Below are 57671 nucleotides of genomic sequence, written 5' to 3' on the forward strand. Positions count from 1 at the left end.
TAGAGTGCTCCAGCGCTTCACTCCCGCTCAGCCAGGCCGCTTCGGCCGCCTCCAGATCATCCTGTACTGCCGCACGTTGCTTCATCAGCTCTGTGATTGAGCATCCCGCCAGTCCCGGGGAAGCTTGGTGAGGCTGGGCAAGTGCGTCGTCGAGTTCCGCAAGCTTGAGGGTTAATCCGGCGATATCCTGTTCCGCTTTGTTTACCTTCGTGCGCAGAGCCTTGCTTTCTTCCCGCACCTTTGCGGCAGCGCGCCGCTGGTCCTTGCGACTGCTGCCTGCCTTTGTGTCCGATCTGCTCGGCGCGCCGCCGCCGCCGGAAAGGACGAAAGCGATGTAGTCGTCGATGGATCCGTCGAATTGCGCCGCTGTACCATCGTCTACCAGCAACAGACGATCTGCTGTGAGTTCAAGCATATGCCGGTCATGGCTGACCAGCACCACACCGCCGGCAAAGGTCGCTAGCGCTTGAACAAGGGCTTGCCTTGCATCGACATCAAGGTGATTTGTCGGTTCATCAAGGATCAGCAAATGCGGCGCATCGCGCGTCACCAGCGCCAAAGCGAGCCGGGCGCGTTCACCGCCCGACAACGCGCCAACCAGCGTTTCCGCCTTTGGTCCTGAAAAGCCGAAGCGCGCCAATTGTGCACGCACTACCGACGGCTTGGCATCAGGCATCTGCCGCGTCATATGCGCCAGTGGCGTGGTGCCGCGATCGAGCTCCTCCACTTGGTACTGCGTGAAATAGCCGACCTTCAGACGAGGCGATGCGCTGACGCTGCCCGCCATTGGCTCCAGCTGCCCCGCAAACAGCCGCGCCAGCGTTGTCTTGCCGTTGCCATTACGCCCCAGCAGCGCCATGCGCTCATCCTTGTCGAGCCGCATGTTCAGCCGGCTGAGGACCGGATCGGCGTCATAGCCAACGCTCGCTTTTTCAAGCGTCAGCAGCGGCGGGCGAATATCCACAGGGTCAGGAAAATCGAAGCACAGCGAGGGATCGTCGACAATTTCGGCGATTGGCTGCATTCTTGCCAGCGCCTTGGCACGCGACTGAGCCTGCTTTGCCGTCGATGCGCGCGCCGAATTGCGGGCGATGTAATCCTGCAACCGCTCCCGCTCTGCCGCTTGTCGCGCTCGGGCAGCAGTGTTCTGCGCCTGCCGCTCGGCGCGCAACCGCTCGAATGCGTCGTAGCCGCCTGGATACAGGGTAAGCTTCCCGCGCGACAGATCAAGAATATGGTTGGCCACATTGTTAAGGAAATCGCGCTCGTGGCTGACCAGCAGGATTGTGGCTGGATAGGATTTGAGAAAGTCCTCCAGCCACAGCACGGCCTCAAGATCAAGATGGTTGGAAGGCTCATCCAGCAGCAGGAGATCGGGCGCGGAAAAGAGGAGTGCGGCAAGCGCAACACGCATTCGCCAGCCACCGGAGAACATGTGCAGCGGCCGGTGTTGCGCATCCTCATCAAACCCAAGCCCGGCCAGAATTCGCGCCACCCGCGCCGGGGCAGCATGGGCGTCGATCGCGATCAGCCGTTCGTGGATGTCGGCCAGCTCCTCAGGCTCTGTCGCAGCCTCGCTTCTGACAAGCAGGTCTGACCGCTCCTCGTCGGCGGCAAGAACAGTGGCAAAGGGCGTGTCGTCACCGCCGGGCGTTTCCTGCGCGACATAGCCAATGCGTGCGCCTCTTGGCATGTCGATCGACCCGCCATCGGGCTCAAGCAAGCCGGCGATCACACGCACCAGCGTGGATTTGCCAGCACCATTGCGTCCCACCAAACCTATCCGGCCGCCAGCAGGCAGGCTGGCCGAAGCGTCATCGAGGATCGTGCGTCCGCCAAGCCTGACGATTATGTTCCTGATCGTGATCATCAGCGGCGGCGTAGCTTGGTTTGCAAGCCGGTTCCATAGCCTGTGTCGCCTCTTCCGGCGCCTGGCGCTGTGTCGCATTGCCGCACCGGGGCCGAGTGAGCGTCTTTGCCGCCGCCACCTGCTCGCCTGTGCCCCGCCTCGGGATCTCCTCGCGCAGTCCATCCGCGTGCTGGTGAGTGCTGTTCATACCGGACGATTAATCCGGTCATCATTCTTAACTTTGGCTGATGATGGGAGAAGCAGCCAGCCGCAGAATATCCGAGACGTGAAAATCCGCCCCTCCGATGATACCCCCCCCCATGGACATCGACCTTGGTTCGTCCGAACCCGGCAAATGCGTGGCGCAGACGATCGAAAGCATGATTGCACAAGCAGTCTGGCCCCCTGCTGCTCGTCCCGCACGGCTATACTAGCCCCAATGGCGTAGCCCGCTGCGGCAACGGCTGATAGCTGGAACAAGGGTGGCGCACCCATGATCAACCCTCTCGTTATGCAAACCTGCTCGACACCCTATAGGCTGGTCCGCAGCCGGTCCTGTTTCGGGGTAGGCGGGCTGATGCCTGCTAGAACATGCGCTGAAACAAGGGCAGTCTTCACCCGACTGGATGCATGACAGCTTCGGCGACGCGGCCCGTTCGATCGCTCTTGAACATAATGATGCGGTCATGGACGAGTAGGCAGGCTTGGCAGCCATTCTCGCTCTACAGACCTGCGCACGGCCTGTTCCCGCGGCAGAGGGAGCAACCCGCCGCGCGATCGCCGCGATTTTGTCAGCAGGATAAGGAGCAACGCCGCCGTAGTGCCCTCAACGCAAGGCCCTCTGCTCGATACGCAGCCATGCTTTGTCCGGCAGCATCCATACAGATGCAGCGCACTAATCGATGCATAATTCAACTGGTTCAACGCGCTTTAGTCCGGTCAACCCCGAAGCTGTGAAAGCATCCCTTGCTGCTTCCTCTTTTCGTAAGCTGCCAGCCCGGGCCCATCGGGATCGCCTTGACGAGAACCTGGCACGCGCGATCGGGGCCCTGCTGTCAGCCGGCCCATTGCGCGGATCGCTTCACTGGACCGCATGATCATGCTCAAAGATCCGGAAATTTTTATGATGATGTCGACAGCGGGCTGAATTGCATCGACGGTTTTCCTGACGCCAAATATGCAACGCGGAGTTTGCAAGACCGGTCTTGACCCGGCTGCACCGCAAGGTCCGGTTGCAGCGGCAAGATGGCGGAACGTTTATACACCGGCAGCATGCGGTCAGCGATCGGGCCCAAGCGGATCAATCCTCCCATGAGATATTCTCTTGCGGCGCGTGGGATATGCGCCGGACCATTGCCATGACCACCATGCCGAGCACGACCGCACCGATGAACGCCAGATAGGCATCGGTGTAGGTTCCTGTGGCATCGAACAGGCGATTGGCAAACGCGACAAAGGTAATGGCAAGCACTTGAGTGAACAGGGCCATTGCACCAAAGGCAATCCCGAAACTTGCCGCTCCGAAGTGCTGTGACACCAGCACGGACCAAACCGGGTAAATGCCGCCGACCGCTGCACCGAAGATGGACACGAACACCAGCATGAAAAGGAAACCCGGCTGCACCAGCAGCACGGCCAGCAAGGCGGCATGAAACAGCGCGACCATTCCGTAGAGCCATCGGACATCAAGCCGTTCCGCCAGAAAACCTACCAGCAGCTTGCCGAGGATCGCCGATCCGGTCATCGCCGTCACGATCGCAGCCGCCTGCGCCGTTTCAAGGCCGATATCCAGAAAATAGGGAAATTGCGACGTAAGGATTGCCTGATCGCTGGCAAGCAGGAGCCCGACGCTCAGCGCGATGAGCCAGAACTGCCGCGAGCGAGTCAATTTCGAAAAGGTCCATTCCGCCTCACCGACAGGAGCGCTTGTTACATCGATTTCGCCTGCCGCTGTCATGAGCCTGACGTCCGGCCGGTCGCGAATGAACAGCAAGGCCAGCGTCACAATGGTCGCGCCGATGCAAGCACCGGCTACCAGCAGAGCCTGCCGCCAGCCAAATCGCGTGATAAGCGCCGTCAGGACCGGGATCATGGCAAAGCCGCCGGCAGAAGATGCTATGGACGCAATGCCCAGCGCACGCCCCCGCCGCCGTGCAAACCAGCGGGCAGCCAGCGTATTGGCGGCCAACCCGCCCGCCAACGCATTGGCAAGACCGAGAAACACAAAAACCGCCAGCAACATCGCAACCGGCGATCCTGTACTTGCAACTGTGATCATGCCTGCCGCATAGGCAATCCCGCCCAACGGCATCAGCAGACGGGCGGACATCCTGTCGAACAGGCGGCCGGCCACAGGGGACCAGATCGCTATTCCAAGCAGAAGCGCGATGAACGCATTGCTTGCGCTGCCTCGCGAAATGCCGAGTTCCGCAGTCGCGGGCAGCACGAACAATTGATAAACATAGATCGTTCCGCCAATCACCAGCATTGCGCAGAAAAAACTGGCTGCAAGCACGATCCATCCGCCATATACGACAGGTGGCGCCATGGGTGGCGCGGCTCCCGTCATCGGATCGTCGCCGATACGGCGCCATGGACAGACTGGCGATAATCGAACCGCATCATCATCCCCCCGCTCGTCTGCCTCCCACCCCGATCAGGAAGCATGCAGGCTCACACTATGACCGCACTGCGCCAATCCGTCCATGCGCTTTCATGCAGTCACAGAATGTCATCTTTGCTGGCACCATTGTCATCATCACTATGAAGTCAGCGCTTCGCATGTCGGGCGGCGTGAAGGGAGCGCACTTCCTGATCGAAACCCTGAATTGGTCCTTGCGTCGGGATTTGCGGCGCCACCTCGTTGATGGTCAGCGGCGCAACGGGGCCTGGCGGCACTCCCCATTCTTCCAGCCACTCGCCCAGTTGCCGAGTCGAACTGATGAACACGATCTTTCCCAGCCCCGCCCAAGCATGTGCCGCCGAACACATCGCACAATGCTCTCCTGACGTGTAGACGGTTGCGGCCTTCCTCTCCTCGAGCGAAAGATTGCCGGCTGCCCACCGGGCGAGCGCAAATTCGGGGTGCTGCGTGGGGTCGCCGGTAATCGCGCGATTGCGTGCCTCGCACAATGTGCGGCCATCTGCATCGACCAGCAGCGATCCGAACGGTTCATCGCCGGCATCAAGTGCTTGCCTGGCAAGTTCAACACAGCGCTCCAGATGCTTCGTGTCCCGATTCACGCCCTTTGCCCTTACCCTGTCAGCCTTGTTCCACGGCCCATCCAACAATGTGCATTGCCTGAGCCGAATGACGCGTGTGGCCGGACCGCGTTCCCGACGCTCGCCACTTTTCTGGCGATTACCCACTCTGACTGCAACGATGCGCAAGCACGCCACGGCTGTTTGCAAAAGCTGCACCTTGCATCCCAGATCGTCAGCCCCCCACCGCCTGACCTTCTGGTAGTGCAGGAATTACAGGGCAGGCGAGCAGGCAAACGCGGCATCGCCGCGTGAGTTCTGCTTCAATTGGATACAGGCAGAACAGGCTTGTTCCGTTTGCAGTAAATCGGGTTAAGGAGTTCTTAACTTCCAAGCATCCGAACTAAATCAGCGGAGGCAAGAGGTTAATTGTAAGCGCAGTATGCTACATTTTGTCTTGCTGCGTCTCTATGTTCAAACTGGGGGAATTACCATGAAGAAGATTTTTGCTGCTTCGCTTGCCATAACTGCTGCTGTTCTTGCTACTTCGGCTTCTGCTCAAGTCGTCAAGGATTCTGAATCCTTCGCAATCGCACTTTCCGGCACCGTCGCCAGCAACTGCGAACTGACTCCCGAAGGCAGCGGCAGCTACAATGTCAACATGCTCGACGTGACCGATCAGGGCCTGCTGGCGATCACCTATGCCTGCAACTCGCCCTACACCGTTTCGCTGCAGTCGCAGAATGGCGGCATGCGTCACCAGGAAAGCAATGGCGCGGTGCTCATCGACTATGACATCGATTCCAGCTTCCTGGGCTTCAATCGCGTGACCGTGAACTCGGCCAACATGAAGAGCGCACCGGCCACCATCGTGACCGACAGCGACTGGAAGAACATCGCGCTGAACGGTGGCGCTCGTCAGGGCGACCTCGGCCTGAGCTTCGACAATCTGGCCGAATATGCCGTCGCAGGCACCTACAGCGACACGCTGACGATCAAGCTTGCCGCCAACTTCTAAGGCAAAGCAAAAGGCTTAACTGTCTTTTCACGCAATTACGACAAGTAGGGACTGGCCGGGTGCGACATCGCATCCGGCCGTTTCTCCACAAGGGGGTTACACATGCTGAAGTTGATGTGCAGGCACGGCCTTGCGGCCGCGCTGCTCGGAGCAGTGCTCGCGGCAGGGGCGGCAAGCACGCCCGCGCTTGCTTTCGATCTGCGCCCCATCATGGTGCAGCTGGCGCCACAAGGCGCGCAGGCATCGCAAACGGTCATCGTGCGCAACACCCACGCCGTTCCGATCGCGGTGCAGGCCAGCGTGTTCAAGCGGACGCAGAACCCCGACGGCTCGGACACCCTTGTGCCCGCCGACGACGATTTCATCATTCTGCCGCCGCAAATGGCCGTCGGACCCGGCGCCAGCCAGAGCGTGCGGGTACGCTGGATCGGCGATGCCGCTCCTGCGCAGGAACTCGCCTACCGGCTGGTTGTCGAACAGGTCCCGGTCAATCTGGGTTCACGAGCCGCCGGTGCCGATGAACGCCAGGCGCAGGTCGATGTGCGCTACCGGTATGAAGCGGCCCTTTACATCGTTCCAAAAGGCTCGCAGCCCGACGCCAGGCTTGTCGCGGCTCGCGAAGCCGTCGATCAGGACGGGCAGCGCCGGCTGGAACTGCGGATTGCGAATGAGGGCACCCGCCGCGCCATTCTCGACAGCAGCGCGCTTGTGCTGACTTTTGCTGGCATGCCGCCCATTACCCTTGAAGGCAATCAGCTAGGCGCACTGAACGCGCTTAACGTACTTGCAGGTTCAGAACGCGTGGTTAGCCTTCCCTGGCCCGAAAACATGCCGTCGGGCAATGTCGAGGGGCAGCTTCAAACCCAGTATATCCTGTTCGACTGAGCCGTTGCATGGGCGCGCCGGTCTGGATGTTGCTGGGTGCAACAATGCTCTCGCCCATGTCGGTGCATGGCCAGACAACCAGCCTGCCATCCAGCCCAGGTCGTGCCAGCCAACCGGTGCAAACCCTTTCGCAGGCGCTCGCGACGAGCGTCACAATGGCACTGACCGGCGACGGGGTAGAAAGCCATGCAACCGAGGCGGATGCGGCAGGTTCGGTAACCGACCCTGCCACAGCGACCGAGGACGAGATCTTTCGCCGTGCCTTTGGCGGCAACCGTCCGGTCCTGCCGGCAAGCGACTACCCGGTGGTTGTCAACGGCATCCCCGTTGGTGAGTTCGCGGTTCATCCAGGCCGCGCCGATGCAGACGGAACAGTTCACAAGGATCTGCTGCTTGCCGTCCTTGCCGATGCGGTCCGGCCGCCGACTGCAGAAACGCTGCGGCAAATGGCCGGCTCCGGCACTGACGTTGCCTTTGCCTCCTTGCGCCAGCTTGGCTTCGACATTCGCTTCGACGCCATGGAACTTGTTCTTGTGATCAATGTGCCGCCACGGCTTGGCACCATGCAGAACCTCCAGTTCCGCCGCGCCCGGGCAGACGCTGCAGCGCAGGTCCTGATGCCCAGCAGGTTTTCGGCCTATGCATCCATGCGTGCAGGCGCTGTCATCATCGAGGACAGTGCCCGTGACGCCACCGGCCTCACGCGCAAGGCTGCGGAAATCGATACGGCGGTCAATCTGCTTGGCCTCGTCGGGCAGGCAAACCTGCGTTATCGCGATACCGGGCGGCGCGCTTTTACACGCGGTGACGTGCGGCTTACCTACGACGATACATCCGCGCTCATGCGCTATGAAATCGGGGATCTGTCCATCGCGCGGCGCTCGTTCCAGAGCGGACAGCGCATTGCGGGCATATCGGTTGCGCGGTATTTCGGAATTGATCCGTACCGCAACATCAGACCCGGCTTTTCGCAAGCCTTCGAACTGACGGAGCCAGCCCGCGTCGAAACGCTGATCAACGGGATCCCCAGCCGCAGCTTCAACCTTCGCGCGGGGCAATACACCTTGCGTGACATCCCGCTGGTGTCGTCTGCTGGCAACGACATCGAACTGCGGATCAGCTATCTTGGCGGCCGCTCCGAAGTGCTCCGCTTTCCTGCGTTCTTCGACTTTGACCTGCTGGCACCCGGCCTTGTGGACTTTGGCTTCAATTTCGGTGTTCCTTACCGCGACAATGACGGACGGCGGGAATATGACAGCAGCACGTATACAGGCTCGGCCTATGCCCGCATCGGGGTCAGTTCCAATCTTACGTTGGGGCTGAATTGGGAAGGCAACCGCCAGTTCGATCTTGTCGGAGGAGATGCCGTCTGGGCCTCGCCTGTCGGAACCTTTGCAACCTATGTGTCGACGCAGGTGCAGGAGCTTACAGCCAGATCCAGTCAGCTGACCTTCAGCTACCGATGGCGCGACGCGGACCGGTCGCGGGACCGCTTCGTCGATGCAGCTTTCGTGCTGACCGGACGCGACTACCGGACGCTCAGCGACATTTTCGGCGACAACTATACTGCCCGGCAAGGTCGCATCAGGGTAGGACAGCGATTGTCCCGATTGACGCATGCGCAGCTTTACGCAGGCTATGAACAGCTCCGGCTCGAGGGTCAGGACGGCTACTATATCGGCGTGAACGCTTCGCGGCAGATCTCGTTCGGCTCGCTTTCGGCAGGGCTGGAATATCAATGGAGCGAACGCCAGCCCGGTCCGGCTGTGCGGATCGGACTGACCGTGCCGCTTGCCCGGGGTTCGCTCTCGTCCAGCTACGCTACCCAGGACCACACTCTTAATGTCGATTATACACAGGCCTCCTCAGGCGGCGTAGGCTCCACAGCCGTGAATGCCGGTCTGAGCAGGCGCGATGGCGCCGAACAGCTATACGCCGGCATCAGCTATCTTGGAAACCGGTTCGAGGCCTCCGCGACTCAACTGGCAGGCAGCTACCTTGGCCGCTTCGAGGATCGCGACCTGCGCACCGAACTGACCTTCGGGACAGCGCTGGTAATGGCGGATGGCCATTTTGGCATCTCGCGCCCGGTCGCAAACAGTTTTGCGCTGTTCACACCCCATCCAAAAGCTGGCGACATTGACCTTGCCATCGATCCGCGCACTGACTTTGGCGCCGCCCGGACAAGTTACGAAGCGGTATCGGGACCGCTTGGTCCCGCGGTGCTGCCCAACCTGGCCCCCTATTTCGTGCGCGGCGTGCAGGTCGATGCGCCCAATGCCCCTCTTGGAACGTCCACAGGCGGAGAAATCTACATGCTGCGGCCGGGCTTTCGCAGCGGCTACTCGATCGTGGTCGGCAGCGAAGCGAGCGTGTCGCTCGTCGGTAATCTGCTGGATCGCGACGGAGACCCTCTCCCCTTTGCCACCGGCACGGCAGCAATCGACAGACGCTCGGCCAATGACGGCGACGCACTGCAATTGTTCAGCAATCGCGCCGGCCGCTTCTTTCTCGACAAGCTGCTGCCGGGCAGGCGCTATCGTTTGCATTTCGACATCGGCGGGCAAACCTTGACCGGCCTGCTTGACGTACCTGCCGATGCAATAGGGCTTGTCCGCCTGGATACGCCTGTAAAGCTTGATATTGATGTGAAGGAGAAACCCCATGCACCGCAGTGATCGTGTTCGCCTTGCTGGCGCCTGCTGTGCTGCCCTGCTTGCGATCGCAGCTTTGCCTGCCGCAGCGCAAGACGCGTCGGAACCCTGCGACATCGACTTGCGCGTCGATCAGACGGTGCAGTGGCGTGGCCCTCACGGTCGCGGCTATGAGGTGTTGAGCGATGCCCCTGCCTTCGAGCCACTGAGGGTCAGTATCCTGCATCGAGGTTCTGCCTGCCGCTTCTATCTGACAGCCACACCTGCCCGCAGCAGCGATCCGGTGCTGGTCGGCCCCACGAATGTGCTGGTTTACGATCTGCTTACCGATCCGAATGGGCCCTCTGTCCTGACGCCCGAATATTTTGGCACGACCGCATCGCAGATCCATGGTGAGTTCACGGGCGAACCGATCCAGGAGCTTGTGTTTTATGTCGCCATTCCATCCGGCCAGTTCGTTGGTCAGGGGGTTTACCGCGGACAGGCTGCCTTGCGGGCGTTCCGGGTCGATCCAGAAGGGCCAGTGCTGCTGGCGGAGGTTCCGATCCCGGTGCAGGTTGCGGTAGCATCCACCTTGCAGGTGCGCAGCGACAGCTTTGGACCTGATCGTCGTTCCATGGCCATAGATCTGGGAGCGCTTGACCGGGAGCACCTCGAAACCATGGAATTCCAGGTGCTGACCAATGCGGCCGTGACGATGCGCCTTGAATCGGTGCATGGCGGCATGCTTGCGCATGATGCAGGAGCGCCTGGCCTGCCTTACGAAGTCTCTCTTGCAGGCGAGCGGCTGCGTTTGCAGCAGCCTGCAATGCACCGGATCACAAGCGTCGACAGCCAGCATCAGAGCATACCGTTCCAGATCATTGTCACGCCACCCGATGGCTTGCTTGCCGCAGGCTCCTACCGCGATCTGCTGACGATCACCTTCACCACCGACTGATTGGAGATCCGCCACATCCGGCTTGGCCGACATGTCGCGCACAAGGTTTGCATTGCTCCACACCATGGCGCAAGGCTAAGCGCCTGCCGTTTGCGGCAAGGGGGTAAAATGGCGCGGCTGATCCTGTTCAACAAACCCTTTGGCGTCTTGTCGCAATTTACGGATCATGAGGATCGGCCTTTTCGCACCACGTTGTCAGCTTTCATTGCGCAGCCGGGTTTTTATCCGGCAGGGCGGCTTGACCGGGACAGCGAAGGACTGCTGGTGCTGAGCAACGATGGGCAAGTACAGACCCGTATTGCCGATCCCCGCTTCAAACTTCCCAAGACCTACCTGGTCCAGGTCGAAGGCGAGCCGGCGGAAACGGCGCTCGACCACTTACGCAATGGCGTCAGGCTCAAGGACGGGATGACGCTGCCTGCCGCGGTCGAACGCATCAGCGAGCCGGATCTGTGGCCGCGTGATCCGCCGATCCGGTTCCGCAAGACCGTTCCCGACAGCTGGTTGCGGATTGTCATCCATCAAGGCCGCAACCGACAGGTGCGGCGCATGACTGCCGCCGTGGGCCATCCCACGCTCAGGCTGGTGCGCTGGTCCGTAGGGAGCTGGACTGTTGCGGGAATCGCACCCGGCACCTGGCAGGAGGTTGCTTACGCTCCATCGGCCTGATCGATGATCTCGACGCCGTCTTCCCCGTCATCGAAACCGATGCTGCCTTGATTGAACAGTTCCACCAGCAGCGTTTCGCCTGGCGCGGACAGACCGCCACCAATGGTAATTTGCGACCACTTCAGCCGCTTCTGTCCGCAAAGGCGTTCGGCAAGAACGGCGACATCACCCGCGCAGGAATGGCATTGCCCATCGACAAACAGCAGAACCGATGATGGCGTCTGTCGGACAAAGGAGAAGCGGCTCGCCGGATTTCGGATGATCGCCGCGCCGTCGTCGACATGCCGGTGCAGGGCTCGTGCATCGATTGCCTGTTCAGGACGCCAGTCAATGCCGGCATCGGCAGGGCGCGTGCTGTACCTGCCGAACCAGCGCAGAAATGATGTCGCGTCCAGCAGGTGCCCGATTGCCAGTTCGTGCAACCTTGCCACCGCGGCAGGAGCGATCTCGCCGGCATTTGCCTGCTGCGTCAGATCGGGATCGGTGTAACGATCATCATCCGCCAGTTGCATCAGAACTTCGTCTGTCCATTCCTCGATCAGTTCCGCGCGGGATGGCGCACGAAAACCGATCGAATAGGTCATGCAATCATCGCCAATGGCCACTCCATTGTGGGCGAGGCGGGGCGGTACATACAATATGTCGCCCGGCTCCAGTACCCACTCCTGGGTCGGACGAAATTCGCGAAGCAGCCGCAGATCATCATGGGGCTGCAACGCAACGTCATTGTTGCAATACTCGCCGAGCTGCCAGCGGCGACGGCCCAGCCCTTGGATCAGAAACACGTCATAATTATCGAAATGCGGGCCTACTCCACCGCCATCGGCAGCGTAGCTCACCATGACATCGTCGATCCGCCAGTCGGGGATGAAGCGAAAAGAATCAAGCAGCGTTGCCACGGCGGGGACATGGTGATCGACCGCCTGGACAAGCAGTGTCCAGCTTCTCGCCGGCAGATCGGCAAAGCGTCCTTCGGCAAAAGGCCCATGTTCAAGGTGCAGGTCGCTATTGCGTTGCGTCACCAGACGCGCTTCGACCAGGCACTCGCAGGACAACCCTGCCAATTCATCAGGCTGGAGCGGATTGGCCCATGCATGCCAAGGATTTCTGATCAGAACGGGCGATTTCTGCCAGGAATCGCGCAGGAAGGCGGCACTGTCAAACCGCTCGGGATCGATCATCGTCACTGTGCGTACCTCTTCCTATTGCAGCGCATAATGGGTGGCGAGCACCCACGCAGGAGTGCAATGACGCCCGGTAAGAGCCGCATCTGACTGGAGGGCAGTTGGAACTTTGGCATGACGCATGGAGCTAGCGATTTGCCACGCTTAGACAAGCCGTTGCGGCTTTGCCCCGCGAGAATACGATATATCTGGCACGCGAGACGATGCATGCATAGCTTATAAATCGAAGTGACAAGCAGCGTCCTGACCGCACCGAAACAAGGAAATATCCGCCATGACAGATGCCAGCCGCCAGAACCGCAGGTTCGTTCTTGCCGAACGCCCCCAAGGCGAACCTGACGACAGGACGCTCAGGCTTGAGACGGTGCCGGTGCCGCAGCCCGGCGCGGGGCAGATGCTGCTGCGCAATCGTTATCTGTCGCTTGACCCATACATGCGCGGCCGAATGAGCGATGCTCCTTCTTATGCACCTCCTGTCGAGATTGGCGAAGTGATGGTCGGCGGCACCGTGTCGCAAGTCGAGAGCAGCACGGTCGATGGCTTTGCCAAGGGTGATTGGGTGCAGGCTTTTGGCGGCTGGCAAGATTATGCCTTGTCCAGCGGGAGCGGCGTCACCAACATGGGCAAGGATCCGCAGCATCCTTCCTGGGCGCTTGGCGTGTTGGGAATGCCGGGGCTGACCGCCTGGGCAGGCCTGACCCAGATTGGCAAGCCCAAGGCAGGAGAAACGCTGGTGGTGGCTGCCGCCAGCGGGCCGGTCGGTGCAACGGTCGGCCAGATCGGCAAGATCCTCGGCTGCCGCGTCGTCGGCATAGCCGGAGGGTCACAGAAATGCAGTCATGTTACAGACGTACTCGGCTTCGACGATTGCATCGACTACAAGGATGCAGGCTTTGCAGCGGCACTGAAAGCCGCTGTCCCTGATGGCATTGACGTTTATTTCGAAAATGTCGGAGGTGCAGTGTTCGACGCAGTGCTGCCGCTACTCAATCCGCAGGCGCGGATCCCGCTCTGCGGGCTGGTTTCGCAATATAACGCGACATCGCTGCCCGATGGTCCCGATCGCATGAATTACCTGATGGGGATAATTCTGCGCAAACGGATGACCATGCGCGGGTTCATCGTGCTCGATGATTTTGGCCATCTTTACCCCGAATTCGCCGAGCAGATGAACGCGTGGGTCGAGCAAGGCAAGATCCGTTACCGCGAAGAAGTGATCGATGGCCTTGAACAAGCGCCTGCGGCATTCATCGGCCTGCTGCGAGGGGAGGGCTTTGGCAAGCGCGTGATCAAGCTGGGCGATTGACAAGGCAACATGCCAGTCTGCTGCCCAAAAGATGATCGATTTTGTTGCTGACGGATTGAAGTAGAAGCACCCTGCACCGCTGAGATGCGGCGCAGGGTGGAGAGTGCGGCTGCACTGGCTTCCAACTTTTGCGTTATCAAATTTCTGCATCGACAAGTTCGACAGGAGGCGCTTCATCACGCTGCTCCCTTGATACCGACCACGCCGCCAGGAACAGGCCTGCGACCACCGGGCCAACGACTATTCCGGCCAGTCCGAACAACACAATGCCGCCAAGGGTGGTCACAAGCACCATCCAGTCAGGAATGCCTGTATCGCGCCCCACCAGGATTGGACGCAGCAGATTGTCGACAAGACCGATCAACGCGACGCCCGAAATGATGACGGCGATGGCCTGCCAGAAATCTCCGACGACAAACAGATAGATTGCAACCGGGATCCAGATGACTGGTGGACCGATTGCCGGCAGCAGTGACAGGATCGCCATCAGGACGCCGAAGAACAACGCTGCCGGCACGCCAACGATCCAGAACGTGATTGCGCCCAGTGCTCCTTGCGCCAACCCGACCACGACTGATCCCTTGATCGTGGCGCGTACAATCGTGACAAACTCACCCGCCAGCCGGTCGGCGACCGGTCGTTCCAGCGGAAGCGCCTTGCAGACGGCCGACCCGATCCTCTGCCCATCCCGCAGGAGGAAATAAGCAATGTAAAGACTGACGCCCAATGCAAGTGCAAAGGCCAGCGCGCTGCCGCTGAGCTCCAGAGCCTGCCTGCCCAGAAGGCCGACGCTTTCCTCAAGCAGACGGGAGAGCTTCACCTGCAGAGCGTTGAAATCCTCCAGTCCGGAATTGTCCAGCATATTGCGCCATCGGCGGGGCAGTGCGTCGTGGAGCTGCGCAAAGGCGAAAGCAGGATCGATCTGCTGAACCTGAATGGCAAGATAGATGCGCGTTGCCTGCTCCACGACAACACGCCCGATCATGTAAAGAGGAACAAGCACCGCGGTGATAATGAACAGCAGGGTTGCGATGGCAGCCCGGTTCTCGTGGCCACCCATCATTCGTCGGATCGACAGATAGAGGGGCTGAAACATGATTGCCGCCACGACCGCCCACAGGATTGCGGACGCAAATGGCCATATCACATAGATCATCAGCAGCGAGATGATGGCGAGGAGCAGGAAGAATCCGCCACGACCGACGCTTGTGAAACTGGCGGCTTCCTGCCCTGGGTTCCGGTTCATAGGCCTGCCCTGTCCTGTCTTTCGCACGGATGTCGATTAATGATCCAGCCGGTGCCTGCCCGCTGCCACGCCTCGGTTCCTGCGGTCGGTTGGGGATGAATGTCAATGAACCACCGGGGAGGATCTGGAAAATCTGTTCGGATCTCTGCCGTATGCGGGTCAGGCAGGCTCATGTGGGTGCTGCCGATATGAGCGATGGAATGCATCCGGTTGACAGTCTGACACATCTGGACATAACCTTGGAAGCCCTGACATAGTCCCGCCAGAACTGGCGTAGCTGCCACTTCGAAACATTTGCCAGACGGGAACGGCGACTTCAGGAACAAAGGAATCATCCAGATGACCAGCGTTCCTTCAGCGACAGATCAGCAGGCGGTTACGCTTCGCTACAATAATGGCGCAGTCGCGCTTCACTGGCTGATTGCCGTGCTTATCCTGACGCAACTCTACATCGGCTTTGTCTTTGCCGGTATGGAACGCGGCCCGCAAAGCATGCAGTGGTTTTCGTGGCACAAGACATTTGGCGTTCTTATTCTGGTCCTGAGCATGGTCCGGCTGGGCTGGCGACTGGCGCATCCTCCCCCGCCGTTTCCTGACACAATGCCGCGATGGGAACGGCTGGCCGCCGTCTGGAACCATAGATTGTTCTATTTCCTGCTGTTCGCGCTTCCCTTAACCGGTCTGGCCACCATTTCTGCTGGTGGTGGCGGTACGACAGAGCTGTTGGCAGGCATCCCTTTCCCGCTGATCCCCGGCATTCCCGATGCAGCCGGCGATACTCTGGGCGAAACGCATGAAGTGCTGGTGTTTGTCTTCATAGCGCTGCTCGTCCTGCATGTGGCCGCAGCCATCAAGCTCCAGTTCGTTGATCGATCCAGGGCAGCAGGGCGGATGCCGCCCTTGCGTGCGCCAAGTGACGCGAAGGTCTGAATCAGACAGCTTGGGGACGGATAGCTAGACACGCGCCTGGCTTGCCGGCTGCGACATCACTCCTGCCTTGCCAAGATGCTGTGGCCATCCTCACCTGTCAGCACCAGCGCACCTGTTTCATCAATGGCATATCGACGCACCTGCACCAGCGACTGCAAAAACCGGTGTTCCTGGTTCATCAGTGCAGGAGCGCAAACCATGCGGGTAAGCGCGGGCGGCTCCACCATCACGCGGCCATCGCCTGCTCGCCAGATTGCCGTCATATGGTTGCAGGTCGCACGTCCCGACAGCGTGCCGTCCGGTGCAAACAGCAACGTTGCACGTGAACTGTCGATGATGCCGCGGCCATCGATGTCCTCGACCACCCAGACGCCCGCGAAAAATTCGGTCGCGAGCGGTGGCGATGGCGCAGCCGTCTTGCAGCCGGCAAGCAGGACGCAGGCCGCAATTGCCGAGCAGAGCACCGTCAGGATCTTCACGGCCGACCCCTGCCGTAATAGCGCGCGCAGGAGCCCGATATCAGGGCAGCGGCCGCCATGCCGGGCTCATCCTGCGACTTCATGCAAATCCGGCACGAATTTTACTGACAGGCAAGGCATTCATCATAATCGGTTGTCGGCATCTCGTATTTTGCTGCATCGATGGTGTTGTCCGCTTCCACGCCACCGGCAAACCCGGCGCGTTGAACCGATTTGGACCGTAGGTAATACAGGCTCTTGATGCCCAACTCCCATGCGCGGAAATGCAGCATGGCCAGATCCCATTTGTCCACGTCGGCCGGGATGAACAGGTTCAGGGATTGCGCCTGGTCGATGAAGGGCGTGCGGTCGGCGGCAAACTCCAGCAGCCAGCGCTGATCGATCTCGAAGCTGGTCTTGAACACCGCTTTTTCTTCCGGCGTCAGGAAATCCAGATGCTGCACCGACCCGCCCTGCTCCAGGATGCTGTTCCACACCGCCGCCGAATCCTTGGATCGCTCCTGCAATAACCGGTGCAGATAAGGGTTCTTGACGACGAAGCTGCCGGACAGCGTCTTGTGCGTGTAGATGTTGCCGGGAATCGGCTCGATGCACGCACTTGTGCCGCCGCAGATGATGCTGATCGACGCGGTGGGGGCAATTGCCATCTTGCACGAAAAACGCTCCATCGCGCCCTGATCGGCGGCGTCGGGGCAAGGTCCGCGTTCCTTGGCAAGCATCATCGACGCTTCGTTGGCGCGCGCATTGATGTGCTGGAACATCTTCATGTTCCAGGCCTTTGCCATCGCGCCTTCAAAGGCAATGTTCTTCTTCTGCAAAAAGGAGTGGAAGCCCATCACGCCCATGCCGACACTGCGCTCGCGCATCGCGGAATATTTCGCCCGCGCCATTTCCTCGGGCGCGCGGTCGATATAATCCTGCAACACATTGTCGAGCATGCGCAGCACATCCTCGATGAACCGCTCGTCCTTGTGCCATTCGTCCCAGGTTTCCAGATTGAGCGACGACAGGCAGCACACCGCCGTGCGATCATTGCCAAGATGATCGCGCCCGGTCGGCAGGGTGATCTCGCTACACAGATTGGACGTGGATACCTTGAGCCCCAGATCGCGCTGGTGCTTGGGCATCGTGCGGTTCACCGTATCGGAAAACACGATGTAAGGCTCACCCGTCTGCAACCGCGTCTCGACCAGCTTCTGGAACAGGGATCGCGCATCGACCTTGCCGCGCACGCTGCCGTCCTTGGGCGACAACAGTTCGAATTCATCGCCGTTGCGCACCGCCTCCATGAAGGCATCGGTCAGCAGCACGCCATGATGCAGGTTCAGCGCCTTGCGGTTGAAGTCGCCCGATGGCTTGCGGATTTCGAGGAACTCCTCGATTTCGGGATGCGACACGTCGATGTAGCAGGCTGCCGATCCCCGACGCAGCGAACCCTGGCTGATCGCCAGCGTCAGGGAATCCATTACCCGCACGAACGGAATGATGCCGCTGGTCTTGCCGTTCAGCCCGACCGGCTCGCCGATGCCGCGCACGCTGCCCCAATAGGTGCCGATGCCGCCGCCACGTGAAGCCAGCCAGACGTTCTCGTTCCAGGTGTTGACGATACCTTCCAGACTGTCATCGACACTGTTGAGATAGCAGGAAATCGGCAGGCCGCGTCCCGTGCCACCGTTCGACAGCACCGGCGTTGCCGGCATGAACCACAGCCGGGAGATGTAGTCGTAAAGCCGCTGCGCGTGATCCTGATCGTCGGCGTAAGCGTCGGCGACTCGTGCAAACAGGTCCTGATATTGTTCGCCGGGCAGCAGGTAGCGGTCGTTCAGCGTCTCCTTGCCAAAGTCGGTCAACAGCGCATCTCGTGCCGCGTCCGTCGTGATGGAAAATCGGCGGGCATGCACATCCTTAGACGAGCTTTTGAGCGCGGGCTTTCCGTCGCCTTGAGCCCTATCCTGAACAGGATCGGCCGCCTGACCCGGCGCGCTGTCGGCGGCAGATTGCTCGCCAAACATGTCGACCACTGCGCCTGCATCCTCGGCATTGTCGCGCGTCGGGGGGTCTCTGAAATCCATGTCTGGCAAATCCTCTGAGGTTTGATCGTGCCGCCGAACTCAATGCGCCCTAGCAAAAATGGCCAAATGGCTCGGCGGCTTGGTTCCTGCTACCCGCAACATGTGGTATTTACAGGCCGCAGCTAACCGTTGATCCACGATATATAGCATTGGCAATATTCATAGCATTGACAACATGCTTATCCACAGCTGTCCGATTGCTGTGAAGGTTGGCTAGGCGAATCTCGGTTGGTCTGTTTTGCACATGACTCGATGCGCGTGTAACGCTCCGGCCGCGCTTGAGGCAGCCCGCGCGACGACAATGTTCAACACGATCGGATCTTGCATGCTCAATATCATCGGCACCATTTTTTCCGGCGCCATCATCGGCGTACTGGCGCGGTTCTTCTTTCCCGGCGCGGTCGACATGGGGCTGCTGGCGACAATCCTGCTGGGAATTGGCGGCTCGGTCCTTGCCGGCTGGCTTGCGCATCGCGGACAACCGGGCTTCAACCGCGCCGGTTGCCTGGCTTCGGTACTCGGCGCCATGGGGCTGATCCTGATCGGCCGCCTGCTGTTTTGATGACCATATCCTCGACAAAGATAAGCATCAGATCAGGCTGAACCCCGCGCCGGTCATGCTACGGCACCAAGATGGTGTCGCGTGCAATTTCGTTCAGCAGGGGGTAATCGGCATTGAAGTGCAGCCCCCGGCTCTCCTTCCGACGGCGTGCGCTGCGCACGATCAGGTCCGCTGTCTGCAACAGGTTACGCAATTCGATCAGATCCTGCGAGACATGGAAATTGCCGTAATATTCCTGCACCTCGCCCGTCAGCAGACGGATCCGGTTGGCCGCCCGTTCCATCCGCTTGTCAGTGCGCACGATGCCCACATAGTTCCACATGAAGCGCCGGATCTCGGTCCAGTTCTGTTTGATGACGACCTCTTCATCCGCAGCGCTGACCCGGCTTTCGTCCCAGGGATGAACGGGCGGTGGCGGCGCCATGTCTTCCAATCTGGCCAGAATGGCGCGTGCCGCAGCATCTCCGAACACGAAGCATTCCAGCAGCGAGTTGGAAGCCAGCCGGTTGGCGCCATGCAAGCCGGTGTCGGAACATTCGCCAATGGCATACAGCCCCGGCAGGTCTGCCCGGCCGGCAAGGTCAACCCGCACACCACCGCAGGTATAGTGCTGTGCAGGAACCACCGGGATCGGCTCCCTTGTCATGTCAATGCCAAGCGCGAGCAGACGCTCGCAGATAGTCGGAAAATGTTCCTGCACGAACGACGGCGGCCGATGGCTGATGTCGAGATGCACGTAATCAAGGCCAAGTCGCTTGATCTCATGGTCGATGGCGCGGGCCACGACATCACGGGGTGCAAGCTCCAGCCGGTCGTCGAAATCGGGCATGAAGCGCCGTCCGGCTTCGGCGCCTGCATCGGGCGGCAGGGTCAGGATGCCGCCTTCGCCGCGTACTGCCTCTGTAATCAGGAAATTCTTGACCTCGGTATTGTAAAGGCAGGTCGGGTGAAACTGCATGAATTCCATGTTGGAAATGCGGCAGCCTGCCCGCCAGGCCATGGCGATGCCGTCGCCTGTCGCACCACGCGGCGCCGTGCTGAACTGGTAGGTTCGCCCTGCCCCGCCGGTGGCCAGAATGGTCGCGCGCGCGGTCAGCGCCTGTACCCGACCGGTTGTCGAAGAGTCCGATGCGGTGTCCAGCGCATAGACACCCCAGATCTTCTGCCCACCCTCCGGGCTGATACGATGCCGATCCCCGATAAGATCGATCGCCACCATCCCCGATCGCAGAGTGATGTTGGGATTGGCGCGCGCAGCGTTCAGCAAGGCGCTCTGAATAGCCCAGCCGGTCGCATCATCGACGTGCACGATCCGACGATGCGAATGGCCGCCCTCGCGGGTCAGGTGCAATTGGGTGCCGTCGCTGTTGAAGGGCACGCCAAGCCGGCTCAGCCGCTCGATCGCCTGCGGCGCCTGCTCGACGACAAACTCGACCGTCTTCTGCCGGTTGAGATCGGCTCCGGCTGTCATGGTGTCTTCTATGTGGTCGGCAAAGGTATCGCCTGCATCCAGCACCGCAGCGATCCCGCCCTGCGCCCATGCAGTCGAGCCAGCGTCAAGAGCCCCTTTGGCCAGCACCAGCACCCGCGCCCGTTCGGCAAGCACCAGCGCAGCGGTGAGCCCAGCCGCCCCTGAACCCACGATGATGACGTCATAATCCACAGCTGGCCTGCTCATGCAAAAGGCAGCGCCGGGTAAACGAAACGGGCTGTCGTCATGGGCTGGATGATCCTCGTGCTGCGGCAACGGCGCACCTGCTCCGGGCAAGCTGATCCGCTCCTGCCATGCTGCGGTGCTCTTTGCAAAGGCAAGCGCATCACCGGCCTTGTAGTCAAGCCAGATGACAGGCGCATTGCGTGATCGGAACATCCTGCTGCATGATCTACAAGCGCTGCAAGACCGTCTGCAGGCGCATCCGCCAGGCAGCCATGCAATTTGTCACTCACCTGCATCCGGGTCCGCATCAGGCGAAGATGTCGTGCTCCTTGGAGTTCCTGATCGGGTTGGGCACCGGCAATTGCCCTCCTTCGACGTCGCGATCGGCTTCCGGCTCATCATCAACGAGATCGCTGTTCATATTCAAGCCAAACGGGTTGATGCTGCCGGGGTTCATGAGCCGGGCCATCATGGTGATCGGCCACATCCACATCTCCATCCAGGCAGCCAGCACCGGCATGTCCGCATCGTTCGGAATGCGGGTGTTCGAGCTATCATCGGGCATGAGTGTTCTCCACTGTAGGACATCCTCACCATATCACGGATCGTGCAGGATTGACACAAATCTACCGCCATCCCGTCGCGGCGTGCATGGTAAAGGAACTTGCTACATGGCCGCGCAGTTCACGCCTGTGTACCAAAGCCAGGCCGGCTCAAGTGTGGGTGAGACAGTTCACCAGAGCGACGCGTTCCCTTGCGCGCATCATTCCCACTCGATCGTGCCCGGCGGCTTGGACGTGTAATCGTAAACCACGCGGTTGATACCCGCGACTTCATTGACGATGCGTGTCGCCGTCGCGGTCAGGAAGCCGCTGTCGAATGGATAGACGTCCGCTGTCATTCCATCTGTACTGGTCACTGCGCGCAGAGCGCACACATTATCATAGGTGCGGCTGTCGCCCATCACGCCAACCGTACGCACCGGCAGGAGCACGGCGAATGCCTGCCAGATAGCATCGTACAGACCGGCTTTGCGGATCTCGTCGAGATAGATCGCATCTGCCTTGCGCAAGATATCGCAACGTTCGCGTGTGACCTCGCCTGGTATGCGGATCGCAAGTCCCGGCCCCGGAAACGGATGGCGGCCGACGAACACCTCGGGCAGACCAAGTTCGCGGCCAAGCGCGCGCACCTCGTCCTTGAACAGCTCGCGCAAGGGCTCGACCAGTTGCATGTCCATGCGTTCGGGCAAACCGCCGACATTATGGTGGCTCTTGATCGTCACCCCCGTGCCGCCGGTAAGCGAAACGCTCTCGATCACATCGGGATAAAGCGTGCCCTGCGCCAGGAAATCGGCGCCGCCGGAGCGTTTTGCCTCATCCTCGAAAACATCGATGAACGTCTTGCCGATGAACTTGCGCTTGGCTTCGGGATCAATGACGCCCTTGAGGCCATTCATGAACAGCACCGATGCATCGCGATGCACCAGAGGGATATTATAATGGCCCCGGAACAGCGAAACGACCTGGTCTGCTTCGCCGCTGCGCAGCAATCCGTGATCGACAAAGACACATGTCAGCTGATCGCCGATCGCCTCGTGGATCAGCACTGCTGCCACGGCAGAATCCACTCCGCCTGACAAGCCGCAGATCACTTTTGCATCGCCAACCTGATCGCGAATCTCGGCAATCTTGGTGCGGCGAAACTCAGCCATGGTCCAGTCGCCCGCGCAGCCGCACACATGGCGCACGAAATTTGCAATCAGCCGTCCTCCGTCAGGTGTGTGGACGACTTCTGGATGGAACTGCACCCCGTAGAAACAGCGCTCCTCGTCGGCAATTACCGCAAAGGGCGCGCCATCGCTGATTGCAACAATTTCAAAGCCGGAGGCAAAGCGGGTTACCTTGTCCCCGTGGCTCATCCACACCTGATGACGTTCGCCAACCTGCCACAACCCATCAAACAGGCGGCACTGCTGTGTTACGGTCAGAAAGGCGCGGCCAAATTCACCACCTTCACCGGTTTCGCGCCCGGACCGGACCTCTCCGCCCAGTTGTTGCGTCATGACCTGCTGACCGTAGCAGATGCCGAGCACCGGAATGCCAGCGTCGAACAGCTCCTGAGGTGCGCGGGGGCTTCCTTCTCCCGGCACGCTGGCCGGACTGCCTGACAGGATCACGCCTTTGGGCCGCAGGTTGCGCAATGCGTCTGCCGCCCCGGTAAACGGCACGATCTGCGAATAAACACCTGCTTCACGCACCCGTCGGGCGATCAGCTGCGTCACCTGACTGCCAAAATCGACGATCAGAATGGTATCGCCGACGGTCGAATCTGTGATCTGTTGAGGCATGGCGGCGGAATACGAAGCGCCCCCCATTCTGTCCAGTGGCGGCAACAGCCCAGAACGTCGCTGCCCGTAGACGGTTGTTAAGCTCTTGTGAACGATTGCGAAAGTTGCACGCAAGATTGTTTCTTTCGCAATTGCACAAAGATGCTGCGTTCGCCATCTGATCTTCAAGGCCAAACGCCTGCCTGCCTCAGTTTCTGACCAGTCCCCTTTTCCGGCCCAGTCAGGCGCTGCCGCAGTCCGCAGACACGAACGGCGACCTTTCAAATCAGCATTCAGACGGGGTACAAACAATGCGCACTTTTGCCACACAACATGCAGGTCAGATTTTCGGTGTCGTAGCCGCTGCTTCGGCAAGCTGGTTTTTCTTTGCCGCTACCTTGGGCTGACCTGCCGACCAAGGGGTGCTGTCGCGCTCCTCTTGCACATTTCGAAATCCGGTAAAACCGTCGCCTTTGCTGGTGGCGGTTTTTGCCGTTTGCACTGTGTAGAGGCGGGCCGGCGGCGAGCTTGCATCCGTCTGTGGAAAACAGCCGCTTTTGCTTGGGGATCGAAGCATTGCGGCCTATATGAACAGGATGGTAGAAAACACGAATGCAGCGCCCGTGGGCGGATCGCCCGCGAACGAACCCAACCGTTCGGCTTATGGTGCAGAATCGATCAAGGTTCTGAAGGGTCTCGACGCTGTCCGCAAGCGTCCCGGCATGTATATCGGCGACACCGACGATGGGTCCGGTCTGCATCACATGGTTTTCGAAGTATCGGATAATGCCATCGACGAAGCTTTGGCCGGTCATTGTGACCGTGTGCTGATCACATTGAACCCCGACGGATCGGTATCAGTGGACGATAACGGCAGGGGTATTCCCACCGACATTCACCAGGAAGAAGGTGTCTCCGCCGCCGAAGTCATCATGACCCAACTGCATGCCGGCGGCAAGTTCGAGAACACGACCGATGACAACGCCTACAAGGTTTCAGGCGGCCTGCACGGGGTCGGTGTTTCGGTCGTCAATGCCCTGTCCGAAATGCTCGAACTGACCATCTGGCGCGACGGCAAGGAGCATTGGATGCGCTTTGAGCATGGCGATGTCGTGGCCCCGCTCAAGATCGTGGGCGATGCTCCGTTGAAAGCCGATGGCACGCCGCGCAAGGGTACGAAGGTAACTTTCAAAGCCAGCGAGAACACGTTCAAGAACGTGCTCGACTATGATTTCGAAAAGCTGGAGCACCGCTATCGTGAACTGGCCTTCCTCAATTCCGGCGTGCGGATCATCCTGCGCGATGAGCGGCACGAGGAGGCAAAGGAGCACGACCTGTTTTACGAAGGCGGTATTGCGGCGTTTGTAAAATATCTTGATCGCAACAAGCAGGCGCTGTTTGGCGAACCCATTGCCATCTCGGCCGACAAGGACGGCATCGGCATCGAGGTCGCACTGGAATGGAATGATTCCTACTACGAAAACGTGCTTTGCTTCACCAACAACATTCCGCAGCGTGATGGCGGCACGCATCTTGCCGCCTTCCGGGCTGCGCTCACCCGCACGCTGAACGGCTACGCCGATCGTTCGGGTTTGCTGAAAAAGGAAAAGGTCAGCCTGACCGGCGAAGACATGCGCGAAGGGCTGACCGCGATTGTTTCGGTCAAGCTGCCCGACCCCAAGTTCGGATCGCAAACCAAGGACAAGCTGGTGTCATCCGAAGTGCGGCAACCGCTTGAAAGCCTGATGGCCGACAAGATGAGCGAATGGCTGGAGGAAAACCCCGCCAACGCCAAGATCATCGTGCAAAAGATCATCGATGCCGCTGCCGCCCGTGAAGCCGCGAAGAAAGCGCGCGAACTCACCCGGCGCAAGGGAGCGATGGATATCGCCAGCCTGCCCGGCAAGCTGGCCGATTGTCAGGAACGCGACCCCAGCAAATGCGAATTGTTCCTGGTCGAAGGCGACTCCGCCGGCGGGTCCGCCAAGCAGGGACGCGACCGCAAGATCCAGGCGATACTGCCGCTGAAGGGCAAGATCCTCAATGTGGAGCGGGCGCGGTTCGACCGCATCATCTCCTCGCGCGAGGTCGGCACGTTGATTCAGGCGATGGGCACGGGTCTGCGCGACGAATTCAACCTTGAAAAGCTGCGCTACCATAAGATCGTCATCATGACTGACGCCGACGTCGATGGCGCGCATATCCGCACGCTGCTGCTGACCTTCTTTCAGCGGCAGATGCCCGACATCATCAAGGCCGGGCACCTCTACATCGCACAGCCACCGCTCTACAAGGTCGCCAAGGGCCGGTCCGAGGTTTACCTCAAGGACAATGACGCGCTCGATCGTTACCTCATCGATGCGGCGTTGAGCGGGCGCGTGCTGGAAACCGCTGGCGGCGCCCGTGGCGGAGCGGAACTAGCCGCGCTGGTCGAGCAGGCCCGCCGGTTCAGGAGCACGCTGGCCTTTGCGCCAAGTCGTTACGATCCGATCATCGTGGAGGCGCTCGCGCTGGCTGGCGCCTTGCAGCCCGATCTTGCGCCGGATGCCCGCAAGCTGGCGCTGGAAGCGACCGCTCGCTGGATGCAGCGGCTCGACCCCGAGGCGCGCTGGACTGCCCATGTCACAGCCGAAGGTTACGCAATCGAGCGCAGCTGGCGCGGCGTGACGGATCATCATGCAATCGACGGCAAGTTCCTCGACAGCGCCGAGGCACGCAAGCTGGCGAGCATCGCGGCGCCGCAATCCGGCATTTACGAGGATGGCGCACGGCTTGTGCGGACCGGCAGCGAAACCGACGGCGAGGCGGATCCGGCAGGAACTGCGCAGATCAACCGGCCGACGCAATTGCTCGATCAGGTGCTCGCCATCGGTCGCAAGGGGCTGTCCATCCAGCGCTACAAGGGTTTGGGCGAGATGAACGCCGAGCAATTGTGGGAAACCACGCTGGATCCTGACAATCGTGCGCTTCTCCAGGTGCGCGTCGAGGACGCCGATGTCACCGACGAGATCTTCACCCGCCTGATGGGTGATATTGTCGAACCACGGCGCGAATTCATTCAGGACAACGCTCTTAGCGTCGCCAATCTTGATGTCTGATGCGCAACCTTGATCCTGCCAAGCTGCACGCGGCAAGCTGAAAGCTTGCTGCACGAAAGCAGTACCTCAAACCTCGAGTGTTGTTTCTGCCGCAGCGATGATCAGTTCCAAAACGGAACATATCACAATCAATTTAGTATAAGCTCGGCCTTTATGTGAAGCTGAGCGCATGTTCACAGAAACGAGGTACGCGGCTTAAGCAGGGGTGGCAGATGAGATCGGTAAGCTGTTTGAACGTGCAGGCTGGTGATGCGTGTAACCATTGCTGCCAGCAACCCGCTGCTTTCCGTCATTCGATCCTGTACAACGCTGCCTCTTTGCTCATGTCGGCATCGCCATGGGTACCGGGTCATGGGTACGGGTATGATGCGTAGCTTGCATGCCGGTCCCGCTGTTGCGATGACGCCGACGCCCTCGATCGATCTTGATTATGCCGCTCCCGCTATCGAGGAGCGCACCGATGAGCAAATCCTCGTTGAGTTGATGGAGGCCGTGGCCCGCGAAGTAGCGGCCGATGCAATCAAGGTTTCGTGGCATCGCACGGGCGAGCGTGCAGAAACGCTGTTTGCCAGCGGCGGACATGCGCAGGGATCGGCGCCGCGCAAGGCCATGTCCATGCTGGCAGATGAACTGGCGCAGGATCCAGACAAGAGCAACGGGGTAACTGCAGTCACATGCCATCAATTGTCGGTTCGACTGTTCGCCACTGCAATTGCGCATGCAGATGGCATCTGCGTCATAACTTGTCTGTGTAACGGCAGGGATCCAGCTGCGTTCGAACAGAGCAACGAGGCATTTGTCCGTCTGCTGCCACTGGTGCAGCCGTTCTTCCGGCAGTGGGCCGCAACCCGGCGAATGAAAGCGCATATCGGCGGACTGACGGCAGCGGTCGAGCACAGCGACATTGCCACGATTATCGTGGCAGCCGATGCAACCCTGCTGTTTGCCAATGCTGCGGGAGAGCGGCTGCTTGAAGAAAGCGATGCCGTGAGCAGGCGCGGCAATCGTCTTGGCGGCAGAACGCTTGGCGAAACGCTGCGCCTGCAAGCTGCGGTCGAGCATGTTTGCGCGGCGGGTACCCACAGTCCGGGCGATGGCGACATTGTGCCGATCGTTGCGCTGCAACGCGGCAAACGCCGCCCGCTGACCGCAGCATTTGTCGCAGCAACAGATCCTGCTGCAGTTGCCGTCGTTTATCTTTTCGATCCCGAGCAGGACATGACCAGCCTCATCGAGCCTGCCTGCAATCTGTACCGGCTCTCGTGCAGCGAGACCAAGCTGGCCTGCTTCCTTGCCGACGGTTTTACGCTGACTGAAGCCGCCGACGCGCTCGGCGTGCGTGAACAGACAGCTCGCTCATACCTGAAGCAGATTTTCTTGAAGACCGAAACCAACCGGCAGGCGCAGCTGGTCTGGTTATTGCTGAAGAGCACGGTGCGGACCAGCACGGCCGCCCGCAAGCGGGTTTTCCGCCTCGATTGACCCGCCACCCCCCTCAAATGGGGGTAGATGATAGCGCGGGCTTGGGGGCTGACTCTGGTTAACATTAGGTTAAACAAGCAAGGGTGCCGGAAGCCGGTGCCGCCAGCATCGCCATCATCGATGGCAGCGCGGTGTGGGGACAGCCTAGAAGGAACACCAATCATGACCCGTAATCTTTTTCAATCCTGCTCCATGGCAGCATTGCTGCTGTCCATGCCCGCAGTAGCTTACGCCGATGATTATTCGGACGGTGCAAGCGATCCAGGCAGCAGCGTGAGTGCCGGACAGAATGGTGCCAACAACGGATCGAGCGCGCAGAGCGACGATTCGAACCAAGGCAACGACTATTCCACCGACTCCTCCCAGACCGATGCTTCACTGAATGTTGCAGACTCGGGCAACGACAATTCGCAGACCAATGCGTCGCTGAGCGTCGCAGACTCCGGCAACGACAATTCGCAGACCGATGCGTCGCTGAACGTCGCAGACTCCGGCAACGACAATTCGCAGACCGATGCGTCGCTGAACGTCGCGGACTCGGGCAACGACAACTCGCAGACCGATGCGTCGCTGAACGTCGCGGACTCGGGCAACGACAACTCGCAGACCGATGCTTCACTGAATGTTGCAGACTCGGGTAACGACAATTCGCAGACCGATGCTTCACTGAATGTTGCAGACTCGGGTAACGACAATTCGCAGACCGATGCATCCATTGCAGATTCGGGCAACTCCGATAGTTCGACGAACATTGCTGACTCGGGCAACGACAACTCGCAGACCGATGCGTCGGTGAGCGTCGCGGATTCGGGTAACGACAATTCGACAACTGATGCGTCAATCGCCGATGCCGGGAATGACTATTCCAACAATTCGACGAACATTGCCGATTCGGGTAACGACAACTCGCAAACCGATGCATCCATTGCGGATTCGGGCAACTCCGATAATTCGACGAACATCGCTGATTCGGGCAACGACAATTCGCAGACCGATGCTTCGCTGAGCGTCGCTGATTCGGGTAACTCCGATAATTCTACGAACATCGCTGACTCGGGCAACGACAATTCGCAGACCGATGCGTCCATTGCAGATTCGGGCAACGACAATTCGGACAATTCCACCAACATCGCGGATTCGGGCAATGACAGCTCGCAGACGATGAGAGCACAAGCCTATGCGGAATCGGGCGCGGCCAACAGTGGCGTGTTCGGCGATGGAGCACTGGTCGCCAGCGCAACCTTGTCGAGCTATGTCACCGGCATCAGCGTCTCTTATGGCGACTCCGATGATGATGGCGACAGCCAGCCGATCGACAACAGCCTGTCGAACGGCGGCAGTGCATTCCAGAACTTTGCCGGAATGCAGGCGCTTAACCAGAACACCGGAGCCGGTGCATCGCAGAACGCCAGCGTGAGCGTGGCAGTTTCTGCAGGTGACATCAGCCTCTGATGACCCACGGAGGCCGGCCCTGCTCGTTTATGGCCGGCCTCCCCCTTTTTTCCAGCACAGGGGCTTTTTCATGACCCGTTTGTCCAAGCTGTCCGCACTGACCCCGCTGGCGGTCATCCTGTCAGCAGCGACATTGCCTGTCATGGCGGCCGCTCCCTCCAGCGCGCATGCGCAGGAGAGCACTCTGCCTGCTGCGTCGACACTTCACTTTGGTGCTGCTGAGGCCGTTGCAGTCCGGAATGCGCATCATGCTGATGACACCTGGCAAATGCCCTTCGCCGCCGCCGCACTTGACGATGCAGCATTGCAGAAAGTTGCCGGGCGTGAGGATGTCAACCAGCTGGCACGTGCCGATCAGGTCGCCGGCGTTTCTCAGAACAGCGTTGGCGACAATGTGATAACCGGTGACGCCAAGATAGACGGCAACGCCTTCCAGAACATGTCCGGCTTTTCCATCCTGAACGTGAATACCGGCAACAATGTAGCCATCAATGCCGCTATGAACGTCAACGTTTCCATCAATCAGCAATGAAACCAGTTGCCATCGCATCTGTGGCAATGCTTCTTGGAGCATGTGCGCCCCAGGTTGCGAATGGCCCGCGCATGCTCGCGGCAGGCGCTCCGGTTGGCGACTACCGCCTCCCCGTCTCGTCGGTGCAGGATCAGCGGTTTGCAGGTGTTCTGCGCCAGAAATATGATTTCAGCTGCGGATCGGCCGCACTCGCGACGCTTCTTCGCTTCCATTATGGCTATGATGTCGCTGAGGAAAAAGCCTTTCGCGGCATGTGGGCCAGCGGCGATCGTGACCAGATCCGCGCCGTCGGGTTCTCTTTGCTCGACATGAAACGATGGTTGGCCAGCCGCGGCATTGCCGCCGACGGGTACCGGGTGCCGTTAGAGAAGGTCGCGGAAACCCGCATCCCCGGCATTGCGCTGATATCGCTCGATAATTACCGACATTTCGTCGTGGTAAAAGGTATCCGTGATGGCGAGGTGCTGATCGGCGACCCCTCGGCGGGCCTCACGGTGATGCCACAGGATGAGTTTGCTGATGCCTGGAACGGGATCTATTTCGTGCTGGCAGCAGACCAGGAGCTTGCACGCAGCAATTTCGGCTCGGAACAGCAATGGGCGCGCTTTGCCCGAGCACCGGTCGGCGGCGGCTTTTCCGATCCGCTCAGCCAGCAGGCTCTGCTTCTGACTGCGCCATTTTACGGAGACATCTCGTGAATTCGTTGCTCCTGATCGCAGCGCAGGCGTTGGCCACAGCTTCGCCGGTTTTTTCCGTGCCGGCCGAGCCGGACGGTGTGCTCGCGCAACAGCGTGGTGGCATACGGCTGCCCAGCGGCATCGATGCTGCGCTTACCGTGCAGACGCAAACTGCGCTCAACGGCGATATCGTCCTGCAGACCGTCGTCAAGATCGACAAGGGCGCTCCTGTATTCACCACCTATGTTCCCGGACCCGGCGAGAAGGTCCCTGGACAGCAGCTGCCGAACACGGCTGCCACAGGATCGCCGGCCATTGCCTTTGACGGCAAAGGCGGCTTCCAGATATCCGCAGGATCAGGAACGCTGCCAGTCACGGTGACAACCGGCGCTCCTGGTGCTGGAGCTGGCCTGCCCGCCGGGTTGCAGGCGGTCGACAGCGCCGGACCAGTCGCCACCGACAACGGGCTGGTTATGTCGCAGACCGGCAGCAACGGTCTTCAGAACGTGCAATTGTCAGGAAGCGATTTCACCATCATCCATTTTGGCGTCAACGCGTTTGGATCCGCCATTTTCAATACTGGCAGCGATCGGGTGATCGACACTGCAACAATCGTTTCCATCGATCTTGATAATGCCGGACCCGACGTGCTCGGCTCTGCCATGCTGCGGGTGGAGTCAGTCGCACTGGACGCGCTTGCCTCCCGCCTATAGGCCGTCATCACATCGTTTTGCAGGGGGAGGGACGGCAGGATGAACATAAACGGGATGACGAGCGTTCTTGTCGTTGCGGCCGCAATGATGATCCCTACAGCTGCGCAAGCACAGAACAGCGATGCGTCGGTAAGCGATCAGCTGCGTGCCGCGATGGACATGATCCAGCGCCAGCAGGAGCAGATCGACCGGCAAGCGGCCGAACTGCAGGCGCTGCGGCTGCGTTTCGACCGGTCTGTCGCCATGGCACCGCAAGCTGGCGAGACGTCTTCCGACCCTCAATCCGGGCCTCCATCGGTGCCGGTCATCGCGGCCGCGCAAGGCAGCGCTCCTGGCCAGCCGGGCACACCGGCTTCGGTGCAACAGGCTCCGATACCGCTTGAACGGGTGGGCCAGGCGCCTGAGGATCTCGACCGGCCGATCGAACTTGCCGTGCTGGAAAGCCGCGGCAGCGTCGTCACGCGCAAGAACCAGCTTACCGGCGAGTTTCAGCTCGATTATGCAAGGGCAGACCGCAATCGTGCCGTGTTCCGGGGCATCGAGCTTGTCGAAGCGGTGCTTGTCGGCGTCTTCGACATCAACGAAAGCCGGCAGGATGTGGTCACCGCCTCGGCGGGATTGCGCTATGGCCTCACTGATCGCCTTGAAATCGGGGCGCGACTGCCGTTCATCTCGCGCTCCGACACATCCATTGTCGCTCCTATTTCCGGCAGCACCAATAATGACGCGGCGGCCACGATCGACAGTTCAGTAGATGCGCAGAATTTTGGCGATCTGGAACTGACCGCTCGCTATCAATTGATCGACGGGCGCAATGGTTCGCCCTTTGTCATTGCCAATCTGCAAGGCGTATTGCCGACAGGAACAGACCCCTTCGCCATTCCGCGCGATGAACTTGGCCGCGCGGTGCGTGCATCGACCGGCGCCGGATTTTACGGTATCGCGCCCAGCGTGACGGCTATCCTGCCCAGCGATCCTGTCGTGCTGTTCGGCACGCTTGGCTATACCTTCAACATTGGCAAGGATGTGGATACGCGCATTCCGCCAGTCAGGATCTCATATGTCGATCCGGGCGATGCAATTTCGGGGTCGGCGGGTATCGGCATATCCTTCAACCAGCGCACGTCGATCAATCTCGGCTATGCTCACACCTGGGCGTTCGGCACCCGCACGCGCACCTCGCTGCTGGAACCGACGCCCCAGCAGCCGGGTGAAATCGAGACGACTTCCCGCGATCTTCAGATCGGCCGCCTGCTGTTCGGCGTGACTTACCGCTTGACCAATCGGACGAGCTTCAATTGGTCCGTGGAGGTAGGCGCGACCGAGGACGCGACCGACCTGCGCACTGTACTCAGATTGCCGCTGGTGCTTCTGACCGGCAACTGACTGGTGCAGAGCCGGTCCGCCTGCGCGGCATCTGGCCGGTGAGGAAAGATTGCATTGTCGTGGTTGGCTATTGTTTCAAGACATGGCAACACCATTTCGGTTGACGCTGGCGGCCGCTTGGGTTTGTCAGGCTGTCTGCACAAAGCGAATACAGAGATCTAGCCATGACCCCGCATTTTGATTTTGGCCTTGATGATAACGCGAACATGATCCGCGATACGGTCCGCCGGTTTGCCGAAGAGCAGATCGCTCCGCTTGCCGTGCGCATCGACGAGGAGGATCGGTTTGCGCCTGAACTGTGGCCGATGATGGGCGAGTTGGGCCTGCACGGGATCACGGTGGCGGAACGATATGGCGGGCTCGATCTTGGCTATCTGCACCACGTCATCGCCTGTGAAGAGGTAAGCCGGGCCAGCGCGTCGATCGGGTTGTCCTATGGCGCGCATTCCAATCTGTGCGTCAATCAGATTGCCCGCTGGGGCAATGACGCGCAAAAGGATCGCTATCTGCCCAAGCTGATCAGCGGCGACCACATCGGCAGCCTCGCCATGAGCGAGGTCAATGCCGGCTCCGATGTTGTATCGATGAAGCTGAAGGCAGAACGGGCCGAAGGCGGCTGGCGGCTTACCGGCACCAAGTTCTGGATCACCAACGCGCCTTATGCCGACACACTGGTGGTCTATGCCAAGACCGACGCCGATGCCGGCGCCAGAGGCATTACCGCCTTCATCGTGGAAAGCGGGTTCGAAGGATTTTCCATCGGGCAGAAAATTGCCAAGATGGGCATGCGGGGCTCGCCCACTGCCGAAATCGTGTTCGACGATTGCTTCATTCTCGACGCGAATGTGCTGGGCCCGGTTGGCGAAGGCGTCAAGGTGCTGATGAGCGGGCTTGACTACGAACGCGTTGTCCTCGCCGGCATTCAGCTTGGCATCATGCAGGCTTGCCTTGATGTGGTCATTCCTTATGTGAAGGAGCGCCAGCAGTTCGGGAAAGCCGTAGGCGAGTTCCAGCTGATGCAGGCCAAGATCGCCGACATGTATGTCGCGCTGCAATCCGCGCGCGCCTACGTCTATGCCGTCGCCCGCGCTTGCGACGAGGATCGGACGACGCGCTTCGACGCCGCCGGTGCGATCCTGCTGGCCAGCGAAAGCGCTTTCCGGGTCGCGAACGAGGCGGTGCAGGCGTTGGGCGGTGCAGGTTATACCAAGGACTGGCCGGTGGAACGGTTCCTGCGCGATGCCAAGCTGCTCGACATTGGCGCGGGCACTAACGAGATCCGCCGCATGCTGATTGGCCGGGAATTGATGAAGGCATGAGCGCGCCGGTCATCACCAGCAAGCACGATCCCGACAGCGCCGAGGCGCAGGCCCGCACGCGGCATAATCGCGCGCTGGCCGATGAACTGCGCGCACGGGTGGCGACAGCGGCGCTGGGCGGCAGCGAAAAGCATCGCGAACGCCATGTCGCCCGGGGCAAGCTGCTGCCGCGCGAGCGGGTGGAGCGCCTGCTCGATCCTGCATCCCCGTTCCTTGAACTGGGCCAGCTTGCCGCCAATGGCATGTATGGCACCGACGTGCCGGGCGCGGGCATCATCGCCGGCGTCGGTCGCGTATCGGGCCGGCAGGTGATGATCGCCGCCAACGACCCCACGGTGAAGGGCGGCAGCTATTTTCCGATGACGGTGAAAAAGCATTTGCGGGCGCAGGAAATCGCGCGCGAAAACCACCTGCCCTGCATTTACCTGGTCGACAGCGGCGGCGCCAACCTGCCCTATCAGGCTGAGGTGTTTCCCGACCGCGACCATTTCGGACGTATCTTCTACAATCAGGCGCAGATGAGCGGCGCCGGCATCGCGCAGATCGCCTGCGTCATGGGCAGCTGCACGGCGGGTGGCGCCTACGTCCCGGCAATGTCGGACGAAACGGTCATCGTGCGCGAGCAGGGCACGATCTACCTTGCCGGGCCGCCGCTGGTGAAGGCGGCCACGGGCGAGGAGATCAGCGCCGAGGATCTGGGCGGCGGCGATCTGCATGCGCGCAAATCGGGCGTGGTCGATCATCTCGCCGAAAATGACGAGCATGCGCTCACCATCGTGCGCGATATCGTCAGCCATCTTGGCATCGGCACCGATGCCCGCATCGAACGGCGCGATCCCCGCCCGCCGCGCTATCCGGCGGAGGAGCTTTACGGCATCATCCCCGACGATGTGCGTGCGCCTTACGATGTGCATGAGGTGATCGCCCGGCTGGTGGATGGCAGCGAATTTCAGGAGTTCAAGCCGCTGTATGGCAGCACGCTGGTGACGGGTTTTGCACACATCCATGGCATGCCGGTCGCGATCCTTGCCAACAATGGCGTGCTGTTTTCCGAAAGCGCGCAAAAGGGTGCGCATTTCATCGAACTTGCCTGCCAAAGGCGTATTCCGCTGCTGTTCCTGCAGAATGTGTCGGGGTTCATGGTCGGCGGCAAATATGAAGCCGAAGGCATCGCCAAGCATGGCGCGAAGCTCGTCACCGCCGTTGCCTGTGCGCAGGTACCCAAGATCACCGTCGTGATCGGCGGCAGTTTTGGCGCGGGCAATTATGGCATGTGTGGCCGGGCCTACCAGCCGCGCTTCCTGTTCACCTGGCCCAATGCGCGCATATCGGTGATGGGCGGCGAACAGGCCGCCAGCGTGCTCGCCACAGTGCATCGCGACGCCGACAGCTGGAGCGATGCGGAGGCAGAAGCGTTCAAGGCGCCGATCCGCGAAAAGTACGAAACCGAGGGCAATCCCTATTACGCGACGGCGCGCATGTGGGACGATGGCATCATCGACCCTGCGCAAACCCGCGATGTGCTCGCCCTCGCCCTAGCCGCCACGCTGGAAGCGCCGATCCCCGATCATGCGCGCTTCGGCGTGTTCAGGATGTAAGCTCGTGATCCAGTCGCTCCTCATCGCCAATCGCGGGGAAATCGCCTGCCGCATCATCCGCACCGCGCGGGCTATGGGTATTCGCACCATCGCGGTATATTCCGATGCCGATGCCGATGCGCTGCATGTCCGGCACGCGGACGCGGCGGTGCATATCGGCCCCTCCCTTGTCAGCGAAAGCTATCTGGTGGGCGCGCGCATCATCGCAGCGGCGCAGGCGGCCGGCGCCGACGCCATTCACCCGGGCTACGGGTTCCTGTCGGAAAACGCGGAGTTTGCGCAAGCCGTGCTGGACGCAGGGTTGATCTGGGTGGGCGCAACACCCGGCAGCATCCGTGCCATGGGGCTGAAAGACGCGGCCAAGCAGCGGATGCAGGCCGCCGGCGTTCCTGTCACGCCAGGTTACATGGGCGAGGATCAGGCGGCCGATCGCCTGCGGGCAGAGGCGGACGCCATTGGCTATCCCGTGCTGATCAAGGCGGTCGCGGGCGGTGGCGGCAAGGGCATGCGCAAGGTCGATGATGCCGCCAGCTTCCTTGCCAATCTGGAAAGCTGCCGCCGCGAAGCCGCCTCCAGCTTCGGCAATGATCGCGTCATCATTGAAAAGTTCATTACCGCGCCGCGTCATATAGAAGTGCAGGTGTTCGGCGACAGCCACGGCAATGTCGTCCATCTGTTCGAACGCGATTGTTCGCTGCAACGCCGCCATCAAAAGGTGATCGAGGAAGCACCCGCACCGGGGATGGACGCGGCAACCCGGGAGGCCATCTGCGCCGCAGCCGTGCGTGCGGCCAGGGCCGTCGATTACCAAGGCGCAGGCACCATCGAGTTCATCGCCGATGCGTCCGACGGGCTGCATGCAGACCGCATCTGGTTCATGGAAATGAACACCCGCCTGCAGGTCGAGCATCCGGTGACAGAGGAAATTACCGGGGTCGATCTGGTCGAATGGCAATTGCGGGTCGCCAGCGGAGAGCCCCTGCCCATGGCGCAGGACGAGCTTGCCATCCACGGCCATGCCATCGAGGCGCGGCTGTATGCAGAAGATCCGGCCACAGGTTTCCTGCCCAGCACCGGACGGCTCGATCATCTGGCGTTCGGCCCTGCCGATCGGGTCGAAACAGGCGTGGAGCAAGGCGGCGCCGTCTCTCCTTTCTACGACCCGATGATTGCCAAGCTCGTCTGCCATGGCGAAGATCGGGAGGAAGCGATCGACGCGCTGGCAGAGGCGGTATCGTCCACCGAGGTATGGCCCATCCGCACGAACGCCGGGTTCCTGGCACGAGCGCTTGACGACGAAGATTTCCGCGCCGGCAACATCGACACAGGCTTCATTGCTGCCAAGGGTGCGTCACTCATCCCCGATCCCGAACCGGAAGGCTGGCTGTGGAACGCCGCGGCCCGGTTGATTGCCGATGATGCCGCGACAGAACCACTGGCAGGGTTCCGGCTCAACGCTCCACATGCACGGCTGGTCAGTGTCTGGCACAAGGATGAGGTGGCGCGGATCGATCTGGATGAGGCAGAGGCAATGCTGACACAGGATCTGCCGCAATCGTCATCCTCCCTTGCCGAAGATGCTTCGGCAGAAGCAAGCGACGATTGGGCAACAGGTTATGCCGATGGCGATCAGATCGTGCTGTTTCACGCTGGAAGCGCTTTTGGTTTTGCAAGGGCGACACGGGGCAGCGGTCTTGCTGCCGGCGGCGATGGAGCGATACTGGCACCGATGCCCGGCAAGGTCATTGCCGTGAACGTCGCCAAGGGAGATGAAGTGTCAGAAGGTCAGCGGCTGCTGGTGCTGGAAGCGATGAAGATGGAGCATGCGCTGACCGCCCCGTTCAATGGTTTTGTTGCAGAGCTTTGCGTACAGACAGGCGATCAGGTGCAGGTGGAAAAACTGCTTGCCCGCATCGTCCGGGCAGACTGACATGGCTGGACGCTGTTTCGATGAATGGGAGGTTGGCGACAGCCTTGACCATGATATCCGCCGCACGGTGACAGAGACGGACAATCTGCTGTTTTCGACCATGACGCACAATCCGCAGCCGCTGCATCTCGATGCCGAAGCGGCGCGGGCCAGCGAGTTCGGCCAGATCCTGGTCAACGGCACATTTACTTTTTCGCTCATGGTGGGGCTGTCGGTCGGTGACACGACCCTTGGCACGCTGGTGGCAAACCTTGGCTATGACACCATAGCGCATCCCGTGCCGGTGTTTATCGGCGACACGCTGCGAGCACGCACCATTGTCGAAAGCCTGCGCAATTCCAAGTCTCGCCCTGATGCAGGCATTGTCACTTTCAGACATGAATTGCTCAACCAGCGGGATGAAATCGTCTGCCGCTGCCTGCGCTCTGCGCTGATCCGCAAATCCGGCTGATGCGCTTGCGCTCCCTGCTGTTTGTACCAGGCGACCGGCCGGAGCGTTTTGCCAGGGCCGCGCAGAGCGGCGCCGACGCCATCATCATCGATCTTGAGGATTCCGTCGCGCTGGCGGCCAAGATGTCAGCGCGGCGGTCAGTGGCGGAATACCTCGAGCAGCCCCGGCACACGACCGTTCTGGTGCGGATCAATCCTGTCGACGGGCCGTTTGCCGCAGACGATCTGGCCGCTGTCCTGCCGCACCAGCCTGACGGCATCGTTCTCCCCAAGGCTGAAGGCGCCGCCAGCATCGAGCAGCTTTGTACCATGGCGCAGCACCCGGTGCCGCCCGTTCTGCCCATTGCCACTGAAACACCGCGCGCGCTGTTTCAACTGGGCAGCTATGCGACAGTATCCAGCCAGCTGTGCGGCCTGACCTGGGGCGCAGAAGACCTGCCCGCCGCGATTGGCGCTACCGCCGCACGGGAAGCGGACGGCCGCTATACCGCGCCTCTTGAAACGGTGCGCAGCCTGGCCTTGTTTGCCGCGCATGCAGCCGGCGTTCCTGCAATTGAAACGGTGTATCCTGCCATTCGCGATGCTGACGGGCTGAACGCTTACGCGCGGCGCGGGCGGCGCGACGGCTTCACCGGCATGATGGCCTTGCACCCAGAGCAGGTGCCTATCATCAACGCCGCCTTTGCGGCAACGCCAGCTGAACTTGCCCAAGCCCGCCGCGTCGTGGCTGCATTCAGCGCCGGTGCCGGTGTGGTCGAGATAGATGGGCAGATGGTGGACCTGCCGCATTTCAAGCAGGCCCAGGCACTCCTGGCGCAGGCAGACGCATCGCCGGACGAGGCCTGATCGCTACCCGCGCCCGCGGTAGGATGCGACGCCCTGGTCCGGCACCCAGAGCCCGTCTGGCACCGCCCCCGATTGCCAGAACACATCGATGGGAATTCCGCCGCGCGGATACCAGTAGCCGCCGATGCGCAGCCATTGCGGCTCCATTTCGTCAAACAGCCGCTGCCCGATACCGACAGTCACATCTTCATGGAACCCGCTATGGTTGCGGAACGCGCCAAGAAACAGCTTGAGCGATTTGGATTCAACAATCGTTTGCCCCGGTGCATAATCGATTACCAGATGCGCGAAGTCAGGCTGCCCGGTAACGGGGCATAATGAGGTAAACTCCGGCGCAGCAAAACGTACGCAATACAACAGTCCCTTGCGCGGATTGGGCACATAATCGAGCACCGCCTGTTCAGGAGCGGCAGGAAGCGGGCTGTTTTGCCCCAGGAAAAGCGGCTTGGCTTCATGTTCGGTCATCCAGCCGCCATGCACTGTCGCGGTGAAACGCTCAAGCATGAGTATAAAGGGGAGCGATGGGACGCTCGACGCGGGCGGCGCAGATGTTTACCATGGCACCACTTTGAGGAGCGATAGGATGGATATTCTTGTAACCACCGAATGGCTGGCACAGAACCTTGAAGCGGGCGATCTGCGCATTGTCGATGCGAGCTATCATCTGCCGGCTTCGGGGCGAAACGCGCATGCCGAATATTGCGCTGGTCATATTCCAGGCGCCCTGTTCCTTGATCTTGGCAATCTGGCGGACAATGATGCCGCAGGCGACAACACCTTGCCCGACGCTCCTGTCTTCGCAGCGAGGATGGAGGCCTTGGGCATTTCGCGCACGGATCGGGTGGTGCTGTACGACAATTCTCCCCTGCACAGTTCGGCGCGCGGCTGGTTCATCATGCAGCTGTTCGGCATGGAACAGGTGGCGGTGCTCGACGGCGGATTGGCACGATGGGAAGCCCAGGGCAGACCGGTTTCGCAAGACGAGCCGAAGATCACCCCCGCCCGTTTCGAACCGCGAATGAACGCCGCTGCCGTTCGTGACAAGGATGCCGTGCTGGCAAATCTTTCAGGCGGCGCAGAGCAGATGGTGGACGCCAGAAGCGCGGCACGGTTCACCGGGCAGGAGAAGGAAGCCCGGCCTGGCATGGCTTCGGGGCACATCCCGGGCGCGCGCAACCTGCCGATCGGCATGTTGTATGAAGCAGATGGCCGGATGAAGGACAAGATCGCACTCCGGGCCGAGTTCGAGGCAGCAGGAATCGATCCTGAACGCCCCGTCATCACCAGCTGCGGATCGGGCGTGACGGCAGCGGTGCTGTTCCTGGCGCTGACCCTGATCGGCAACGACACTGCCTCCCTTTATGACGGGAGCTGGGCCGAATGGGGCGCAGATCCCGCTACACCCAAGGCCACCGGGCGCGCATGAGCGGGCCCTCGCGTCCGGGACGAGGCGCAGATGCAGGTGATACCGACCCGGAGCGCACAGGCTCGCCTGCATCCCGCCATGTCGCAACCCGGCTGGCGGGCATCGGGCGCAGACTTGCGTTTACCAGCGTGCCGGGGCTATCGGGCAGCGTCGTCAACCCGCCGGTCTGGCGTGCGAGCACGCATCTTTACGATGATACTGCCGCGCTTCGTGCCGGGACAAAGGACAACGCCGACGGACAGTTTTTCTACGGCCGACGTGGCGGACCGACGCAATGGTCACTGGCAGAAGCGCTGAGCGCGCTGGAGCCCGGTGCTGCGGGCACTGTTCTGTTTCCATCGGGTGTCGCGGCGATAGCAGGAGCCTTGATGGCAAGCGTGCGGCCCGGTGAACGGCTGCTCATCACCGACAACGCCTACGATCCGTCCCGCCGCATGGGATTGGGGCTGCTGGCACGATTCGGCGTGCAGCCGGTATTTTTCGACCCGCTTGATCTTGAGGGGTTCAGGGAGCTTTGCGCGATGGGCGCAGGCGCGGTCCTGCTGGAAAGCCCAGGCAGCCTGACCATGGAAATCTGCGACGTGACCACGCTTGCCGGCATCGCCCGCGCGGCAGGAGCCATGGTGCTGCTCGACAATACGTGGGCTGGCCCAACCGGCTTCCAGGCGCTGGCGCATGGCTGCGACGGCGCGATCCTGGCGTTGACCAAGCATGTAGGCGGCCATTCCGACCTCATGATGGGATCTGTCACCGCAAACAAACGGCTCTACCCCGCATTGCGCACCACGGCGCAGGCTCTGGGGCAGGTCGTGTCGCCAGACGATGCGGCGCTGGCGCTGCGCGGCCTGCGCACGCTTGATCTGCGGCTCAGGCAACAGGCCGCTACTGCGCTGGTCATCGCCCGCTGGCTGCGCGGGCGTGATGAAGTGGCCGCCGTGCTGTGCCCCATGCTGGACAGCGCGCCGGGCCATGACCTGTGGCAAAGGGATTTTAGCGGTGGCTGCGGGCTGTTCAGCTTTGTCCTGAAGGGACAGGACGATGCGGCCCGCGCGAGGCTCATCGATGCACTCACGCTGTTTGGCATCGGCTATAGCTGGGGCGGTTATGAAAGCCTGGTGCTGCCTGTGGATCCGGGACGGGACCGATCGGTGCGGCCATGGCCGCCGGCAGGTCTTGATGCAGGCGACAGGTTTGCAATCCGGCTGTCCATCGGACTTGAACATGCCGACGATCTGATCGCCGATCTGGCGCAGGCCTTTGCAACCATGAGGGCTGCATGATCGACTGGTGGACCAATCAGGCGCGTCCCGTGATCGCCACCATGCGCGAAATAGGGGTGGATGTCGGTACGAGCCGGTTCTCGCTCTGGGGTGTGCTTGTCATCACGGTCGTCGTGATCGGCGTCATCATGGCGGCGCAGCTGGGTACATGGCTGGCCAAGAAATCCTTTGTCCGTATGGGCAAGCTTGACCGCACGCAGCAGGTTCTCGGCGAAAAGCTGGTCACGATCTTTGTGTGGGGTGCTGCAATCCTGATCGGGATTGACATCATCGGCGTGGACCTCACTGCTCTTGCCGTATTTTCCGGAGCTTTCGGCCTTGCCATCGGCTTCGGATTGCAAAAAACCTTCGGCAATCTGATTGCCGGCATCATTCTGCTCATGGATCGATCGATCAAGCCGGGCGATGTCATCGCCGTCGCCGATGGTGCGGGCAACCAGACCTTTGGTCAGATTCGCAAGATCGGCATCAGGGCAGTGTCCGTCACCACCCGTGACGAACGCGAATATCTCATCCCCAATGAAAACCTGATGGTGAACCAGGTTGAAAACTGGTCCTATTCAAGCCGCAATGTCCGCATGCAGATCAATGTTGGCGTGTCGTACAACTCCGATATCGAACGTGCTGAAGAACTCATGCTGGAGGCGGCCAGAAGCTGTGCGCGGGTGCTGGAACTTCCTGCGCCCACGGTCTGGCTGGCCGATTACGGCGAAAGCTCAGTCAGGTTTACCATTCACTGCTGGATCAGGGATCCTGAACAGGGGGTAGGCAATGTCAAATCGGAAGTGCTGAAGACGCTGTGGCATCTGTTTCAGGATGCCGGCATCGAGATCCCCTTTCCGCAACGTGATCTCAATCTGCGCGATAACACGCAGTTCGAAAGGCTGATCGCTGCCCTGTCCCAAGGAATGCAGGCGCAAGGCGATCTGCCGGGCATGCCGGACGGGTCCTCGCCAGGGACAGACGGTCAGCCGCCTCCTTAAGAGAAAAGCGCAGCTTGCCCCCTGTTAAATCATTGTGGCTGGCCATGGTGCCTCAAACCGCCCACTTCAGGTCACATGAAAATGAAGCAATCAATTGCCGGGCGCGCTCGCATCGGTCGCGTCTATCTCGTTGGCGCCGGCCCGGGCGACCCTGACCTGTTGACCATGCGCGCTGCCCGCCTGCTGATGGGTGCGCGGTTGCTCGTGCATGACGGGCTCGTCGATCCCGCCATCTTGCAGATGGCGCCGGCTGGTGCACGTCTGATTTCGGTCGCCAAGCAGCGTGCCCGCCACACCGTACCGCAGGAAGAGATCTGCGCTTTGCTGGTGCGCGAGGCTTTGGCCGGCAATGACGTCGTGCGTCTGAAAGGCGGCGATCCGCTGATTTTCGGTCGCGGTGGCGAGGAGGCGGAAGCCTGCCGCGCCGCCGGCGTCGCAGTGGAAATCGTCCCGGGGATCAGCGCTGCCAACGCTGCTGCCGCCTGTGCCCAGATTGCACTGACCCACCGCGACCATGCCAGCATCGTCAGTTTCGTCGCCGGCCAGTGCAAGGGGCTTAGCGATCAGGACTGGACCGGACTTGCCGGTGTCGGCCGCACGCTGGTGATCTACATGGGAGTGGCCACTGCGCCGCAGATCGCGGAAAAATTGATGGCAGACGGACTGGCGCCCGAGATGCCGATAGCGATCATAGAAAATGCAGCGCGGCCGCAGATGCGTGTGCTGCGCGGCTCGCTGGCGGCACTGCCTGTCCTGGTGACGCAAGCAGAGATTGTCAGCCCCGCCCTCATCGTGATCGGGCACGTCACGCAAGAGCAAGCCGATGCGCCGCTCGTCACTCTGGCAATGGAAGCGGCACAATGATTGTTCTTACCGGAAACGACCTCAAGACTGGCGATGTCGTGTGGTGGGATGGCGCAGGCTGGTCCGCGGATGTGAACACCGCTGTGGATGTAGGGCAGGAAGCGGATACCATTGCGCTGCGTGAAGATGCGGCGTGTCGGGTAAACGTGCCCTATGCGATCAAGGCGGAACACACTTCCGATGGTGTACGCCCTGCACATATCAAGGACCGCATTCGTGCGCTTGGTCCCACGGTTCGCATGGACCTTACCCGCCGGCCGGATGATGCCGGCGCTCAAGACTGGGTGATATAGGATGTACAGATACGACCGCTACGACCAGGAAATGGTGGATGCCCGCGTCGCGGAGTTTCGCGATCAGGTGCAGCGCCGCATTGATGGACAGATGACAGATGACCAGTTCAAGCCCCTGCGGCTGAAGAACGGGCTCTATCTTCAGCTCCATGCCTACATGCTGCGCGTCGCAATCCCCTATGGTACCTTGGACTCGCGCCAGATGCGGATGCTGGCGCATATCGCGCGCAAATACGACCGCGGTTACGGCCATTTCACCACGCGGCAGAACATTCAGTACAACTGGATCAGGCTGGCGGATACGCCCGACATCCTTGCCGATCTGGCGACGGTGGAAATGCACGCGATCCAGACGAGCGGGGAAAGCATCCGTAATATCTCGGCCGATCAATACGCGGGCGCTGCGGCGGACGAGATCATGGATCCGCGCCCGTGGGCAGAGCTGCTGCGCCAGGCGACCACATTCCATCCCGAGTTCAGCTATCTGCCCCGCAAGTTCAAGATCGCGCTGATCGCCTCTGCTGCCGATCGCGCGGCACTGCGCTGGCATGACTTTGCCCTGCGCATCGTAAAGAACGCCGAAGGAGAGACTGGGTTTCAGGTTTACGCCGGCGGTGGCATGGGGCGTACGCCGTTCATGGCATATGAAATCCGCGACTTCCTGCCAACGCAGCACATCTTTTCCTATGTGCAGGCGGTGTTGCGCGTGTGGAACATGCATGCGCGGCGCGACAACATCCACAAGCAGCGAATGAAGATCCTGGTCCACGAGTTGGGGCAGGAGGAGTTCACGCGGCAGGTGGAGGCGGAATTCCAGCACATGCTGACGCTCGATACCGACTTCCCCCAGGTGGAATATGACCGGATTGCCGAATATTTTACCCCGCCGCCATTCGAAGCGGGATTGACGGACCGCATCGAGCAATCAGAGCCTGGTTTTGTTGCCTGGGCCGACCGGCAAACCGCTGCCCACAAGATGCCAGGTTACGCCATTGTCAACATCAGCCTGAAGCCAGTTGGCGAGATACCCGGCGACATTTCCGCAGAACAGATGGAGATGATCGCCGACCTTGCCGAACGCTACAGCTTCGACGAATTGCGCGCAACGCACGCACAGAACCTGGTCTTGCCGCATGTGAGGAAACAGGACCTGTATGCGGTGTGGCAGGGGCTGGTCGCAGCAGGTCTCGCGGACGCCAACCTTGATCTGGTCACCGACATCATCGCCTGCCCCGGCCTTGATTACTGCAGCCTCGCCAATGCGCGGTCAATTCCGGTGGCGCAGCAGATTGCAGAACGCTTTGCAGATCCTGAACGGCAGAAGGACATTGGCGAGCTGAAGATCAAGATTTCCGGCTGCATCAACGCATGCGGGCATCACCACGCCGGGCAGATCGGCATCCTGGGCGTCGATCGCAAGGGTACTGAAAATTACCAGCTCCTGCTTGGCGGGTCAGGCGCGGAAGATGCCAGCCAGGCCAAGATCACCGGCCCCGGCTTTGACGAGGCAGGCATTGTCGATGCGGTCGAACGCACGATCGAACAGTACCGCACCTTGCGCAATCCGGGAGAGCGGTTCCTCGATACCTACCGCCGGGTCGGAATGGAAGGGTTCAAGGAGGCGATCTATGGGTGAGTATCCAAGGTTCAGGACCGACGCTGCTGCCGACGAGCCGGCGGTTACACTCGACGCCTTTCTGGAGCAGACAAACAGCGCGTCGGTTCTGATCGAAGCTGGTGACGATGTGCAGCGGCTGCTGCCCATGCTGGATCGAGTCCGGCTGGTGGAGGTGGATTTTCCTCGCTTTCGCGACGGGCGCGGCTTTTCGACAGCACGTATTCTGCGTGAGGCAGGCTACACAGGGGAGCTGAAAGCGGTTGGCGACGTGCTGCTTGACCTGGTGTACTTCATGCGTCGCTGCGGCTTCGACAGTTTTGCCCCCAATCATCCGCTGGACCCCCAGCAGGTTGAAGCGGCGCTCAACCGGTATCCCCATGTCTATCAGGATGCAGCAGATGACGCTGTTCCGATATGGAAGCTACGCCATCCACAGTTGCGGCATGAATAGCACCACTGCCCGGCAGCGCGACATCATCGGGGTGGAAACGCGCTTCGGCCCTGATGATCTGGCGGCTCTGAACGCCCGGTTTGCCAGCGGCGATGCCGAGGCAGTGCTGCGTGCAGTGCTGGTCGAACAGGTAACCGGGCGCGCTGCGCTGGTGTCGAGCTTCGGAGCTGAAAGCGCGGTTCTCCTCCATCTGGCATCACGCATCGACAAAGATGTCCCGGTGCTGTTCGTCGACACCGGGAAGCATTTTGCAGAGACGCTTGCATATCGCGACCGGCTGGTAGAGCATCTTGGACTGACCAATCTCCAGATCCTTTCGCCCGACAGCGATGATCTTGCCCGCCGCGACGACAGCGGCCTGCGCTGGTCATATGATCCGGATGGCTGCTGTGAGATGCGCAAGGTTATTCCGCTGTCGCGTGCCCTTGGCAGCTTCGACGCATCGATCACCGGTCGCAAGGCGTTCCAGTCCGTCACGCGCACCGATCTGCCGGTGTTCGAACCGGACCAGATGGACATGGCAGGCCGGTTGAAAGTCAACCCGCTGATCGGATGGTCGAAGGAAGACATCGAAGCATGGCTCGTGCTTCATGCGCTGCCCCGTCATCCGCTGGTAGACCAGGGTTATCCGTCGATCGGTTGTTCTCCATGCACCGGCAAGGTCACGCCGGGTGACGACCCGCGATCCGGACGGTGGCGCGGATGGGACAAGGTGGAATGCGGGATCCATGCGATCCGCACCGACAGCACCAATAATGAGCAGGACCTGCCACCCGGCTTCGAGCCTGTTTTCTAGAGCCAGCCCGCCTTCCGGTACCATTGTGCCGTCATGCGCAGTCCGTCTCGCGTGGCAATGGCAGGTTCCCAGACTGCGGCGGGGGGCCACAAGGCGCAATCAGCCACCCAATCGGGGTGCAAAAGGTAACCGACCCTGTCCATTGTCAGCTTGGCACCATGACCGCGGATCAGCCGGTCTGCCCGCGCCGCCAGCCTGAGCACTGCTGCTGGCAGCGCGATGGGCCAGACCCGGCGCTTCCCGATGGCCGCGCCGATGGCCCGCGCGAGTTCGGCGTGGCTCCACCCGAAGGGCCGCCCATCGTCGGGTTCGTAAATCTGCCGGCTGGTGCGGTCTTGCAATGCGCACGCCAGCAGCAACCGGGCCAGATCATCCACTGCGATCAGCGATGCACGCCCTGATGGCGGCAGCGGAACGACACCTGATCGCGCTGCTCTGAACAGTTCCAGCATTTCTGTATCGCCGGGACCGTAAACCGCCGGCGGGCGCACGATGGTCCAATCCATGCCGCTGACAGCCACCGCTGCTTCTGCCTGTTGTTTGGATTGACCGTAAAGGGAAAGCTGAGGATGCCGTGCAGCGAGCGATGAGACATGCACGAGACGCTTTACGCCGCCTGCGCGTGCCGCCGAGATCATGTTGATGGTCCCTGCCACATTGCCCGCGTGAAAGGCGGCAGCATCGCGCGCATTCACAACGCCGGCAACATGAATGAGCGCGTCGCATCCTTCGCACAGCCGAACCAGCGCATCATGTTTCGCCAGATCGCCAAGCACCCAGCCGACGCCTGATCTCGGCTTCTGCTCCTTGCGCGCAAGTGCACGAACCGTGCAGCCTTGCGACAGCATCAGTTCAAGCAACGCCCCGCCCACAAATCCGGTGGCACCGGTAAGCGCAAGCTTCATTCGGCCAGCACGGAGGCGCCAGCACGTCTGTTTGCAAGCGCAGCGCTGCTCACAGGAGCACCATCTGGTCGCGATGCACGACGGCCGAGCGCGGTTCGTAACCCAGCAGGCTTGCCTGTTCGCTTGAATGATGCCCGATGATCTTGTGGCATTCGGCGGCATCGTATTCTGCCAGCCCCTTGGCGATTGCCCGCTGCCGTTCATCCCTGATCATGATCGGGTCGCCGCGCTGAAATTCACCTTCGATTGCGCTGATACCCTTGGCAAGCAGGCTCCCTCCTGCCTGCAGGGCGATCGCAGCGCCTGCATCCACCATCAAGGAGCCTTTCATCTGCATGCGCCCACCCAGCCATGCCCGCTTGCCCGTGTCGTTGCGGCGCGGCAGGAACAACGTGCCGATGCCATCGCGCAGCGCCCGCGAGACCGGCTTGTCGTGAAAACCGTTGGCAATGACCAGCGCGATGCCGGCGCGCTCCGCGATCTGAGCGGCCTTGAGCTTGGTTGTCATGCCGCCTGTACCGAGCCCCGAAGCGCTGCCGCCATCGGCCATGTCATGCAATTCGTCGGTGACGCCCCGCACAACAGGGACACGCTTTGCCGCCGGATCGGACGGATTGCGGTCATACAAGCCATCCACATCGGACAGCAGCAGGACAGCATCGGCATCCGCAGCTTGGGCAACGCGAGCGGCGAGCCGGTCATTGTCGCCAAAGCGCAGTTTTGCCGTTGCCACCGAATCATTCTCGTTTACCACCGGCACAACACCTGCTTCCAACAGGCGGGCCAGCGTTGCCGACGCGTTCAGATACCGCCGGCGATCCTCAAGATCCTCCAGTGTGACAAGCAATTGCGCGGCAATAAGCCCATGCGCGCCAAGCAGATCCGACCAGATCCCGCCAAGCTCGATCTGCCCGACTGCGGCGGCTGCCTGCGCGTCGGGGAGGCTGCCGCGACCACCCTTGTCAAGCCCGAGACGTGCAGCGCCCAGCGCAGTCGCCCCTGAACTGACAACGATCACGTCCTGTCCTGCACGTCGGGCGTCGGCAATTTCATCTGCCAGTCCGGCGAGCCATTCACGGCGCGGCGCACCGTCAGGTCCGACCAGCAGCGCCGATCCGATCTTGTACACGATGCGCGGGCAAGCAGCAGGATTGGCAAGGTCAGCGAGATGGGTGACAGGTTTGCTCGTTACAGTCATGTTGCAACGCTTAGGCCAAGCCCGTGTAAAGTCAAAGTAGCGGCGACCATTGCGCAGGCTCGTCCACGCCATCTGTGCCGTCCCGCGGCAGTTCCGCTTGCGCCAGTCCCATTGCGCCGCCCTTGCTTTCGGTGCTGGTCACGCGGGGCAGATGTTGCAGGACTGCGTCGAGCAGCGGCTCCATGCCAGCTCCTGTCGCAGCCGATACGGCAAACACCTGCTCTGCGCCGGCGTCACGCAATTCACGGGCGAATGCGCCAGCCAGTTCATCATCGGCAAGATCCACCTTGTTGAGCACCACGAGCCGGGGCTTTTCCGCAAGACCTGCACCATAGGCTGCAAGCTCATGCTCCACGGTATGCAGCGCGTCGACAGGCTCCTGGCCTGCGCCAAACCCGGCGATATCGATCAGATGGATCAAGACGCGGCATCGTTCGATATGGCCAAGGAAGCGATCGCCGATGCCTGCGCCATCCGCAGCGCCGGCAATGAGACCGGGAATATCGGCCACGACGAATTCGCGCGCCTTGTGTCTGACGACACCCAACTGCGGTCGCAACGTGGTAAAGGCATAGGCGCCTGTCTTGGCGTTGGCATTCGACAACTGATTGATAAAGGTCGATTTGCCGGCATTGGGAAGGCCCACCAGCCCTACGTCAGCCAACAGCTTCAGCCGCAACCACACCCACAGTTCGTCACCGGGGATGCCAGGCTGATGCTGACGCGGAGCGCGGTTGGTGCTGGTCTTGTAACTGGCATTGCCGCGTCCGCCCAACCCACCCTCAAGCATGACCACCCGTTGGCCGACTTGCGTGAAATCTGCCAGCACCTGCTCCTTGTCCTCTGTCAGCACCTGCGTGCCGACGGGAACGGAGATTACCAGATCCTTGCCGCGCGCGCCTGTCCTGTCCTTGCCCATCCCCTGAACGCCGCGAGGGGCCTTGAAGTGCTGGGCGTAGCGGAAATCTATCAGCGTGTTGAGCCCGGGCACCGCTTCGAAAACGATGTCTCCGCCACGCCCGCCATCGCCGCCGTCGGGTCCGCCGAACTCCACGTATTTTTCACGTCGAAAGCTGACCGCGCCTGGACCGCCCGCGCCGGATCGAAGATAGACTTTTGCCTGATCGAGAAAATGCATGGAGCGCATGTAGGCGCCCGGCCCTTGAAGTGCCAGCCTATCTGTAGAGCCAACCTGAAACCCGTGTTCCGGCTCTTCCCGCCAAATTCATGTGCCTGCACGCAAAAGGACTGGTGGAGCCGAGGGGAATCGAACCCCTGACCTCGTCATTGCGAACGACGCGCTCTCCCAACTGAGCTACGGCCCCGTTCCAGTCCGAGCCGGATGTTCCGCGCTCCAGTGCGCCTTACCCGGCAAGCCGCGCTGTTAACGCAGCACCGTCGCGAAGCAAAGCGCAAATGCACTTGCAAGGCAGCGCATCACGATGATGGCGGCAGCGCTTCATCCTGAGTGCCCGCGATAGGAGCGCCCGCCCCGACCGCCGCATCAAAACCAGCCTGCTCCATCGACTCGGTTACCGGCAGCGTCGTGTCGATGATCATGCGCGGAGCATAAGGATAAGGTTCGCCATATGTCGCAAGATAATTGGCGTCCCATGCCGCGGCCTGCGCACGGTAGCTGTCATAACGGTCGAAAAAGGCGACGAAGACCCGCTCCAGATCGGGCAGGACCTGTGCTGCTGTGGTTTCAAGCTCGCCTTGAGGAACCAGCGCAAGCTGCTCGCTCATCTGCAAGGCTGCCTGGCAGAAGTCGGGAAGCACCGCGGGCAAGGCGAAATAATTGTAAACCTGCGTCATGTACGCGTCGCGCACAGCATTTGACTTGGCGCCAAATTCGCTGCGGAATTGCTCGTTCAGCGTCCGATTGGCCGCCGTCAGCTCCTTGTCATGCCCTTTCAGGAACATGCCGTAGTTTTCAGCCAGTGCAGCGTGAACCGGACCCGTGCAATTGAGTGCAGCGACATTGTAAGCCGAACGCACGTTCCAGATCATCTGTGAAGGAGTAAGGCCACTGTTGACCGTCTGGCGAACGCCATTTGCATCGACCGCCGGAATGCGCAGACCCTCATGCGCATTGTACGGCGCGATTGGGCGGGCGGGAAATGCCTCTTGCACAACCGGCGGCGGCGGCGGCGCCGGTTGAGGCGGCGGGGTGGAGCATGCCCCCAATGCCGCAATTCCGGCAGCAAGGCCAAACAGCGCACCCGCTTGCGAACCTTTGATAAACCGTGGAGTCATGTTCATTTGCCTTCTGGTCTGCATGGCCTGGCTCTGACGACCGGGGAATCGCACCACAGGCCCCGAAACGGGTGAGGCCTGCATGTATGCGCCAGATTGCATGGCCGGGTAAACCATCAAAAACAAAGAAAAACGCCCGATCGAGCCACTTGGCCGACCGGGCGTTTGCATCCGTCGTCGTTAAAGAGGATCAGTCGCGCTGGCCCATGAACATGAGCAGGAACTGGAACATGTTGATGAAGTCCAGATACAGGGTAAGTGCACCAAGGATCACCGCCTTGCCCATGAATTCGCTGCCGACAAGCTGGGCATACTGGTTCTTCAGCCGTTGCGTATCGTAGGCAGTCAATCCAGCGAAGATCAGCACGCCAAGGAAGCTGATTGCCCACATCAGTGCCGAACTTTGCACAAACAGGTTGATCACCGATGCAATGATCAGGCCGATCACGCCCATGATGAGGAAGCTGCCCATGCCGGACAGGTTTTTCTTGGTCGTGTAGCCAACCAGGCTAAGGCCAGCAAACGCGCCTGCCGTTGCAAAGAAGGTCGCGGCAATCGACGCTCCTGTGTACACCGCGAAAACGGTGGACAAGGATGCACCCATCAGCGCCGCAAATCCCCAGAACAACGCCTTGAGCGTCGATTCGGAAAAGCGGTTGGCGCCGAACGACATCGCAAAGACGATCGCAAGCGGCGACAGGACGATCAGCCACATCAGCGGCGAAGACATGACAGAAATGCCGAACGCGGTGTTCGCCATGACAAATGCCACTGCGCCTGTAAGCGCCACGCCTGCTGCCATGTAATTGTAGATGGACAACATGTATTTGCGCAGGCCGGCATCGAAACCTGCGGTCTGTTGCACCCGCCCATCAAAGCTCGGAGACGCGCCGAAGCCCGTCCGAGTGGGCTGGGGATCGTTCCAATTGGCCATTTTTCTCCAAACTCCTCTACCGGCCCGAACCATACTCGGACCGTTGCGCTCAATATCGCGATCTGTTCCGCATTTTTCAAGCGAAACCGGCGTGCGGCTCTCGTCCGCCGAATGCCTGCCGCTGGCGTAACGCACTCTTAATATTCGCGTCTGGATCAACGATCGGTTCAGACCATCATCACATGTCCCGTGCCATCTGCGCACTGCGGTCGCGCGCATTTGCCAAGGTACGGGTCATCAAACGCAGCAGCGCGTCATCGTCATCAAGTGTATCCAGCCCTGCCTGTGTAACACCGCCGGGCGAAGCCACCTGCCGCGCCAGATCCGCAGGCGAATGGGCGCTTTCCGCTGCCAGCTGCGCTGACCCGTTCACCGTCGCCAGCGCCAACCTGTCAGCCTGCTCACGCGGCAAACCCAAGGTCGCAGCGGCCGCAGCGAGCGCATCGATAAAGCGATAGACAAAGCCGGGACCCGAACCTGCCAAAGCGGTAACAAGATCAAACAGGCTTTCATCGGGCAGCCACTCCAGCGTACCCAGTGGAGCCGCCATTGCATCGACTTGGCTGCGCTCACGCTCGTTGATGTCAGCAGATACCAGCGCGATGGGCGATTTGCCAAGGCGTGCAGACAAATTGGGCATTACCCGCACGATGGCACGCGCCTCCGGAAAAAAGCCATCGAGAGTTGCCAGCATCGTCCCGGCGAGGATCGAAAGCACGATCGTATCGCTGCCGGCAAGAGGCCTGATACGGGGCGCGGCGTCCTTCAGCATCTGGGGTTTGATCCCCAGCATCACCATGTCGAACGCTTCATCAGGGAGGGTCTTGAGGAGACGCACGCCGCCGGGCGCGGCTTTCCGATAGGGATCAACGATAGTGAACATCTGTGAGTCCAGCCCCGCGGCAAGCCACCCGTCGAGCATTGCGCCTGCCATATTGCCGCACCCGACCAGCAGCATGCGTGCAGGCCGGCCGGCCGGCCTGTTCAATGTTGCATCATTCATCTCAGGCTTCTCCGGCAGCATCGACAAGAGCAGCATCAAGCGCGTCCTGCGGGTTCTTGTCACCCCACAACACAAACTGGAAGGCAGGATAGAAGCGGTCGCATTCTTCCACCGCCACCTCGACCGCGGTCTGCGCCTGGGACAGGCTGAGCAGGCCATCATCACCCAGCATCAGGCCATGACGGTACAGCAGGACCGATCCGTTGGACCAGATATCGAAATGTCCAAGCCACAATTGTTCGTTTACCAGCGTCATCAGCTCGAAAATGGCGACCCTTTTTGCGTCGGCCACCCGCACGTCGGGCAGACACAGCAACTGCAATACCTTGTCTTCCTGCCGCCAGATCGCCCGCAGCTGATACTTGGTCCAGGCGCCGCGCACCTCGCCGCTGATCTCGTCCTCGCCGATGAGTTCATAAGGCCAGTCCCGTGCTTCGAACAGGGACACCAGCATTTCGACAGGAGCCAGATCCTCTTCTTGAAGCATGCGGCGTTCTCCTGTCATCATCATTTAGGATCCTTCAGCTGCGGTGCAGGAACATCCCGCCTGCCCCCCGTGCCTGTTCACAAGGAACCCGGCAACCAATGTATCGCCCGATTTTGTGGACAGATGAACCCCGCTGTTGACAGCTTGTGGAAAAGCGCCCGCCCGAAGCAGGGCGCAAACAAGCAGTCGATGCGCGGTTTACGGCACAGGCAGAGGTTGGACGACCTGATCCGGCGGGTTGCTCCAGACAAAGGCATTGAGCCCCGATTCCTGCAACGCGGCCACAGCCCGCAAAGCGCTGCCGGTGTCGGGATAAGGTCCGGTCAGCAGCCGCCGCTCCGCGCCGGACGGTGCAAGGAAAGGATCGCGCCGCAGCAAGGTGAGGCCGGACAGACGCTTGTAGTTCTGCCAGCCGAAAAGAAGTGCTTCCAGGTCTGTGCCAGTACCCAGCTGAACCCAGATCCGTTCCTGCGTCAAGCCCGCACGAACAGGCGTCGCATCAGGCGGCGATGCAATCGTCGGCGCCGGCGTCGTTGCCAAAGCCAATTGCGTGGGGGCAGCCATCGGCAGGATTTCGCGAGGCTCCACTTCCAACGGCTGCTGTACGGGTGCCGGCTGTTGTCGCACCTGCGAGGCATCCCGTGGCTGAGGCGCGGTGGTGGCTGTTACAGCCGGCGCAGACGGCGACGCAGGCACCGGCGCAGGCGGCGGGGCTGGTGGAGGTGTCGATATCGGTACTGCTGCAGCCGGCGCCGCTGGACCCGTGCGCGCTTCGCGTGTCCGGGTCGCGAAGGCTGCGTCACGCGCAGCCTGTGCAGCACTGACACGTGTTCCCGACCGATCCGGACGGCGTGCAGAGACAGGACTGGTTATTGCGCCAGCAACTGAACTTGCCACCGGACCAGCGCCTGGCGCCGGAGCGGTACGCCCGCGCCCGGCAAGCCGGACCTCTCCTGTCTGTGGCAGGTCGCCAAGCTGGGGAAACATTCCAAGATTTGCCGCCGCCGCCTGTTGTGCCCGTGTAAGCCGCTTCATCGTCTGCATGTAAGGCGCAAGCCCGCTCGCCAATTCCTCGGGAAGCACCAGATGCAGGAGCGCTTCGGCCTGCTCTGCCTGATTGTCGATTGCCAGAATGAAAGCGCGTGTGCGCCAGGCGGCAAGATCCTGCGCATCGAGCAGCGGGCGCAACAACGCGTCGGCCTCTGCACGATTTCCGCCGATTGTCAGACTGAGGGCATGACGGCGGATCAACTCGCTTGCTGCATGGCTTACGGCACGGGAACTGGTCACCGGCAGTTGACGGTGAGCCAGATCGTAATAATGCGCTGCTGATGGCTGATCTCCGATGAGATCGTAAGCCAGCGCCCGATCGGCTGCCAGCGTATCAATCATGGCGCCGGCGCGCTGCGCGGCTGTGAACATGGCGATCGCCCGGTCCGCCGCGCCCTCCTGCACCATCAGCGCTGCCTCGACCGCACTCATTACCGGGTCGGACGGCATGACGGTTGCTGCCTGCGCAACATATTGCCGCGCCAGCTCGTAATGACCCAGCCGCACCGCCAACACGGCAGCCTCACGCAATGCAGCCGGGTTGGCGGGATCACTCTGCAGCCTGGCGCGGGCGCGCGCGAACGCCTGCGCGTCCGGGCCAGGCAGCGGCTGAACCACGGGGACCGCGGCGGCAGGCTGCGGCACCCAGATGCCAGAAATCGCCCCTGCTGCTGCCAACAAGGCGCAGGCAGCAACCAGGTGCCGGCGCTTACCGCCCGTTGCGCCCGAGGAACCGCGGCAGGCTGATCGTGGAACGGTCGGCATCGTCATCATCTTCATCGGCAGTTTCGGTCTCGCCGCGGCTACGGGAAAGATTGGCCATCCTTTCGAACAATGTGCTGCCACCGCCCGACAGGCGGGGCGGTGTTGCAGGGCCGCGCGACGCAATGTCTGCACTGCGCACAGCGGGTGTGCCTGCCGGCCCCGAGACTTCAGGCGCCGTCAGCTGCACGGGAGGCTCGACCGGCAACTCCTCCATCCCGCCAAGCAGCAATTCATCGTCTGCCGCATCGGCAGGAGGGTGCGACATGGCTGCCGACGCATCCCGATCAGGTCGTACCGGGATCTGTGTCGCGGGATCCTTCCAGCCGCCATGCACCGCGTCATCGGCTGCATGGTCGTGTGCCGTTGCCGGCGCGACCGTACCGGCACTGATGCCGGCAAGATGGCCTTGCCCCGCTGTCCGGGCAGGAGCACGCCCCGAGCCTGGAGAAAAAACACTTGCCGCTGCCTGTGGCGCTTGCGCGACATGGTCGATACCAGTTGCAACGACAGAGACACGGATTCGGCCTTCAAGATCGGGGTTGAACGCAGAACCCCAGATGATGTTGGCATCGGGGTCAACGAGGTCGCGGATGTGATTTGCCGCCTCGTCGACTTCCATGAGCTTCATGTCCTCGCCACCGATGATGGAGACGATCACACCCTTGGCGCCCTTCATCGACACGCCATCGAGCAGGGGGTTCGCAATGGCTTTCTCCGCTGCGTCCAGCGCGCGATTGTCGCCTTCGCCCTCGCCTGTTCCCATCATTGCCTTGCCCATCTCGCCCATGACGGATCGCACATCGGCAAAGTCGAGGTTGATAAGGCCCGGCATGACCATGAGATCGGTGATCGAGCGCACACCTTGCTGCAAAACTTCGTCAGCAAGCTGAAACGCCTCCTTGAAAGTCGTATCGGGGCTGGCGACAAGAAAAAGGTTCTGATTGGGAATGACGATCAGCGTGTCGACGGTTTTCTGCAACTCCTCGATACCGCTTTCGGCGGTGCGCATCCGCCGGCTGCCTTCGAACATGAACGGCTTGGTGACGACACCTACCGTCAGCACGCCCTTGTCCCGCGCCGCTTTGGCGATGACTGGCGCTGCGCCGGTGCCGGTGCCGCCACCCATGCCGGCTGCAATGAAGCACATGTGGACGCCATCCAGCATGCGCTCTATTTCGTCGATCGTTTCCTCAGCCGCCGCGCGGCCGACCTCGGGGCGGGCACCTGCACCAAGGCCCTGCGTGATCTCGGGCCCAAGCTGGATGCGGTCTTCCGCCGTGGCGCTGTTAAGCGCCTGCGCGTCAGTGTTCACCACGACGAAATCAACGCCCTCGATGTCGGACCGAATCATGTTGGCGATCGCGTTGTTGCCCGCCCCGCCGACGCCAATGACCAGGATGCGTGGGCGCAGTTCCTCGACCGCTGGGGGACCGATATTGATGCTCATGAAAGTCTCCGAGAAGGTGCTGCGATATGCGTTCCCCTGTTCCCCGTGCGCTTCTGGCACAGAACGAAAACCGGGGGCAAAGATTAAATCGACATTTCCACATGCTTCCTGCGTTTGCAGCAAGGCAGGCTTGCGCCGCGGGTCAGAAATACTCCCGCACCGCACGCATCAGCCTTGATGCGAGCTTCATTCTGCCTGCGGCGCCATGTTCCTGCCGACCAGGCGCGGGCGATCTGATGTCGGACGGATTCGCCGCGGCATGCAGCACCAGGCCTGAAAGAACCGCAAAGCCCGGCGTGGCGTGCGCTTCGGGGAGGCCCTTCATCGCTGGCGGTCGCCCGATCCGCACCGGTCGGCCCAGAGCCTGCTGCACATGGTCGGCAAGTCCGCTCAACTCGGCGCCGCCGCCTGTCAGCACGATCTGCCTGCCCGATCCCTTGTGGCCAAGGGAGAAGCCCAGTTCCTTCAATGCACGGGTGATCTCATCGGTCCAGCGATCGAGTTCTCCGGCAATGATCGAAACCAGCTCGGCACGCGGCACCATGTTTTCAGGCGCAGACGAATCGGCGTCGAGCGGAATGGATTCGCGATAATCGGCAGGGCTGGCGATGGCAGAGCCATGCACGCATTTCATGCGCTCCGCCTGCGCGCGGCGAATCCCGAACGAAGATGCAATTGCGTCGGTAATGTCGTTGGAGCCATAAGGCAGGACATCTACGCCAACGAGCATGCCGCCTGCATGAACGGAAACCTGCGTGATTTCCGCGCCGAAATCGATGACGGCAACGCCAAGCTCGCTCTCTTCCTCGAACAGGCAGGCCCGGCCAGTCGCCAGCGCACCGCCGACCATGCCTTCCACATCGAGGTGCGCGCTTTGCACCGCTTCCATCAGATTGCGCAACGGACCGCCCTGTGCATCCATGACATGGATTGCGACGGAAAGAGTGTCGGCATGGAGGCCGACCGGATCGACCACACCCTCGGCACCGTCAAGTGTATAGAACGTGGGGTGCGCATGCAGCACGAACCTTTGGTCAGCAGCGCCTGTCGGAAGGACATCATCGCGCGCCAATGCCAGAAGTTCGTCGACGTCCTCCTGCTCGATCCTGCGGCCACCGATGTTGAGCTCAATGTCGCGAATGGTGCTTTGCAAACCCACGTTCGTGCAGCCGATCCACACCGAGTTCACCTGCGTATCGGCAGCGCGTTCGGCACGTTCTATCGCGTCGCGCAGGGCGTAGCTTGCCGCGTTCCGATCAGTGACATAGCCCCTGCTGATCCCCTCGGCCGCGCGGTGGCCCGAGCCAAGGACGATCATCTCACCATCTGTCGACATCCCTGCAATCATTGCGGAAATACGAAAACTGCCGATGTTGATTGCAGCAAATATCTTTTCGATGCGCGGTGTCGCCACAGGTTCAGCCTCCTGCCTGTTGAGCAGCGCGCTTGCG

General features: G+C 61.0%; 51 protein-coding genes and 1 tRNA gene (1 of these 52 running past the window's edge). 29 read left to right on the top strand and 23 right to left on the bottom strand.

Features of this window, described 5'->3' with window-relative positions:
• A partial coding sequence (locus RM533_RS05325; protein ID WP_311340182.1) for an ABC-F family ATP-binding cassette domain-containing protein occupies nt 1-1870 on the bottom strand: 1870 nt, incomplete at its 3' end.
• A 284-nt stretch (nt 1871-2154) separates the two neighbouring features.
• Between RM533_RS05325 and RM533_RS05330 the strand changes: the two genes are divergently transcribed.
• Nucleotides 2155-2283: a hypothetical protein gene (locus RM533_RS05330; protein WP_311340183.1), complete on the top strand. Its 129-nt coding sequence runs from the start codon at nt 2155-2157 to the stop codon at nt 2281-2283.
• A gap of 866 nt (nt 2284-3149) precedes the next feature.
• Here RM533_RS05330 and RM533_RS05335 read toward each other — a convergent pair.
• Together RM533_RS05335 and RM533_RS05340 are read right to left on the bottom strand one after the other, a co-directional pair.
• On the bottom strand, nt 3150-4397 hold the full coding sequence (locus tag RM533_RS05335) for an MFS transporter (protein ID WP_311340184.1): 1248 nt from the start codon (nt 4395-4397) through the stop codon (nt 3150-3152).
• A 221-nt stretch (nt 4398-4618) separates the two neighbouring features.
• On the bottom strand, nt 4619-5092 hold the full coding sequence (locus tag RM533_RS05340) for a nucleoside deaminase (RefSeq protein ID WP_311340185.1): 474 nt from the start codon (nt 5090-5092) through the stop codon (nt 4619-4621).
• Between the two features lie 451 nt (nt 5093-5543).
• On the opposite strand from RM533_RS05340, the gene RM533_RS05345 reads away from it, so the two are divergent.
• From RM533_RS05345 to RM533_RS05365, 5 genes are all read left to right on the top strand, one after another.
• The gene (locus tag RM533_RS05345) at nt 5544-6068 is read left to right on the top strand and encodes a hypothetical protein (protein WP_311340186.1); all 525 of its coding nucleotides are present in this window, start codon (nt 5544-5546) and stop codon (nt 6066-6068) included.
• Nucleotides 6069-6170: 102 nt separating this feature from the next.
• Nucleotides 6171-6953, top strand: coding sequence for a fimbrial biogenesis chaperone (locus tag RM533_RS05350; RefSeq protein ID WP_311340187.1), 783 nt, complete (start codon nt 6171-6173; stop codon nt 6951-6953).
• 8 nt (nt 6954-6961) lie between these two features.
• Nucleotides 6962-9631, top strand: coding sequence for a fimbria/pilus outer membrane usher protein (locus RM533_RS05355; RefSeq protein ID WP_311340188.1), 2670 nt, complete (start codon nt 6962-6964; stop codon nt 9629-9631).
• Entirely contained in the window at nt 9618-10547 is a 930-nt protein-coding gene (locus RM533_RS05360) for a hypothetical protein (protein ID WP_311340189.1), read from the top strand. Before RM533_RS05355 ends, RM533_RS05360 begins: the two co-directional genes overlap by 14 nt.
• 108 nt (nt 10548-10655) lie before the next feature.
• A complete protein-coding gene (locus RM533_RS05365) occupies nt 10656-11216 on the top strand; it encodes a pseudouridine synthase (RefSeq protein WP_311340190.1) in 561 nt (186 codons plus the stop codon).
• Here RM533_RS05365 and RM533_RS05370 read toward each other — a convergent pair.
• Nucleotides 11198-12397 (bottom strand): JmjC domain-containing protein, encoded by a 1200-nt coding sequence (locus RM533_RS05370; RefSeq protein WP_311340407.1) that lies wholly within the window; start codon nt 12395-12397, stop codon nt 11198-11200. The genes RM533_RS05365 and RM533_RS05370 overlap by 19 nt on opposite strands.
• A 277-nt stretch (nt 12398-12674) precedes the next feature.
• On the opposite strand from RM533_RS05370, the gene RM533_RS05375 reads away from it, so the two are divergent.
• A complete protein-coding gene (locus RM533_RS05375; protein ID WP_311340191.1) occupies nt 12675-13706 on the top strand; it encodes an NADP-dependent oxidoreductase in 1032 nt (343 codons plus the stop codon).
• Nucleotides 13707-13842: 136 nt separating this feature from the next.
• Here RM533_RS05375 and RM533_RS05380 read toward each other — a convergent pair whose 3' ends face one another.
• Complete coding sequence (locus tag RM533_RS05380; protein WP_311340192.1) at nt 13843-14952, bottom strand: AI-2E family transporter; 1110 nt, start codon at nt 14950-14952, stop codon at nt 13843-13845.
• 339 nt (nt 14953-15291) lie between these two features.
• Here RM533_RS05380 and RM533_RS05385 point away from each other — a divergent pair, with 339 nt between their 5' ends.
• Nucleotides 15292-15882, top strand: a complete 591-nt coding sequence (locus RM533_RS05385; protein WP_311340193.1) for a cytochrome b — start codon at nt 15292-15294, stop codon at nt 15880-15882.
• Nucleotides 15883-15938: 56 nt separating this feature from the next.
• Here the strand turns inward: RM533_RS05385 and RM533_RS05390 are convergent, their stop codons facing one another.
• Both RM533_RS05390 and RM533_RS05395 read right to left on the bottom strand, forming a co-directional pair.
• Nucleotides 15939-16361 carry an META domain-containing protein gene (locus RM533_RS05390; protein WP_311340194.1) on the bottom strand — a complete coding sequence of 141 codons (423 nt, stop codon included), beginning with the start codon at nt 16359-16361 and terminating at the stop codon, nt 15939-15941.
• Nucleotides 16362-16462: 101 nt separating this feature from the next.
• The gene (locus RM533_RS05395) at nt 16463-18433 is read right to left on the bottom strand and encodes a ribonucleoside-diphosphate reductase subunit alpha (protein ID WP_311340195.1); all 1971 of its coding nucleotides are present in this window, start codon (nt 18431-18433) and stop codon (nt 16463-16465) included.
• A gap of 325 nt (nt 18434-18758) precedes the next feature.
• On the opposite strand from RM533_RS05395, the gene RM533_RS05400 reads away from it, so the two are divergent.
• A complete protein-coding gene (locus RM533_RS05400; protein ID WP_311340196.1) occupies nt 18759-18995 on the top strand; it encodes a GlsB/YeaQ/YmgE family stress response membrane protein in 237 nt (78 codons plus the stop codon).
• A gap of 58 nt (nt 18996-19053) precedes the next feature.
• Here RM533_RS05400 and nadB read toward each other — a convergent pair whose 3' ends face one another.
• The 3 genes from nadB to guaA form a co-directional block, all read right to left on the bottom strand.
• On the bottom strand, nt 19054-20673 hold the full coding sequence (gene nadB / locus RM533_RS05405) for an L-aspartate oxidase (protein WP_311340408.1): 1620 nt from the start codon (nt 20671-20673) through the stop codon (nt 19054-19056).
• A gap of 286 nt (nt 20674-20959) precedes the next feature.
• Nucleotides 20960-21217 (bottom strand): hypothetical protein, encoded by a 258-nt coding sequence (locus RM533_RS05410; protein ID WP_311340197.1) that lies wholly within the window; start codon nt 21215-21217, stop codon nt 20960-20962.
• A 198-nt stretch (nt 21218-21415) separates the two neighbouring features.
• Nucleotides 21416-23002, bottom strand: a complete 1587-nt coding sequence (guaA, locus tag RM533_RS05415) for a glutamine-hydrolyzing GMP synthase (RefSeq protein ID WP_311340198.1) — start codon at nt 23000-23002, stop codon at nt 21416-21418.
• A 575-nt stretch (nt 23003-23577) separates the two neighbouring features.
• Between guaA and gyrB the strand changes: the two genes are divergently transcribed.
• The 12 genes from gyrB to RM533_RS05475 all read left to right on the top strand — a co-directional run bounded on the left by gyrB (nt 23578) and on the right by RM533_RS05475 (nt 38464).
• Complete coding sequence (gyrB, locus tag RM533_RS05420) at nt 23578-26079, top strand: DNA topoisomerase (ATP-hydrolyzing) subunit B (RefSeq protein ID WP_311340409.1); 2502 nt, start codon at nt 23578-23580, stop codon at nt 26077-26079.
• Nucleotides 26080-26478: 399 nt separating this feature from the next.
• Entirely contained in the window at nt 26479-27561 is a 1083-nt protein-coding gene (locus tag RM533_RS05425; RefSeq protein ID WP_311340199.1) for a helix-turn-helix transcriptional regulator, read from the top strand.
• Nucleotides 27562-27723: 162 nt separating this feature from the next.
• The gene (locus RM533_RS05430; protein WP_311340200.1) at nt 27724-29013 is read left to right on the top strand and encodes a hypothetical protein; all 1290 of its coding nucleotides are present in this window, start codon (nt 27724-27726) and stop codon (nt 29011-29013) included.
• A gap of 70 nt (nt 29014-29083) precedes the next feature.
• The gene (locus RM533_RS05435) at nt 29084-29545 is read left to right on the top strand and encodes a hypothetical protein (protein WP_311340201.1); all 462 of its coding nucleotides are present in this window, start codon (nt 29084-29086) and stop codon (nt 29543-29545) included.
• A 71-nt stretch (nt 29546-29616) separates the two neighbouring features.
• Nucleotides 29617-30243: a C39 family peptidase gene (locus RM533_RS05440; RefSeq protein ID WP_311340202.1), complete on the top strand. Its 627-nt coding sequence runs from the start codon at nt 29617-29619 to the stop codon at nt 30241-30243.
• Nucleotides 30240-30935, top strand: a complete 696-nt coding sequence (locus tag RM533_RS05445) for a RodZ family helix-turn-helix domain-containing protein (RefSeq protein ID WP_311340203.1) — start codon at nt 30240-30242, stop codon at nt 30933-30935. Before RM533_RS05440 ends, RM533_RS05445 begins: the two co-directional genes overlap by 4 nt.
• Nucleotides 30936-30989: 54 nt before the next feature.
• Complete coding sequence (locus RM533_RS05450) at nt 30990-32321, top strand: transporter (protein WP_311340204.1); 1332 nt, start codon at nt 30990-30992, stop codon at nt 32319-32321.
• 164 nt (nt 32322-32485) lie between these two features.
• Complete coding sequence (locus tag RM533_RS05455) at nt 32486-33640, top strand: isovaleryl-CoA dehydrogenase (RefSeq protein WP_311340205.1); 1155 nt, start codon at nt 32486-32488, stop codon at nt 33638-33640.
• Entirely contained in the window at nt 33637-35238 is a 1602-nt protein-coding gene (locus RM533_RS05460; protein ID WP_311340206.1) for a carboxyl transferase domain-containing protein, read from the top strand. The genes RM533_RS05455 and RM533_RS05460 overlap by 4 nt, the downstream gene beginning before the upstream one ends.
• 4 nt (nt 35239-35242) lie before the next feature.
• On the top strand, nt 35243-37168 hold the full coding sequence (locus RM533_RS05465; RefSeq protein WP_311340207.1) for an acetyl/propionyl/methylcrotonyl-CoA carboxylase subunit alpha: 1926 nt from the start codon (nt 35243-35245) through the stop codon (nt 37166-37168).
• Nucleotide 37169: 1 nt separating this feature from the next.
• A complete protein-coding gene (locus tag RM533_RS05470) occupies nt 37170-37619 on the top strand; it encodes a MaoC family dehydratase (protein ID WP_311340208.1) in 450 nt (149 codons plus the stop codon).
• Nucleotides 37619-38464, top strand: coding sequence for an HpcH/HpaI aldolase/citrate lyase family protein (locus RM533_RS05475; protein WP_311340209.1), 846 nt, complete (start codon nt 37619-37621; stop codon nt 38462-38464). The genes RM533_RS05470 and RM533_RS05475 overlap by 1 nt, the downstream gene beginning before the upstream one ends.
• A 3-nt stretch (nt 38465-38467) precedes the next feature.
• Here RM533_RS05475 and queF read toward each other — a convergent pair whose 3' ends face one another.
• The gene (queF, locus tag RM533_RS05480; protein ID WP_311340210.1) at nt 38468-38929 is read right to left on the bottom strand and encodes a preQ(1) synthase; all 462 of its coding nucleotides are present in this window, start codon (nt 38927-38929) and stop codon (nt 38468-38470) included.
• Between the two features lie 118 nt (nt 38930-39047).
• On the opposite strand from queF, the gene sseA reads away from it, so the two are divergent.
• The 8 genes from sseA to RM533_RS05520 all read left to right on the top strand — a co-directional run bounded on the left by sseA (nt 39048) and on the right by RM533_RS05520 (nt 46175).
• Nucleotides 39048-39890, top strand: coding sequence for a 3-mercaptopyruvate sulfurtransferase (gene sseA / locus RM533_RS05485; RefSeq protein WP_311340211.1), 843 nt, complete (start codon nt 39048-39050; stop codon nt 39888-39890).
• Entirely contained in the window at nt 39887-41170 is a 1284-nt protein-coding gene (gene metC, locus RM533_RS05490) for a cystathionine beta-lyase (protein WP_311340212.1), read from the top strand. Before sseA ends, metC begins: the two co-directional genes overlap by 4 nt.
• Complete coding sequence (locus RM533_RS05495; protein WP_311340213.1) at nt 41167-42153, top strand: mechanosensitive ion channel family protein; 987 nt, start codon at nt 41167-41169, stop codon at nt 42151-42153. Before metC ends, RM533_RS05495 begins: the two co-directional genes overlap by 4 nt.
• A 75-nt stretch (nt 42154-42228) precedes the next feature.
• Entirely contained in the window at nt 42229-43017 is a 789-nt protein-coding gene (gene cobA, locus RM533_RS05500) for a uroporphyrinogen-III C-methyltransferase (RefSeq protein ID WP_311340214.1), read from the top strand.
• The gene (locus RM533_RS05505; protein WP_311340215.1) at nt 43014-43310 is read left to right on the top strand and encodes a DUF2849 domain-containing protein; all 297 of its coding nucleotides are present in this window, start codon (nt 43014-43016) and stop codon (nt 43308-43310) included. The genes cobA and RM533_RS05505 overlap by 4 nt, the downstream gene beginning before the upstream one ends.
• A 1-nt stretch (nt 43311) precedes the next feature.
• The gene (locus tag RM533_RS05510; RefSeq protein WP_311340216.1) at nt 43312-44946 is read left to right on the top strand and encodes a nitrite/sulfite reductase; all 1635 of its coding nucleotides are present in this window, start codon (nt 43312-43314) and stop codon (nt 44944-44946) included.
• Nucleotides 44939-45379, top strand: coding sequence for a DUF934 domain-containing protein (locus RM533_RS05515; protein ID WP_311340217.1), 441 nt, complete (start codon nt 44939-44941; stop codon nt 45377-45379). The genes RM533_RS05510 and RM533_RS05515 overlap by 8 nt, the downstream gene beginning before the upstream one ends.
• Nucleotides 45372-46175 carry a phosphoadenylyl-sulfate reductase gene (locus tag RM533_RS05520; RefSeq protein ID WP_432265039.1) on the top strand — a complete coding sequence of 268 codons (804 nt, stop codon included), beginning with the start codon at nt 45372-45374 and terminating at the stop codon, nt 46173-46175. Before RM533_RS05515 ends, RM533_RS05520 begins: the two co-directional genes overlap by 8 nt.
• Here RM533_RS05520 and RM533_RS05525 read toward each other — a convergent pair.
• The 12 genes from RM533_RS05525 to RM533_RS05580 form a co-directional block, all read right to left on the bottom strand.
• The gene (locus RM533_RS05525) at nt 46172-47080 is read right to left on the bottom strand and encodes an NAD-dependent epimerase/dehydratase family protein (protein WP_311340219.1); all 909 of its coding nucleotides are present in this window, start codon (nt 47078-47080) and stop codon (nt 46172-46174) included. The two genes, RM533_RS05520 and RM533_RS05525, sit on opposite strands and share 4 nt — an antisense overlap.
• 49 nt (nt 47081-47129) lie before the next feature.
• Nucleotides 47130-48278, bottom strand: coding sequence for a glutamate 5-kinase (proB, locus tag RM533_RS05530; protein WP_311340220.1), 1149 nt, complete (start codon nt 48276-48278; stop codon nt 47130-47132).
• Nucleotides 48279-48309: 31 nt separating this feature from the next.
• Entirely contained in the window at nt 48310-49416 is a 1107-nt protein-coding gene (gene obgE / locus RM533_RS05535; RefSeq protein WP_311340221.1) for a GTPase ObgE, read from the bottom strand.
• Between the two features lie 111 nt (nt 49417-49527).
• Nucleotides 49528-49603 (bottom strand) — tRNA-Ala (locus RM533_RS05540).
• A 112-nt stretch (nt 49604-49715) separates the two neighbouring features.
• Entirely contained in the window at nt 49716-50534 is an 819-nt protein-coding gene (locus RM533_RS05545; protein WP_311340222.1) for a hypothetical protein, read from the bottom strand.
• 190 nt (nt 50535-50724) lie between these two features.
• On the bottom strand, nt 50725-51468 hold the full coding sequence (locus tag RM533_RS05550; protein WP_311340223.1) for a Bax inhibitor-1/YccA family protein: 744 nt from the start codon (nt 51466-51468) through the stop codon (nt 50725-50727).
• A 178-nt stretch (nt 51469-51646) separates the two neighbouring features.
• Nucleotides 51647-52426 carry a pyrroline-5-carboxylate reductase family protein gene (locus RM533_RS05555; protein WP_311340410.1) on the bottom strand — a complete coding sequence of 260 codons (780 nt, stop codon included), beginning with the start codon at nt 52424-52426 and terminating at the stop codon, nt 51647-51649.
• A 46-nt stretch (nt 52427-52472) separates the two neighbouring features.
• A complete protein-coding gene (locus tag RM533_RS05560; protein ID WP_311340224.1) occupies nt 52473-52982 on the bottom strand; it encodes a type III secretion system chaperone family protein in 510 nt (169 codons plus the stop codon).
• 174 nt (nt 52983-53156) lie between these two features.
• Nucleotides 53157-54626: a hypothetical protein gene (locus tag RM533_RS05565; RefSeq protein ID WP_311340225.1), complete on the bottom strand. Its 1470-nt coding sequence runs from the start codon at nt 54624-54626 to the stop codon at nt 53157-53159.
• A 91-nt stretch (nt 54627-54717) separates the two neighbouring features.
• Nucleotides 54718-56220, bottom strand: a complete 1503-nt coding sequence (gene ftsZ / locus RM533_RS05570; RefSeq protein WP_311340226.1) for a cell division protein FtsZ — start codon at nt 56218-56220, stop codon at nt 54718-54720.
• A 142-nt stretch (nt 56221-56362) separates the two neighbouring features.
• Complete coding sequence (ftsA, locus tag RM533_RS05575) at nt 56363-57634, bottom strand: cell division protein FtsA (RefSeq protein ID WP_311340227.1); 1272 nt, start codon at nt 57632-57634, stop codon at nt 56363-56365.
• Nucleotides 57635-57638: 4 nt separating this feature from the next.
• Nucleotides 57639-57671, bottom strand: partial view of a cell division protein FtsQ/DivIB gene (locus tag RM533_RS05580; protein ID WP_311340228.1) — the 3' portion only. It continues 897 nt past the right edge of the window; only the last 33 of its 930 coding nucleotides appear in the window; the start codon falls outside the window, past its right edge; its stop codon occupies nt 57639-57641.

It is taken from the genome of Croceicoccus esteveae, from assembly GCF_031846435.1.
In the GTDB taxonomy this organism is placed as follows: Bacteria; Pseudomonadota; Alphaproteobacteria; order Sphingomonadales; family Sphingomonadaceae; genus Croceicoccus; species Croceicoccus esteveae.

Coding starts and splice junctions, on each gene's coding strand:
- RM533_RS05330 (WP_311340183.1), top strand. CDS start 2,155: ATGATACCCCCCCCCATGGACATCGACCTTGGTTCGTCCGAACCCGGC.
- RM533_RS05335 (WP_311340184.1), bottom strand. CDS start 4,397: ATGGCGCCACCTGTCGTATATGGCGGATGGATCGTGCTTGCAGCCAGT.
- RM533_RS05345 (WP_311340186.1), top strand. CDS start 5,544: ATGAAGAAGATTTTTGCTGCTTCGCTTGCCATAACTGCTGCTGTTCTT.
- RM533_RS05350 (WP_311340187.1), top strand. CDS start 6,171: ATGCTGAAGTTGATGTGCAGGCACGGCCTTGCGGCCGCGCTGCTCGGA.
- RM533_RS05355 (WP_311340188.1), top strand. CDS start 6,962: ATGGGCGCGCCGGTCTGGATGTTGCTGGGTGCAACAATGCTCTCGCCC.
- RM533_RS05360 (WP_311340189.1), top strand. CDS start 9,618: ATGCACCGCAGTGATCGTGTTCGCCTTGCTGGCGCCTGCTGTGCTGCC.
- RM533_RS05365 (WP_311340190.1), top strand. CDS start 10,656: ATGGCGCGGCTGATCCTGTTCAACAAACCCTTTGGCGTCTTGTCGCAA.
- RM533_RS05370 (WP_311340407.1), bottom strand. CDS start 12,397: ATGATCGATCCCGAGCGGTTTGACAGTGCCGCCTTCCTGCGCGATTCC.
- RM533_RS05375 (WP_311340191.1), top strand. CDS start 12,675: ATGACAGATGCCAGCCGCCAGAACCGCAGGTTCGTTCTTGCCGAACGC.
- RM533_RS05380 (WP_311340192.1), bottom strand. CDS start 14,952: ATGAACCGGAACCCAGGGCAGGAAGCCGCCAGTTTCACAAGCGTCGGT.
- RM533_RS05385 (WP_311340193.1), top strand. CDS start 15,292: ATGACCAGCGTTCCTTCAGCGACAGATCAGCAGGCGGTTACGCTTCGC.
- RM533_RS05395 (WP_311340195.1), bottom strand. CDS start 18,433: ATGGATTTCAGAGACCCCCCGACGCGCGACAATGCCGAGGATGCAGGC.
- RM533_RS05400 (WP_311340196.1), top strand. CDS start 18,759: ATGCTCAATATCATCGGCACCATTTTTTCCGGCGCCATCATCGGCGTA.
- nadB (WP_311340408.1), bottom strand. CDS start 20,673: ATGAGCAGGCCAGCTGTGGATTATGACGTCATCATCGTGGGTTCAGGG.
- RM533_RS05410 (WP_311340197.1), bottom strand. CDS start 21,217: ATGCCCGATGATAGCTCGAACACCCGCATTCCGAACGATGCGGACATG.
- guaA (WP_311340198.1), bottom strand. CDS start 23,002: ATGCCTCAACAGATCACAGATTCGACCGTCGGCGATACCATTCTGATC.
- gyrB (WP_311340409.1), top strand. CDS start 23,578: ATGGTAGAAAACACGAATGCAGCGCCCGTGGGCGGATCGCCCGCGAAC.
- RM533_RS05425 (WP_311340199.1), top strand. CDS start 26,479: ATGACGCCGACGCCCTCGATCGATCTTGATTATGCCGCTCCCGCTATC.
- RM533_RS05430 (WP_311340200.1), top strand. CDS start 27,724: ATGACCCGTAATCTTTTTCAATCCTGCTCCATGGCAGCATTGCTGCTG.
- RM533_RS05435 (WP_311340201.1), top strand. CDS start 29,084: ATGACCCGTTTGTCCAAGCTGTCCGCACTGACCCCGCTGGCGGTCATC.
- RM533_RS05440 (WP_311340202.1), top strand. CDS start 29,617: ATGCTCGCGGCAGGCGCTCCGGTTGGCGACTACCGCCTCCCCGTCTCG.
- RM533_RS05450 (WP_311340204.1), top strand. CDS start 30,990: ATGACGAGCGTTCTTGTCGTTGCGGCCGCAATGATGATCCCTACAGCT.
- RM533_RS05455 (WP_311340205.1), top strand. CDS start 32,486: ATGACCCCGCATTTTGATTTTGGCCTTGATGATAACGCGAACATGATC.
- RM533_RS05460 (WP_311340206.1), top strand. CDS start 33,637: ATGAGCGCGCCGGTCATCACCAGCAAGCACGATCCCGACAGCGCCGAG.
- RM533_RS05470 (WP_311340208.1), top strand. CDS start 37,170: ATGGCTGGACGCTGTTTCGATGAATGGGAGGTTGGCGACAGCCTTGAC.
- RM533_RS05475 (WP_311340209.1), top strand. CDS start 37,619: ATGCGCTTGCGCTCCCTGCTGTTTGTACCAGGCGACCGGCCGGAGCGT.
- queF (WP_311340210.1), bottom strand. CDS start 38,929: ATGACCGAACATGAAGCCAAGCCGCTTTTCCTGGGGCAAAACAGCCCG.
- sseA (WP_311340211.1), top strand. CDS start 39,048: ATGGATATTCTTGTAACCACCGAATGGCTGGCACAGAACCTTGAAGCG.
- metC (WP_311340212.1), top strand. CDS start 39,887: ATGAGCGGGCCCTCGCGTCCGGGACGAGGCGCAGATGCAGGTGATACC.
- RM533_RS05495 (WP_311340213.1), top strand. CDS start 41,167: ATGATCGACTGGTGGACCAATCAGGCGCGTCCCGTGATCGCCACCATG.
- cobA (WP_311340214.1), top strand. CDS start 42,229: ATGAAAATGAAGCAATCAATTGCCGGGCGCGCTCGCATCGGTCGCGTC.
- RM533_RS05505 (WP_311340215.1), top strand. CDS start 43,014: ATGATTGTTCTTACCGGAAACGACCTCAAGACTGGCGATGTCGTGTGG.
- RM533_RS05510 (WP_311340216.1), top strand. CDS start 43,312: ATGTACAGATACGACCGCTACGACCAGGAAATGGTGGATGCCCGCGTC.
- RM533_RS05515 (WP_311340217.1), top strand. CDS start 44,939: ATGGGTGAGTATCCAAGGTTCAGGACCGACGCTGCTGCCGACGAGCCG.
- RM533_RS05520 (WP_432265039.1), top strand. CDS start 45,372: ATGAATAGCACCACTGCCCGGCAGCGCGACATCATCGGGGTGGAAACG.
- RM533_RS05525 (WP_311340219.1), bottom strand. CDS start 47,080: ATGAAGCTTGCGCTTACCGGTGCCACCGGATTTGTGGGCGGGGCGTTG.
- proB (WP_311340220.1), bottom strand. CDS start 48,278: ATGACTGTAACGAGCAAACCTGTCACCCATCTCGCTGACCTTGCCAAT.
- obgE (WP_311340221.1), bottom strand. CDS start 49,416: ATGCATTTTCTCGATCAGGCAAAAGTCTATCTTCGATCCGGCGCGGGC.
- RM533_RS05545 (WP_311340222.1), bottom strand. CDS start 50,534: ATGACTCCACGGTTTATCAAAGGTTCGCAAGCGGGTGCGCTGTTTGGC.
- RM533_RS05550 (WP_311340223.1), bottom strand. CDS start 51,468: ATGGCCAATTGGAACGATCCCCAGCCCACTCGGACGGGCTTCGGCGCG.
- RM533_RS05555 (WP_311340410.1), bottom strand. CDS start 52,426: ATGCTGCTGGTCGGGTGCGGCAATATGGCAGGCGCAATGCTCGACGGG.
- RM533_RS05560 (WP_311340224.1), bottom strand. CDS start 52,982: ATGATGATGACAGGAGAACGCCGCATGCTTCAAGAAGAGGATCTGGCT.
- ftsZ (WP_311340226.1), bottom strand. CDS start 56,220: ATGAGCATCAATATCGGTCCCCCAGCGGTCGAGGAACTGCGCCCACGC.